This is a genomic window from Mycobacterium sp. IDUB_28 (genome assembly GCF_055419285.1).
On sequence record NZ_JBVAXK010000006.1, the window covers coordinates 1 to 54,832 of the forward strand.

Genomic DNA, 54,832 nt, shown 5'->3' on the forward strand with positions numbered 1-54,832 from the left:
CCCAGCGGCGACACCCACATCACCACCCCCGGCAGCGCCCTGCTATTCCCCACCCTGTGCACCACCGTCGGCGGCATGCCCACCCCCGAAACCGACACCAGCACCGACTACTGCGGCGAACGAACCGCGATGATGCCCACCCGCCGCCGCACCCGCACCCAAAACCGCGCCCACCGCATCGCCACCGAACGACGCGCCAACCACAACGCCCGCACCACCACCCACACCACCAACTGGACCGACTGGACCCACTGGGCCGACAACCACCCACCACCCCACCCCGACGACGACCCACCACCCTTCTGAAGGGTTGTCGGTCTAAGCAGGTGCCTCGCGCCCTTGAATCAGCACCTTCGCTTGGGCCCGTTGCGCAAGTCCCTCGCTGCGCTCGATTACGCAGAGAAATTGGCTTCGTCAACCGCGACCTGTGCGTGAAAGGGTCGAGCGGCCAGCCGGTCAACGGTTGCGCGTACCGCAGCGACCAACGAATAAGGCCAGTCAATCAACCGCACGCACTGGATCGGCGCACCCAGTCCGACGGCGAAAGAGATGTGCCGGGCCGGTTCGGCGATGGGTAACCCCGGGGAGTACCCGGCCGGGGTGTCCCGGTGCGGATTGTGCGCGATCGACCGCCACGGCGTGTCGCCGAAGCGATAACACAGAATTCCGTTGTGTTCCGCGTCGACCCACGCGAGTTCAACATCATCGTCGAACACCTTGATCTGTTCGTTTCGCCGAGGGAATCACGTCGGGTCTCAACGTGAATGTCGCTGCGGATGGGGCGATTTCGTCGAGCGTTGGTTCCGCTGCATATGAGAGATATTCGACGTAGAGCAGGCACCCCTCAGTGGTCAAGATCAACTCAGTGCCCGGCCATCGCTTGTTGCCTGAGTCGTAGTACTCACCGATACGCAATCGCAGCGGATGGGACATCAGCGGATCGAAAGCGGGACAACGGCATCGCGCCGATCCCGCAGGTCGGCGAACTCATTGGCCACCGGCAGCAACTCCCCCAATTGCCGCGGGTACACCACCTCGCCGGCGGCCTCGAACGCCGCGATATCGGCCACCCCACACCAGCGAAACCCGTGGATGTAGCGACGTTCCAGCTCGGTGCGCCCCTCCAGAGTCGGCTCGAACCGCTCGGTGCGGTGCACGAGGTAGAACTCTTCGCTGTCGATCATTGAACCGTTGAACTCGAACACCTCGTCGCGGCGCCAGATAGGCCCGAACAATTCGGCCGGCGAGACCTGCAGACCGGTTTCCTCGGCCAGTTCACGGGCGGCCGTCTCGGCCAACCGCTCCCCCGGCCGCACCTCACCGCCGACGGTGAACCACCACCGGGGCGCGGTGCCGTCGGTGACAGCGGGATCCGAACCGCACAACAGCAGCACCGCACCGGTCTCGTCGAGCAACACCACCCGCGCCGAGGTGCGATGGTTGAGCTCATGATGGGCGTGCGTCTGCGCGTGCGGCCGCTCGGCAATCTCGAAATACGTTGGCAGCGGCGCCCTTCCACCCAATCTGAACAACCGCACCATGCGCCGCTCGGCCAGCACCAGGGTGTCGCGGACCGCGTCGTTGTGGAACCGTCGGGCCAGCAGCACCCGGGCCTCGGCGTCGGCCAACTCGGCCAGCAGACCCGCGGGTACCGACGCCGGGTCGACCATCGCCAAAGCGGCGGACAGCTCGTTCTCCGCGGTCTCGCGCGCGCTGCGCGGGGCCCGCTCCGCGGCATCGGCCAAGGCGGCCAGCCGCTTGCCCTCGGGCGCCCCGCCGTAGGCGTCGATCGCGATCGCCCGCGCCACCACGGCGCGCCGCGCCAACGCGCCATCCAGCGCCTGCCAGGACAGGTCGTACCGCACGTGCAGCCGGTTCAGCCGGTTCGCGCGCTGATACCCCCACGCGCCGAACGCCACCACTACCAGGAACAGCCCGACAAGCGCGGCGATCAGCCACACCATCAGCTGGCCACCTGCACCTTGACCCCCGACCCGGCAACAGTCTCGTACACGCGCATGATCTGGCTGGCGACCACCGACCAGTCGTAGCGGCGGACGGCGTCGGCACCGGCCGTCACATACCGGTTGCGCAGTTCGTCATCGTCCAGCACCGCTATCAGCCCCTCGGCCAGCGCGGCACTGTCGTCCACCGGCACCAACCGCCCCACTGCGCCGTCGCACAGCACCCGCCGGAACGCGTCGAGGTCGCTGGCCACCACCGCGGTGCCGGCGGCCATCGCCTCCACCAGGACGATGCCGAAGCTCTCCCCACCGGTGTTGGGCGCACAGTAGACATCGGCGCTGCGCATCGCCGAGGCCTTCCCCGCATCGTCGACCTGCCCCAGGAAGCGCATATTCGCGGCCAATCCGCTTGCCTCGCTGAGCAATTCGTCCTCATCGCCGCGGCCGACGATCAGCAACTGTACGTCGGGAAAACGCTGCACCACAGCCGGCATGGCGGCCATTAACGTGGCCATACCTTTACGGGGTTCGTCGTAGCGCCCCAGGAACAGCACCGTCTTGCCGGGCCGCGGGTAGCCGTCCAACAGCGGCGCCGAGGCAAAGAAGTCGACGTCGACACCGTTGGGGATCTCCACTGCATCGGAGCCCACCGACTCCATCTGCCAGCGGCGCGCCAGATCGGACACCGCGATCCGGCCGACGATCTTCTCGAACCGCGGCCGCAACATGCCGCCCAGCACCGACATGGCCACCGACTTGGTGGTCGAGGTATGAAACGTCGCGACTATCGGACCCTCAGCGATATTGAGGGCCAGCAGAGACAGGCTCGGGGCGCTCGGCTCATGCAGGTGCAGCACGTCGAATTCCCCGTCGGCGAGCCACTTCTTGACCTTGCGGTGAGTGGCGGGTCCGAACCGCAACCGGGCCACCGACCCGTTGTAGGGAATCGGCACCGCGCGCCCGGCGGAGACGACGTAGTCGGGCAGGGCGGTCTCCGGGGAGACCGGTGCCAGCACGCTGACCTCGTGCCCTCGCGCGCGCATCACATCAGCCAGCTGCAGCACATGCGACTGCACCCCGCCCGGCACATCGAACGAGTAGGGGCAGACCATGCCGATCCGCATCACCGGCCCTTCAGCCAGGCCCGCCGGTCGTCGGACAGATCAGCCAGCCACTGCGGCTGCATCATGTGCCAATCCTCGGGGGTGGCGGCGATGTTCTGCTCGAACTCGTGAGCCAGCGCCTGGGTGATCGCCTGCACGTCGCCGCTGCTGCAGTCCAGCGGCGGATCCATCTTGCAGGCCCAGCCGTCTCCCTCGAACCAACAGTGCGACGGCAGCAGTGCCGCGCCCGTCGCTATGGCGAGTTTGGCCGGACCGGCCGGCATCCGGGTGAGTTCGCCGAAAAACTCGACTTCCACGCCGGTGCGGGTCAGGTCGCGCTCCGCCATCAGGCACACCACCCGGTTGTCCCGCAGGCGGTCGCACAACACCTCGAAGGGCGGTCGTTCGCCGCCGGACAGCGGTATCACCTCGAAGCCCAATCCCTCGCGGTATTCGATGAAGCGCCGGTACAGCGACTCGGGCTTGAGCCGCTCGGCGACGGTGGCGAAGGTGCCATGCGTCTGCGCCAGCCACAGCCCGTTCATGTCCCAGTTGCCGCTGTGCGGCAGCGCACAGATCACGCCCCGCCCCTGCGCCAGCGCCCCGTCCAGGTTGTCCTGTCCGTGGGTTCCGGCGTCGAGCTGACGGGTCAGCTCGACATGGTCCATGGTCGGCAGTCGGAACGCCTCCCGCCAGTAGCGGGCGTAAGAAGCCAGCGAGGCACGCATCAACGAGTCGGGCACATTCTTGGGCGCGACCCCGATAACCCGGGCCAGATTCTTGCGCAGCTGCTCCGGGCCGCCGCGCCGGGCCGCGTACCGGGCCCCGGCGCTGAAGACGTTGCGCGCAGCGAACTCCGGCATGGCCCGCACGGCCATCCAGCCGGCAGCATACGTCCAGTCGGTCGCGGCACCGGTCACGAGTTCGCGGGGACGACGACGGCCGAGCAGACTCAGGCTTCCCGAAGGCGGTATCACTGCTCACTCTTTCCCGATAGTGCAATGCGGTCGATGGCCCCGGGCGAGGTCCGCACCGCGTACAACCGCTGCGCACAGGTGATCACACTTAACACCGCCAGCAGCCACATCGCCACCGGGAGCGCCGGCGGCCAGGCAACGAACGGGAAATCGGCGACCCCGGCGCCCACCAGCACAATGATCAGGCGCTCCGGTCGTTCGATGAAGCCGCCGTCACCGCGCAACCCGCTGGCCTCGGCCCGCGCCTTGATGTAGGAGATCACCTGGGAGGTGACCAAGCAGATGAGCGTCGCCGCGGTCAACGGCTTGTCGTGCAGGTGAAACGCGATCCACCAGAGCAGCCCGCAGAACACTGCGCCGTCGCACAGGCGGTCGCAGGTGGCGTCCAGCACCGCGCCGAAGCTGGTGCCGAAGCCGCGTTCGCGGGCCATCGCCCCGTCGGCCATGTCGAACAGCGTGAAGAACCAGACCACACACCCGCCGGCGAACAGCTTGCCCATCGGGAACAGCACCAGCGCGCCGGCCATCGAGCCGACGGTGCCGATGACGGTGACGATGTCAGGTGTCAGGCCCACCTTCAGTGCGGTCCTGGCCACTGGGTCGGTGGCTTTGGCGAAGAACGCCCGGGTCAGAAACGGCAGCTTGCTCATCGCGGCCTCACGACTGCCGGGCCCACTCGTCGGCCAGCAGTTGCCGGGTTTCGCGCAGCAACTGCGGTATCACCTTGGAGCCGCCGATGATCGTGATGAAGTTCGCATCGCCGCCCCACCGGGGCACCACGTGCACGTGCAGGTGTTCGGCCAGCGAGCCGCCCGCCGAGGTGCCCAGGTTGATGCCGACATTGAAACCGTGCGGGCGCGACACATTCTTGATGACGCGGATCGCCTTCTGGGTGAAGGCCATCACCTCAGCACTCTCCGACTCGGTCAGCTCCTCCAGCTCCGACACCCGCCGGTAGGGCACCACCATCAGGTGCCCGGGGTTGTAGGGATACAGGTTGAGCACGGCGTAGACGAGTTCACCGCGCGCCACCACCAGACCGTCTTCGTCGGCCATGCGCGGGATGTCGGTAAAAGGTTCGGCAGGGCTGGCATCTTCCCGCTTGATCGGAGCCTCGGCCAGGTAGGTCATCCGGTAGGGAGTCCACAACCGTTGCAGGTGGTCGCGGCGCCCGACGCCGCGGTCCAGGATGGTGTCGTCCGGCTCAGTCACCGTCCGCAACTTTCATCAGTTCCGCTGTCGGAGTGGCGTTTTCGCGTTTGGCGATCCAGTCCGCGATGGCCGCCACCGCCGCGTCGCGGGGCACGCCGTTGATCTGGGTGCGGTCCCCGAACCGGAAACTGACCGCCCCGGCCTGCACGTCCCGATCACCGGCCAGCAGCATGAACGGCACCTTCTGGTTGGTGTGGTGCACGATCTTCTTGGCCATCCGGTCGTCGCTGCCGTCCACCTCCACCCGCACACCGTGCGACTTGAGTTGCGCTGCAACGTCTTTCAGATAGTCGACGTGTTCGTCGGCGACCGGGATCCCGACCGCCTGGATGGGCGCCAGCCACGCCGGGAAAGCACCCGCATAGTGCTCGGTGAGGATGCCGAAGAACCGTTCGATGGAACCGAACAGGGCACGGTGGATCAGCACCGGACGCTGCCGGGTGCCATCCGACGCGGTGTATTCCAGCTCGAACCGGTCCGGCATGTTGAAGTCGACCTGCAGCGTCGACATCTGCCAGCTGCGCCCCAGCGCATCCTTGACCTGCACCGAGATCTTCGGCCCGTAGAACGCCGCACCGCCCGGGTCGGGCACCAGCTCCAGCCCGGAGGCCTCCCCGACCTCCCGCAACACCTGGGTCGCTTCCTCCCACACCTCGTCAGAGCCGACGTACTTGTCCGGGTCTTTGGTGGACAGCTCCAGGTAGTAGTCGGTCAGCCCGTAGTCGGCCAGCAGGTCGAGGACGAACCGCAGCACCGAGGTCAGCTCGTCGCGCATCTGCTCACGCGTGCAGTAGATGTGCGCGTCGTCCTGCGTCATCCCGCGCACCCGGGTCAGTCCGTGGATCACCCCCGACTTCTCCAGCCGGTAGACACTGCCGAATTCGAAGAGCCGCAGCGGAAGTTCACGGTAGGACCGCCCGCGGGACCGGTAGATCAGGTGGTGCATCGGGCAGTTCATCGGCTTGAGGTAATAGTTCTGGCCCGGCTTGCGCACCGTGCCGTCCTCGTTGAACTCGGCGTCGATGTGCATCGGCGGGTACATGCCCTCCGCGTACCACTCCAGGTGCCCCGAGGTGATGTAGAGCTGTTCCTTGGTGATGTGCGGGGTGTTGACGAACTCATACCCCGCCTGCTCGTGCTTCTGCCGCGAGTACTCCTCCAGCTCGCGGCGCACGATGCCGCCCTTGGGGTGGAAAACCGCCAGCCCGGAACCGATTTCGTCGGGGAAGCTGAACAGATCCAGCTCCACGCCCAGCTTGCGGTGGTCGCGGCGCTGCGCTTCGGCGATCAACTCGAGGTGACGGTCCAGCGCCGCCTGCGACTCCCACGCGGTGCCGTAGATGCGCTGCAGGCTGGCGTTGCGCTGGTCACCGCGCCAGTAGGCCGCGGAACTGCGGGTGAGCTTGAACGCCGGGATGTGCTTGGTGGTGGGGATGTGCGGTCCGCGGCACAGATCGCCCCAGACGCGTTGCCTGGTCCGGGGATTGAGGTTGTCGTAGGCGGTGAGCTCATCGCCGCCGATCTCCATGATCTCGGGGTCCCCGGATTTGTCGTCGACGAGTTCGAGCTTGAACGGTTCGCCGGCCAGTTCCTCGCGCGCCGCGTCCTTGGATGCATACACCCGGCGGTCGAACAGCTGACCTTCCTTGACGATCTGACGCATCCGCTTTTCCAGCTTTTCCAGATCCTCGGGCGTGAACGGCTCCTCGACGGCGAAGTCGTAGTAGAAGCCGTCGGTGATGGGCGGGCCGATGCCCAGCTTGGCGTGCGGAAAGAGGTCCTGCACAGCCTGGGCCAGCACGTGAGCGGCGGAGTGCCGGATCACGCTGCGGCCGTCCTCGGTGTCGGCGGCCACGGGGGTCACCTCGGCGTCGGAGTCGGGCACCCAGCTCAGGTCGCGCAGCGTGCCCTCGGCGTCGCGCACCACCACCACCGAGTCGGGCGTGCCACGCCGCGGCAGACCGGCCTCACCCACCGCGGCAGCCGCGGTGGTCCCGGCAGGGACCCGGATGGGGGCGCTCATCGGATTCGTCTCCAATGCTTAGTCGTTGGGATCGCCGACCATGCTATCGGGGCGTCACCTCAGGGTTGTCCAGGCTTGAGCCGCACGAACAGCGCATCAGCTTCAGTGAGCAGGGTGTCGCCGTCGCGCAGCCGGCCGGAGACGAAGATCTTGCGCCCGTCCACGCTGTCGATTCCGGAGTCGAACTGCAACTCTTTTTCGATCGGCACAATGTTGCGGTAGTTGATCTTCAAATACGCGGTGCGCTGGCGACGGCTGCCGGTCAGCCACGCGGCCGTCAAGCCGAGCACACTGTCGAACAGCATGCCGAGCGCGCCGCCGTGCACCGCACCGTTGCGTCCGAGGTGAAATCGGGCGAACCGCGCGGTGCCTTCGATGCGACCGTCATCGGTCTTGCGCGGCCGCATCGGGATGGACAGCACGTTCCCGCGTTCCGGCAGATCCATCCGGCGACCCGACGGCGACTGCCATTCGTCGGCGTCATACGGCGCCAACATCGCCGACAGTTCCTCCAGCCGGTCAGCCGCCTGGGTGATGACGTCGTCGGGCGCGTCGACGGCGCGGGCGTGGTCCTGCAGCCTACGGATCGCGGCGACGAACCGGCCGTAGTCCGGCCCACCCTTATCGGTCGGTTCGGGTGGGTTGAATCCCCCGCCGGGGTGGGGCTGATCTGCAGCTGCCATCAGCACACCGTATTCGGTGCGTCCCAGGGCTATCCGGGCTGTCCTGATCCGCCCGTCTGGCCGACGTTTCCATCGGTGCCGGTGCCGCCGTCGCCGGCCGGTCCGGTACCGGCCTTACCGGCCGGCCCGTAGTCGCCTCCGGTGCCTCCGGCACCACCCGCACCGCCGACCCCCGCGGTGGCGTTGGTCCCGGCCTGGCCGAACAGCGCGCCACCGGCACCGCCCACCCCGCCTGTGCCACTGCCCCCGCCATTACCACCGGTACCGCCGTCGCCGCCGTTGCCGCCATCACCTGCGGACCCGCCGTAGGCCCCCGGCGAAATTCCGAGACCACCGTTACCGCCGGCACCGCCACCACCGCCCACGCCGCCGCGACCTCCCTCGCCACCGGTGCCGGCGACGCCGCCGGCACCGCCATCGCCGATCAACCACCCGCCGCGGCCACCGCTTCCGCCGTCTCCGCCGGCGCCCCCATTTCCGCCGGTGCCCCCGACACCGCCGTCACCGCCGGTTCCGCCGGAACCCGCGCTCCCGATGTATCCAGACGCGGTTGACACGTTGCCACCTCGTCCCGCATCGCCGGCGTGGCCACCGGTCGCACCGATTCCGCCAGCGCCGCCGACACCGCCGACGCCACCGGCGCCCCCGTTACCCATCAGCAGGCCGCCGTTGCCGCCGCTGCCGCCTGCGCCGCCGAATCCGCCGGAACCACCCGCGGCACCTTGACCGCCGCCACCACCGTTGCCACCCGTACCGCCGACGGCGTGACCATTGGTGTCACTGGTGCCTGCCCCGCCCGACCCACCCTGGCCGCCGGTTCCGCCTGCGGCGCTGCCGGTATTTCCGTTACCGCCGGCACCTCCGGTAGCTGACCCGTTCCCGGCAAAGGCGCTGCCGCCGAGTCCCCCGTCACCGCCGTTTCCGCCCGCGCCACCGGTACCGGCGTTTCCGCCCTGGGCGTTGCCGGGGGCTCCCAGTTGGACGCTCCCGAAGCCCCCGTACCCCCCCTTGCCGCCGGTGGAGCCCAAGCCCACGTCGCCGCCGGAACCGCCGTTGCCCCCGGTCGCGTTGCCGGGGCCGGATATCTGGTCCGTCATTCCGGGGATTCCTTCAGCCCCGATCCCGGTGATGGTCGGGTTCACCCCGTTGGCTCCGGTCATGCCGGTACCGCCCTGTCCCCCGGCGCCACCGTCGCCGAACAGCAACGCGCTGCCCCCGCTGCCGCCCAGTCCCGCCCGGCCGCCGTTGATGCCGGCGACCGCGGTACCGCCCTGGCCGCCTTGGCCACCGTTGCCGAACAGCCATCCGCCGCTGCCGCCGTTGCCGCCCGCAGCGCCGGAGCCGCCTTTGCCGCCGGCGCCTCCGGCACCGATCAATCCGGCCGCTCCACCGTTGCCGCCGACCTGCCCGGCCAGGCCGTCCCCGCCACGTCCGCCGTTGCCGTAGAGCAGTCCGCCGGCGCCACCGTCCTGCCCGGCCGCGCCAGGTGCACCGTCGCCGATCAGAGGGCGGCCCAGCAACGCCTGCGTGGGGGCGTTGACGACGTCAAGCGCCTGCTGCAGTGGCGACGCGGCGGCCGCCTCGGCGGCGGCATACGAACCGGCGGCGGCATCCAGCGTCTGCGCAAACCGCTGATGGAACAGTTCCGCCTGCACACTGAGCGCCTGGTACGCACGCCCGTACTCGCCGAACAATTCGGCGACGGCCGCCGATACGTCGTCTGCCGCGGCGGCCAAGACCTGCGTCGTAGGCAAGGCAGCGGCCTGGCCGGCCGCCTGAACCACCGAGCGGATACCACCTAAATCGGCGACCGCGCTGGTCAACAGCTGTGGTGTGACAGAGACGTAGGACATGTTTCCCTTTCCGCACGCGCGTGGGTCAAACCTCTGCATTCTGCGGTCTCGCATCGGCGTTGTCGCGCGTTTCGGCGGAATTCATCAAATGAAATGCCCTCTCCCGGAGAGCAATTGAAAGAACAGCGGGAAGTACCGGTTACCGGGTTGCGCCGGCCGCCGACAGCGTCTCGAATTCCTCATCGGTCAGCGCGATGTCAGCGGCGGCGACGTTCTCCTCCACATGCGCCACCTTCGACGTCCCGGGAATCGGCAACACCACCGGCGAACGCTTCAGCAGCCACGCCAGCGCCACCTGCGACGACGAGGCGTCGTGCGCCTTGGCGATCTGTTGCAGCGGGCCGCCGGGCGCTGCCAGCGGTCCGCCGGCCAGCGGAAACCACGGGATGAACCCGATGTTCTGCTCGGTGACGGCGTCCAGCAACGCCTCCGCCTTGCGGTTGGTCACGTTGTACATGTTTTGCACCGACACGATCGGCGCGATCTGGCGGGCGGCGTCGAGTTGCTCGACGTCGATCTCGGACAGCCCGATGTGGCGGATCTTGCCTTCACCCTGCAACGCCACCAGCTCCCCCAGCTGGTCGGCCAACGGGAAGTCCGGGTCGATGCGATGCAGCTGGAACAGGTCGATGGTCTCGACACCGAGCCGCCGCAAACTCATCTCGCATTCCTGGCGCAGGTAGCTGGGATTGCCCAACGGGATCCACACGTCCGGGCCGGTGCGCAGCAGCCCGGCTTTGGTCGCGATCACCAACCCGTCGTACGGATGCAGCGCCTCACGGATGATCTCCTCGGACACATACGGGCCGTAGGAGTCCGCGGTGTCGATGAAGTTCACCCCCAGTTCGGCCGCGCGCCGCAACACCCGCACACATTCGTCGCGATCGGTGGGCGGCCCCCACACGCCCTGGCCGGTCAGGCGCATGGCGCCGAACCCGAGCCGGTTGATGGTCAGGTCGTCACCGAGGGTGAATGATCCGGAAGCCGCTGCGCTCATCTTTCCGACGGTACGCATGGCAAGCTGGCCGGGTGGACTTGGATGCGCTCGCCGACCAGCCGCTCACCTATCCCGACGTGGGCGCCACGGCCACTTCTGCGCTGCCCACCGGATACGGCCATCTCGTGGTGTCCGCGCAGATCGGGACGGGCCGGGATCGTTTCGAGCAGGCCGCCGACGCGGTCATGCACTGGGGAATGCAACGCGGAGCCGGCCTGAAGGTGCAGGCCAGTTCGGACACCGTCGCGGAGTCGTCGGTCGTGGTGGTCACCATGCTGGGTGTGCTGCGCGCCCCGTGCCGGGTGGTCTACGTGGTCGACGAGCCCGACGTGCGCGGTTTCGCCTACGGCACCCTGCCGGGCCACCCGGAGTCCGGCGAGGAACGTTTCGTGGTGCGCTACGACCCGGACAGTTCGGAGGTATTCGCCGAAGTCTCGGCGTTCTCCCGGCCCGGCACCTGGTGGAGCACACTCGGCCGGCCCGTCACCGCGGTGGCGCAGAAGGTGATCGCTAAGCGGTACCTGCGCGCGGTGTGAGCGCAGCGCCGTCCAACAGCCCCGACTGCCGCACCGCGTCCTGGATGAACCGCTGCACCGGACGCGACCGGATGAATCCGGCGTGGCCGCCGCGGTACCACACGATCTCCGGTTTGCCCCAGTGCTCCCACAGCCGGATCACCTGGCCGCGGGGATGCACCACCTGGTCGGCGATGCCGGCGTAGACGAAGCGGCCGCGCATCGGCACCTGCGGTGTGAATGACAGCGGCGACACCATCTCCCCGATGGGCTCGGCCAGTTGCATGGTGTCGCGACGCGGATCGCCCCGGCGCAGACCCGAGTGCCGGCTCAGCAATTCGACCAAGTTGGCCACCGGTACCCCCAGAATGGCGCAGGTCAGATCACTCTCCAGGCTGGCCACCAGGGCTGTGATGTAGCCGCCGAGCGACATGCCGTTGAGCCCGATCAGCGACTCGGGCTCCTGCGCGCGCACCCAGGACAGCAACCGCCGGATGTCCCAGACCGCCTGCGCGGTGGCGTGCACGTCGTCCATGACGTCCTCGCCAGGAAACACCGCACCCTTGGGCAACCCGCGCGCGCGCCGACCGTGCATGGGCAGGACGGGCAGCACCACGTTCAGGCCGAGCTCTTCGTGTAACTTCCAGGCCCGGAATATTCGCAGATCTATTGCCGATCTGCCCATTTCGGTGCCGTGCACGCAGATCAGCCAGGGCCGCGGTTCCGGGTGACGCAGCAGCACCGCGTACTCGCGCCGCAGCGCGGTGTATCCCAGCCATCGTTCGCGGCCGGGCTCGCCGGGGTGCGGGACGTATCCGCTGTCGAAGGACAGCTCCTGGTAGGACCGTTTGCGCCCGCGGACATCCCGGATCTGCACTTCGGAAAGCGGCGGCGGCGGGGCGAAGAAGCCGCTGGGCTCCGCCAGCCAGCCCTGGTCACCGTAGAACTCCAGCGCCTCGACCACTTCGTCGTTGATCCGCTGAAAGGCGGCCGGCCGGCTCACCGGGCGGCGCACCTTCAGGCCCGCCAGCACCACCTCGTCGCGGAACGCCTGCGCGGCCAGGGCGGCCGTGGGCCGGGCGATCGGCAGTCCGGCATCGTGGTCGTCGGCGTTGCGGTAGTCGCGCCAGGACCGGGCGAAATACCGGCCGGTGCGCGCGAACGGCCGGACCGTCTCTCCGACGGCTCGGCGCAACAGGCGGCGCCGCCGCGCGTCGTCCTCTTTGACGGGTACTGCCATGCTCAAAACGCTAACACCGCCAACGGGTTTGACCGGCTCTTCGGCGGTTCGATACTGCTCACTTCACGCCGGGAATGCGGCGCCGGTCACACCGCTAGCTCCAGCCGGCGAGCAAACGCTGCGCCCCAGCGCACAATGCTGCGATGACCGCCCCGACCGGGGCGTCGTCGCGGATCATCCCGACACCCTGCCCGGCATCCGGAGAGGCACTGACCGTCGCGCGACCCGGTTGCTGCCGCGCCAGCTCCTGTTCGCGGCCCGTCCAGCGGGCGACGAAGTCGTTGCGCAATACCCGGGCGGGGAACCGCTCGGGCCACGGCAGTCCCGCGGCGACGTCGAAGACCCGGGTGACCCGGGTGTCGGTTTCGGCCGCCTCGATCAGGGCCTGCCGGCCTGCCGCGCCGGTCAGCGCCTCCGGGCACGCCGCCAGCCGGGTGCCCACCCACGCACCGCCGGCACCGGCCGCCAGCACCGCGGCCAGGCTGCGCGGCGAGGCGACCCCGCCGCCGGCCAGCACCGGCACGGACACCGCGTCCAGGACCGCGTCCAGCAACGGCAGCGTCCCCAGCCGCACCTCGCCGTGCCCGCCACCTTCGGCGCCGCGGGCCACCAGGATGTCAACGCCCGAATCGGCCGCCCGACGGGCCCCGACGGCATCGTAAACCTGCGTGACGGTGGGAATTCCGACCTTGTGGGCTTCGTCGACCCAGGAGAAGTCGGTGCCGAAGCTGACCGACAGCAGTGCCGGGCGGGCGGCCAGCGCGTCCTGCAGCAGGCCGTCCTGGCTACGCATCACCCAATCCACCAGTCCGATGCCGAACCGTCCGCTGACGTGCTCGAGCTCGGCGGCCAGCGTCGCCCTGGTGGCGGTGCTGCCCATGCCCACCATGCCCAGGCCACCGGCCGCGGTGACTGCCGCCGCCAGCCGCCCGCCGGCGACCCCGCCCATCGGCGCGTTGAGTATCGGCACCTGCAGGCCGAAGTCCCGCGACCAGGGCGTGGCGAGCACGGTCAGTGGGCGGCGCCGGGCTGGGACTTCAGCACGGTCAGCATGACCACCGAATCCTCCACCGCGTGCAGGGCGTGCCGTACCGGCGGGATGGCGATGTAGTCGCCGGTCCGGCCGTCCCAGCTGTCCGCCCCGGCGGTGAGTTGCACGTGCCCCTGCAGCACCTGCAGGGTGGCCTCGCCGGGACTGTCGTGTTCGGAAAGGTCGTGGTCGGCGAGCAGTGCCAGCACTGTCTGACGCAACTCGTGGGTGTGCCCGCCGTGGATGGTGTGCGCGGCCCGGCCGCTGTGCGACGTGCGGGCTTCCGCCAGCTTCTCGCACGCCAGGGAGGTAAGCGAGAGGGATTCCATAGTTGAGTCCTTTCAAGCGGCTAACAGGAGTATGCCCGCCACCGACAAGGCGATGACCTTGACCGCCTCCAGACCGACGTAACCGTAGTGGGCGTGGGAGCGTGGGCCGTCCGAGCCGGCGAGCACCTGGTCCGAGCGACTGGTCAATCTCGGTCGCACCACAATGAGCTGTACGGCCAGTGCGACGGCGGCGACGGCATACGTGGCGATGATCCGCAGCGGGGTGGGCCCGGCCACCATCAACGCGAGCAGCACCAGCGCGAAACCCACCTCGATGGTGTTGAGCGCGCGAAATACCAAGCGCCCGATGCCCAATCCGATCTGCAGCGTCACGCCGGGCGCCCGGAATTTCAGCGGAGCTTCCAGAAACGAGATCGCCAGCACCATGCCGAGCCACACGAAGGTCACGGCTACCTCGATCGCGTTGCCGGTGCTCATCGCGCCGTGCCTGCCGTCAGATGAGTCAGGCACAGATCCGGTTCCACGAAGGCCTCGAGCCGGTCGACGGTGATGGGTGCCGACCAGCTTTCCAGTGCGCCCTGCATGAGACCGAGGTGGATGGGACACACGACGCTGGATCGGACTTCGGCGAGTTCCAGGAACGGGCAGTGCCGCAGCCCGACCAGTTGCTCGCCGTCGGATTCGCGGCGGTCGGGGGCGAAGCCCAACTCGTCGAGCAACCCGACCAGATGCTCGATCGACTCCTCCACGCCCATGTCGTCCGGCGCGGGCAGCCGTTCCCCCCAGGAGCGGCCCGCGGCCACCGCCCGGGCACTGGAGTTCTCTTCTGCGGCAAGCCCGTTGATCAGGATCTCGGCGAGTAACTGGTAGTGACGGGTGCCGCCGCGGTCCATCTGCCGCACGGCCTGAAACATCGACGGCGGCCGGCCCGGCCCGCGGCGGGCGGGTTCGACCTGTTCCACCTGGCCGTCACCGAGCAGGCTGTCGAGGTGGAAGCGCACCGTGTTGGGATGCACCCCGATCTTGTCGGCGATGGCCAGGATGCTCAGCGGCTCGGGTGAGCTTCGCAGCACCCGCAACACCGCTCGGCGACGGCCGGCATCTTCGGGTGGCTTCGGGCGGCCACTCACTGGTATATCCGGTATGTCATGAGGTAGAGTTTACACAAGTCAGCTTGTGAAAACTAGGGATGGATGACTGCCATGGCCGGTGAGAAGGATGCGCTGCCGTCGTCGACACGCGACGACGCACACGTACAGGGACACTGGCTGCTGGCCCGGCTGGGCAAGCGGGTGCTGCGCCCCGGCGGCGTCGAACTCACCCGCACATTATTGGCCCGCGCCAAGGTCACCGATGCCGACGTGGTCGAGTTGGCACCCGGTTTGGGCCGCACCGCCGCCGAAATCATCGCCCGCAACCCGCGGTCCTACGTCGGCGCCGAGGGCGACCCCGACGCAGCCGGCCACGTGCGCAGCGTTCTCGGCGGCCGCGGCGAGGTCCGGGTGACCGACGCCGCCGAGACCGGCCTGCCCGACGCCAGCGCCGACGTCGTCATCGGCGAGGCGATGCTGACCATGCAGGGCGATTCGGCCAAGCACGCGATCGTGGCCGAGGCTGCGCGGGTGCTGCGCCCCGGAGGTCGCTACGCGATCCATGAACTCGCCCTGACCCCCGACGACGTCCCCGAGGAGATCAGCACCGAGGTGCGCCAGGCGCTGGCGCGGTCGATCAAGGTCAATGCCCGTCCGCTGACCATTGCCGAATGGTCGGAACTGCTGGCCGGTCACGGCCTGGTTGTGGAGAACGTCGCCACCGCCCCGATGGCGCTGCTGCAGCCGCACCGGATCGTGTCCGACGAAGGCCTGCTGGGCGCGCTGCGGTTCGCCAAGAACGTGCTGACCCAACCCGAGGCACGTAAACGGGTCCTGATGATGCGCAACACTTTTCGCCAGCACCGCGAGCGGCTGGCGGCCGTCGCCATCGTCGCGCACAAGCCCGGCGCCGCCTAATCGGTCAGCGCCTGCCGCGCCCGCTCGATGCTCTGGTCGACCAGCCGGTCGATTGCGCCCCGTCCGCCGGGGACCTCTGCCGCACTCAGGTTTCGGGCCATGGCGGCGGTGTGCACTCGCAGCCCGGTCAGCAGTTCCGCGCACTGCGAGCCGGCGACGACGGTACGCCGCGCCATCGTGCGCAACGTGTCCCACTCGGTGTGCCAGGAACCGTCGGGGCGTTCGTCGTTGGCCAGCGCCGCCGCGGTGTGCAGGGTGGCGGCCAGCGGCGGCGCGGCCAGGGCGGCGCGTCGAATCAGGATGGACAACACCGGATTTCGCTTGTGCGGCATCGCCGAGGAGCCGCCGCGCTGTCCGTCGCCGGGTTCGCTCAGTTCGGCGATCTCGGGCCGGACCAGGGTGACGACGTCAGAGGCGATGCGCCCCCAGCAGTCGGTGCAGCCGACCAGGGCGTCCCCGACTGCGGTGACCGGCGCCCGCGTGGTGTGCCAGGGCGAGCGGTAACTCAGGCCCAAAGTTGTTGCCGCAGTTCGAGTTATGTGTTCAGCCAGCTCAGCGGGATCGGCTGACTCGGACAGCACCAGCTCGACGGTGGCCGCGCGGGTCCCGACGGCGCCGCCAAACTGCGCCGGGGTCGACAGCGCACCGAGCCGGGCATACGCCTCGACCACACCGTCGAGCCAGCCGGCGACCTTGGCGCCGAACGTAGTGGGCGCCGCGCACTGGGTCAGGGTGCGCGCCACCATCGGGGTGGTGCGATGGGTGGCGGCCAGAGTCGACAACGTGGCGATCTGTTCGGCCAGCTGCGCACTCACCTGCCCGACGACCTCACGCACTGCCAGCATCAGTGCCGTGTCCAGGACGTCCTGGCTGGTCAGTCCCCGATGGATCCAGGGACTCAGCGCGGGCACCGCCCGTCGACGCAGCAGGGCCACCAGGCCGAACACCGGGTTGCCGCCGTCCTCGGCGGTCACCGCGAGTTGCTCGCAGTCATGCGCGCCGACCAGGTGCGCCAGATCGGTCCCCGGCACCGGCGCCACCCCGGTGGTGACCAGCGCGTTCAGCCAGGCCGATTCGACGGCGACCATCGACCGGAGCAGCGCCTGGTCGGTCATGCAGTCGCCGGCACGCTCGTCACCGGGCCAGAGCAGATTGGTCATCGCCGATCTTCCCTGAACGCCAGGAACACGGTCTCGCGCGGTCCCTGCAGATGGATGTCGAAGCGCAGTCGCGAGTCGCTCTCGGCGACGCACGCCAGGGTCGCCCGACGCGGTGCGGGCAGCGCAGGATCGATGTCCAGCGCAGCACCCGGCACATAGGCACGGGTGCACAATCGGTGCAGCAGCCCCCGGGCGAACACGGTGACCGCGAAGAAGGCCGGCCGCGCCGGGCTGGTCGGGCCTGGGACCACGGTGCGGAAGGAGTAGTGACCGTCGACGTCGGTGGCGGCTCGGCCCCAACCGGTGAATGTCGCCCCGTCGCGTCGCAGCGAACCGGCGGCCCGCGCAATCTGGCCGGCGCCGTCCGGCTGCCAGATCTCGATCAACGCGTCCGGCACGGCCGCGCCCGCGCCGTCGAAGACATTGCCGTGCAATGTAATTGCGTCCGCACGGTCTCCTGCCAGGTCGTTGTCACCCGGGAACGGCAGCCCGATACCGAAGAACGGTCCTACGGTTTGCCCTGGCGTGCATGGCGATTCATCCATCAGCACATCCCAGCACAATGTCCCAGCGGTAGCCCGTGGCATATTCTGGCTCGGTGAGGTCGTGGTCGTACCGTGCGACCAGACGTTGGCGCGCAACGGGATCCACGACGGACTGGTAGATGGGGTCCAGATCGAACAGCGGGTCCCCGGGAAAGTACATCTGGGTGACCAGACGCTGGGTGAAGGCGGTCCCGAAGACCGAGAAGTGGATGTGCGCGGGGCGCCAGGCGTTGCGGTGATTACGCCACGGGTACGGGCCGGGCTTGATCGTGGTGAAGCGGTAGGAGCCGTCGGAACCGGTGAGACACCGGCCGGCGCCGGTGAAGTTCGGGTCCAGCGGTGCCGGGTGCCGGTCGTGCTGATGGCGGTAGCGGCCGGCGGCGTTGGCCTGCCAGATCTCGACCAGCTGACCCGCCACCGGGCGGCCGGCGAGGTCGAGCACCCGGCCGGTCACGATGATGCGCTCCCCGATCGGTGCACCGACGGTCAGGTCCGCATCAAGCGGGCCGACGTCCTGGTGGCCGAAACACGGCGACCAGCGTTCGATCTCGTCCGGGTCGACGGCCAGCGCCGGGTGCTTCGGATGACGCAGCACGCTGCTGCGGTAGGGCGGGTAGTCCAGCCGCGGCTGGGGTTCCGGGCCGGTGCGGTCCGCGGCGAGCACAGCGATCTCCGCCGTGATGTCGCGTTGTGATGCGACGCGCTGCGATGCGGCCTCCACGACGCCTGAGGCTACCGCCACCCGGCCCGGCCGGCTGGTAATTGACGCGGCCCGGCCGATATCGCATTCTGGTGAACAGAAAATTCCTCTGCTGACCAGACATCGATGATCGTGGTGTGCCGTGACCGTTGATAGTGACCTGTTCGAGAATGTGCGCCGCGGCATGATTCCGGCGCATATCTACAACGACAAGGACCTGTTCACCCGGGAAAAAGAGCGGCTGTTCAGCCGGACCTGGATGTTTGTGGCGCACGAGTCGGAGATTCCGCAGGACGGCGACTACGTGGTGCGCCGGGTGCTCGACGACTCCTTCATCATCAGCCGCGATTCACACGGGCAGGTGCGGGCGTTGTTCAATATGTGCCTGCACCGCGGCATGCAGGTGTGCCGCGCGGAGGTGGGCAACGCGTCCAATTTTCGCTGCCCCTACCACGGTTGGACCTACCGCAACGACGGCCGGCTCACCGGCCTGCCGTTTCACCGCGAGGCCTACGGCGGCGACCGGGGCTTCGCCAAAGACCAAACTCTGCTGCCCGCACCGAATCTGGCGAGCTACAACGGCCTGATCTTCCTCAGCCTGGACCCGCACGCGCCGCCGCTGCGGGAGTACCTCGGCGACTTCGCTTTCTATCTGGACTTCTACACCAGGCAGAGCGAGCTGGGCGTGGAACTCCGCGGTCCGCAACGCTGGCGGATCAAGGCGAACTGGAAGATCGGCGCCGAGAACTTCTCCGGCGACATGTACCACACCCCGCACACGCACGCCTCGATCGTCGAGATCGGCCTGTTCCGCGAACCGAAGGCGCAGAAACGCAAGGACGGTGCCACCTACTGGGCGCAGCGCGGCGGCGGCACCACCTACAAACTGCCGCCGGGCGACTTCGACGCCCGGATGCGCTACGTGGGCTACCCCGACGACATGATCGGCCGCATCAAGGAGGTCTGGTCGCCGCGACAGCAGCAGGTCGTCGCCGAAGACGGCTTCATGTTCTCGGCCGCCACCTGTTTCCCCAATCTCAGCTTCGTGCACAACTGGCCCAAATTGCCCGGCAGCGAACAAGTGCTGCCGTTCATCTCGATCCGGCAGTGGCAACCGATCAGCGAGAACGAAACCGAGGTGTGCTCGTGGTTCGCGGTGGACGCGGCGGCACCCGAGCAGTTCAAAATGGATTCGTACAAAGCGTATCTGATGTGCTTCGGATCGACCGGCATGTTCGAGCAGGACGATGTGGAGAACTGGGTCTCGCTGACCACCACCGCCGGTGGCGCGATGGCCCGGCGCCTGTTGCTGAACAGCCGGATGGGACTGCTTGAAGACGACACCCCGGTGATCGACACCCTGGCGCCGGAGGCCTTCCACGGTCCGGGGCGCGCCCAGGTCGGTTACAACGAATACAACCAGCGCGAGTTACTCAAATTATGGGCGGATCATCTCTCATGAAACCGTTGCCGTTCAACGATATCCGCCATCTGCAGGCACACCAGTTCCTGGTCGACGAAGCGTATCTGCTCGATCGCCAGCAGTATGAGGCGTGGCTGGACACGATGACCGACGACATCCGTTACGTGATGCCGGTGCGCGTCACCACCGCCCGCGGCGCCGGGTTCGACACTCCCGCCTTCCCGAAGCCGGGGATGGACCACTTCGACGAGGACCGGTACTCACTGAGCCAGCGGGTGGCCCGGATGGGTACCGAGCATGTGTGGGCTGAGGATCCGCCGTCGCGGTTGCGGCACTTCATCACCAACGTGCGCACGTTCGCCTCCGACGACCCGACCGAACTGCTCGTCGAATCGGCCGAACTGCTGTTCCGCAGCCGCGGCGACGTCAACGAGAGCGCGTTGTTGTCCTGCGCACGTCAGGATGTGCTGCGCGGGTGCGACGGCGACTGGAAACTGGCCCGTCGCACGATCGTTGCCGACGAGTCGGTGCTGCGGATGCAGAACCTGGCGGTGTTCCTGTGAACCCGAAGATCCAACCGGTCGGTGAACCGCTCACTGTCGCAAATGAATTCACCGAAGTCGTGGTGCAGCGCGTGGAGACCCGCAACGGATCCCGGCTGCTCATCACCGCCCCCCGCAGCGGCCGGTGGATCAGCCTGGACGCCCTCGAGGTGGAGGCACTGACCTGGCAGAACCCCCGTACGCTGGCGGCCATGGTCGGCAACTCCAACGCGCCGCTGCTGCCCGACGAGCCGGAAGCCGACGATGACCGGCTGGCTTGACGGCAAGCGGGCGCTGGTGGTGGGCGCCGGCTCCGGGATCGGCCGGGCGGTGGTCGATGCCTTCCGCGCCGACGGTGCGAAAGTTGCTGTGCTGGAACGTGATCCGGACAAGTGCAACCGGTTGCGCGACGAGCTCCCCGAGGTCCCTGTGATCGAGGGTGACGCCACCGGACGGGACGCGAACGACAGCGCGGTGCGCGCCGCCGTGCACAGCTTCGGCGGACTGGACACCCTGATCAACTGCGTCGGGGTGTTCGACTTCTACCGGGGAATCGACGACATCGACGCCGACGACCTGCCGGCCGCCTTCGACGAGATGTTCCGCACCAATGTGCTCAGTCAGCTGCAGTCGGTCAAAGCCGCACTCCCGGCGCTGCGCGGGCACCCGGGTGCCTCGATCGTGCTGACCGAGTCGACGTCGGCCTACTATCCCGGTCGTGGCGGCGTGCTGTACGTGCCGTCGAAGTTCGCCGTGCGGGGTTTGGTGACGGCGTTGGCGCACGAGTTGGCGCCGCACATCCGGGTCAACGGGGTGGCGCCGGGCGGAACGCTGGACACCGACCTGCGCGGACTGGCCAGCCTCGGCCTGGCCGAGGTCCGCCTGGACGACTCCCCCGACCGGGCAACGGATTTGGCGGCACGCAGTCCGCTCAATGTCGCGCTGTCCGGTGCCGACCACGCGTGGAGCTATGTGTTTTTGGCAGCGCAGCGCTCCCGCGGCATCACCGGTGAGACCGTCCACCCCGACGGGGGGTTCCGGCTTGCTTGAGCAGCAACGCATTCTCCTCGCCCAGGCCTGCCGGGTCGCCGCTGCCCGCGGCCTGGTGGACGGCATCCTCGGCCATCTGAGTCTGCGCGTCGACGAGGACCGCCTGCTCATCCGCTGCCGCAGCGACTCCGATACCGGCGTGGCGTTCACCCGTCCCAGCGACATCCGGTTGATCGATTTCGACGGAAAGGCCGGAGCCACCGGCGAACTCGACGGTTACCGGGTACCCAACGAGTTGCCGATCCACCTGGAGACCATGCTGGCCGACGCCCGACACCAGGCCGTCGCGCACCTTCATCCGCCGGAGGCCGTCGCCGCCGATCTGGCCGGCATCACCATCCGGCCCATCTACGGCGCCTATGACATTCCGGGCGCTTGGCTGGCCCGCGCCGGCGTGCCGGTCTACGAACGCGCGGTGCTGATTCGAAGCTCGGAACTGGGCAAGCAGATGGTGGCGGCGATGGGCACCGCGTCGGTGGTGATCTGTCGCGGGCACGGCATCACCAGCGCCGCCGGTACCGTACCGCAGGCGGTGTTGCAGGCGATCAGCCTGAATGAGTTGGCGCGCATGGCATTACGCGTACGGTCCGCCGGTGGCACGCTGACCGAGATCGACGACGCCGACTGGGACGACCTGCCGGACCTGGGGGCGGGGTTCAACGTCGACGCGGCGTGGCGGCACGAGGTGGCCCGGTTGGCGGCTCAGCCCAGCTGACCGCCGATCTCATCGGCCGCCCGGACAAGCGCGGCCGCGATTGCCCGATATTTCGAGGTGGGCAGCCGGTGCTGCGGGGCGGCGGCATTCAGCGCGAGGCGCAACCCGGGAGCGCCGGTGGGAATCGGTACTGCCACCGAGGCCACGCCCTCCTCGCTCTCCTCCCGGTTGCCGGCGTAACCCCGCTCGCGGATGCGGGACAGTTCGGATTCCAGCTTCGCCCGGCTGACGATCGAGCGCGCCGTGATTCCGGGCAGCGCCTCCTGCGGAAGCAGTTGCCGCAGTTCGGCTTCGGACAACCCGGCCAGCAAGGCCTTGCCCGTCGAGGTGCAATGCGCCGGCATGGTGCGGCCCAGTCGGGAAGCCACCCGAACCGCCTTCGGACCTTCCACCGCGGCGACGAAGCGGATGTTCGCGCCGTCGAGCATCCCGACGTGGATCGTCTCGCCGAGCTGCTCGCTGAGGGTGCGCATGACCGGCAGCGCGGTGCGCGCAATGTCGATGCGCCCGAAGATCGCGAACGCCACGCTGGTCAGGGCCGGTCCCGGCAGGTACGCCTTGGAGTCGGGGTCCTGGCGGACGAAGCCGCGGTAGGTCAGCATCGCCAGCAGTCGGTGCGCGGTCGACGACGCCACACCCAAATACCGTGTCGCCTCGCTCAGCCGGATCTGCGGTTGCTCCCCCAGCAGCAACAGCAGCTTGAGTGCATTGTCGACCGACTCGATCGGGTACTGCGGCGCCTCTTTCCGCACCCGCAGAGCGTATCGCCGCGACCCCCTGAACCGGCCGCGTGGAAAAGGAGTCGCCGAAAACCGCATGCGCCGCCGAAAACTTGGCTACCGTTCCTCGCAGCGTCGCGTTGCCCGGTGGTCGGGGAAATCATGACTGGTAGGCAGCGCGGCGCGCTATTGCGCCGGCGCCCGGGGGGCCGCGTCGGCGACGCCGGAGAGGACACCCTGTTGAGCTATTACACAATGCCACCAGAAATCAACTCGGTACGGATGTTCGTCGGCGCGGGGGCAGCGCCGATGCTGCACGCCGCCAGGGCCTGGAGTGGATTGGCCCAGGAGTTGGGGACCGCCGCGGAATCCTTCACGTCGGTGACGTCGTGCCTGACGGAGTCCGCGTGGCAGGGTGCGGCCGCCGCCGCGATGACAGCCGCCGCCGCGCCCTACGCGAGTTTCCTCACTGCGGCATCAACGCAGGCCGCCGGGGCGGCCACCCAAGCCGGCGCGGTGGCGGCCGCGTTCGAGGCGGCCCGGGCGGCCACCATCCACCCGCTGGTGGTGGCAGCCAACCGCAACGCGTTCGTGCAGCTGGTGGTGTCGAACCTGTTCGGGCAGAACGCGCCCGCGATCGCCGCCGCGGAAAGCATCTACGAGGAGTTCTGGGCCGCCGACGTCGCCGCGCTGGTGGACTATCACGGCTGGGCGTCGGCGGCCGCGGCGCAGCTGACCTCCTGGCCGGACGCGCTAGCCGGTTTGAGCACCTTGAACACCAGCATCGGCAACACCGGCGCGCTGAACCTGGGCATCGGCAATCTCGGCAACAACAACCTGGGCAGCGGAAATACCGGCAACGGCAACTACGGCAGTGGCAACTACGGCAATCAAAACCTGGGCAGCGGAAACGGTGGCGACGGCAACCTGGGCGGCGGCAATACAGGTAACTCCAACGTTGGCAGTGGCAACTGGGGTAGTACCAATTTCGGCAACGGCAACGTCGGCGACTTCAATCTGGGCAGCGGAAATCAGGGCAACCAGAACGTCGGCCCCGGCAACGTCGGCAACGGAAACGTGGGCGGCGGAAACCAGGGGTCGACCAATTTCGGTAGCGGCAATATCGGCAGCTCCAACGTGGGCAGCGGCAACATCGGGACCTCGAACACCGGGGTGGGGAATACCGGCAATTTCAACGTCGGGTTCGGTAACAACGGCAACAACAACATCGGTTTCGGACTCACGGGCGATAACCAGGTCGGCATCGGCGCCTTGAACGCCGGTATCGGCAACCTCGGCTTCGGTAATTCCGGCAACAACAACATCGGATTCTTCAACTCCGGCGACAACAACATCGGCTTCTTCAATTCCGGGAACGGCAGCTTCGGTTTCGGTAACTCCGGCGACACGAACACCGGCTTCTGGAATGCCGGCATCGGAAACACCGGCTTCGGTAACTCCGGCTACACCAACCTGGGCTTCGACAACGCCGGCAACGGTAATTTCGGTGCTGGGAACGCGTACTTCGACAACGTGGGCTTCGGCAATGCGGGATCCGGGAACACCGGGTTATTCAACTCCGCGGGGTACGGAACCAACACCGGCATCGGCAACTCGGGCTATTTCAACACCGGCCTGTTCAACTCGGGCAGCGTCAATACCGGCGGGTTCAATTCAGGCACCTATAACACCGGGTTCGGCAGCTCGCAGACACCGGAGGGAGTGTTCCATTCGGGCTTCGGCAACGTCGGTAGCAACCTGTCCGGCTTCTACAACACCGGCAGCGACTCCTCGGGCTTCCAGAACACCACTGATGACGCGTATGGCTATACCTCCGGAGTCGGCAACTCCAACGGTCGCGGCAACGTGGGCTTCTACAACTCAGGGTTTGCGCTCTCGGGCATCGGCAATACCGGCGCATACAACACCGGCTTGTACAACACCGGGAACTACAGCTCGGGCGTGCACAACGCGGGCAACTCCAGCTCCGGCGGCTGGAACGAGGGCAACAACCAGTCCGGGTTCTTCCACTAGTCACCCGCAATTGGCAGCGGTCAGGCATCCTTTAACCCATGAACGTGGAGGCCCTGCTTCAGACCATCCCGCCGCTCGCGGTGTACCTGGTGGTCGGTGGAGTCGTCGGACTCGAGAGTCTGGGCATACCGCTGCCCGGGGAAATCGTGTTGGTCAGCGCCGCCCTGATGTCGTCGCATCACGAGCTGGCGGTGAACCCGGTCGGCGTCGGCGCCGCGGCGGTGATCGGCGCGGTGATCGGCGACTCCATCGGGTACTCGATCGGACGCCGGTTCGGGATGCCGCTGTTCGACCGGCTTGGCCGGCGCTTCCCGAAGCACTTCGGCCCCGGCCACGTCATGCTGGCCGAAAGGACGTTCAACCGCTGGGGTGTGCGCGCGGTGTTCTTCGGCCGGTTCATCGCGCTGCTGCGCATCTTCGCCGGACCCCTGGCCGGGGCGTTGAAGATGTCCTACCCACGGTTTCTGGTCGCCAACGTCAGCGGCGGCATCTGCTGGGCCGGGGGCACCACCGCGCTCGTCTATTTCGCCGGCGTGGCTGCGGAGAAATGGATGTCGCGGTTCTCCTGGGTAGCGCTGGTCATCGCCCTCATCTGCGGCGTCACCGCGGCTATCCTGCTGCGCGAGCGCACGTCTCGGGCCATCGCCGAGCTCGAAGAAGAACACCACCGCAAGGCCGGCACCACCGCCTGAGTCAGCCGGCCGCCTCACCGAGCTGCGGGCGATGCTGCTCGATCAGCGTCCGCGCCAGCGACTGGGCGCGGTGCGCGGAGTCGCGGTCGCCCACCGCGGCCAGGATGATCGCGCCTTTCATCAGGAGATGCCAGGACCAGGCGAAGTCCTCGACGTCAAGCAGCCCGGCGGCCACCGCGCGCTCGCGCACTATCTGCCGGACGTTGTCGAGGTGGACGATGCAGGCCTGCCCGGCGGGGTGATCGGGACCCAACTCCAGCAGCACGTTGATGAACGAGCAGCCCTCGTAACCGTCCCGGTGCTGGAACCACTCGTGTAGCACGTCGAAGATCGCCAGCAACTGCTCCTCGGCCGTGGCGCCCCGCTGGGCGGACTGCTGTTCGATCAATCCATGGGTCCAGAGCTCTTCGCGCCGCTGCAGCACCGCCAGCACCAGATCGTTTTTGGTGGCGAAGTGGCGGTACAGGGTCGCCCTGGCCACCCCGGCGCGTTCGATGACTTCGTCGGTGCCGACGGCGCGGATGCCGCGACGACTGAACAGCTCGTAGCCAGCGCCCAGAATCCGTTCGCGGGCCGGCACAGCTGACGCCGCGGACCCGGTGACCTCGGTCGTTGCCATATCAGGCCTTACCGTACTCTTAGCCCGACCGTGTAGACAGACCGCCCTGTCTTGTTATAGAAATGGTATCCACAGGACAAGAATTTGTCTGTCTTCAGATTGCAGGACGGGCATCCATCGCGGCGTAGTTCACGCCAGCCGATTAGGAGTGCACCATGAGCCTGGCCATTTCCGAATCATTCTCCACCCACCTGACGCTCAGCACTCGGTTGGTCTACGCGTTGGGCGATCCGCGCAGCACGCTGCGCGCCATCACCGACCGCAGCGGCGACGCGGTGGTCATCCATGCCGGCGGGGAGGTCGACGCCTGTAATGAGCAGACCTGGCGCCAGCTGGTGACCGAGGCGGCCGCGACCACCACCCCGCCCGGGCCGTTGGTCGTCGATGTCACCGAAGTCGAGTTCCTGGGCTGCTGCGCCTACAGCGTGCTTGCCGAGACGGCCGAGCAGTGCCGGCTGCGCGGCGGCGAACTACGTCTGGTGAGCCCTGCGCGGGCCGTCGAGCGCGTGGTGCGGGCGGGCGGCTGGGCTGCCACGCTGCCGATCTACCCGACTGTCGACGACGCCCTGAGCGCGCGGCGGTAATCTGGCCTGCGGCGTTATGCCGCGCCGTTGGCGACCAGTTCTCGGTCCGCCGCGGCCGGTGGCGGCCCCACCTCCAGCACCGCCCGGACCGAGGCGCGCAGGTAGTCGCCCAGCATGGGCATCCCGAATTGCTGCCCGCGCGGACCGATCCATTTGGGCAGGTCGATGATGCAGGCGGCGATCAAGTCGACTGCGACGGCGTCGCTGCGCCGCCACATTCTGTCGGCCAGCTGCGACATCGCCGCGTGCAGTTCCGCCGCCAGGGTGTGCAACTGCGCGGCGATCTCGTCCGGCATCGGTTGGCCGGCCACGTCCTCGCGGCGCACCGTCATCAGGCAGGCCGACGATCCCGGATACATCTCGGGATACAGCAGCGACGTTTCGGCCGCGGCGTACACCGCGTCCAGCGGCTCACTGTCCGCTTCGGACCGGGCATCGTCGACCAGGCTGCTCAACAGGTCCAGAAAGCGGCGTTCCGCACGTATCCACACCCGCCCGAGCAGGCCGCCGCGCGACTCGAACGCCCGGTAGATGGCGCCGTTGGAGACGCCGGTGGCCTTGGTGAGTGCGCGGATCGTGACGGCTTCGATCCCGTGCTCGGCGACCAGTTCTTCCGCGGCGTCCAGGACGTCGTCGTGTCCGCGCGACCGGGGACTCAACACTGCTGACCACTCCTTCTTCGGATGTGTGTTGCGGTCATTGTCCCCAACCGGCCTGGATCGCACAGCGAAATGGCCGATACGGCCGAACTCGCACCGGGTTTGGCGCCGGCCGCGCGGGTAGCTTGGCGGACATGGGCACATCGTGCTCGGCGAGCGGCCTTCCCACGGTGGGGGTCGAAGAGGAATTTCTGCTCGTCGAACCGCAGACCGGCGAACCGGCACCCCGCAACAACGCGGTAGCCATCGAGGCGGCCCGCCGCGGCGTCGACATGCAGCTGGAGCTGAGCAGTTGTCAGGTAGAGATCGCTTCCGGGGTGGTGCGGACCAGTCGGGAACTGCGCGATGAACTCGCGGCGCTGCGCCGTACTGCGTCGGCGGCCGCCGACGCGGCCGGGGTCCGGCTGCTGGCGCTGGGTCTCCCGCCGGTGACGCCGCACGAGTTCCCGGTCACCGACACCCCGCGGTACAAGCAGATCGGCGAGCGGTTCGGGATGGTCGCACACGAGCAGGGCATCTGCGGCGCTCATGTGCATGTCGAGGTTCCCGATCGGGCGGCCGCCGTCCACGCGAGCAATTGGCTGCGGCCGTGGTTGCCGACACTGCTTGCGCTGTCAGCGAATTCGGCGGTGTACCGCAGTTGTGACACCGGCTATGCGAGCTGGCGCAGCGTGCTGTGGCGGCGTTGGCCGGTGGCGGGCGCTCCGCCGTATTTCGCCTCGCCCGACGAGTACGACCGCACCGTGCAGATGCTGGTCGACACCGGGGTGTTGCTGGATCAGGGCATGGTCTATTGGGACGTGCGCCCGTCCGCGGTGTTCCCGACGGTCGAGGTGCGGGTCGCCGACGTGCCGGCGACGGTTGACGAGACGGTGTTGCTGGCCACCCTGATCAGGGCCGCGGTGATCACTGCCGTCGACGAAGCGCCGGCAGGTGCCGACCGGCTGCCCCCGGCGGTCTTGCGCGCCGCGTACTGGCAGGCCGCGCACGATGGACTGGCCGGCAACACGCTGGATCTGATCAGCGGCCGCGGCTCGGTACCGGCCCGCGAGCAGCTTTCTGCGCTGGTGCAGCGGGTACGCCCGGCGCTGGACGCACTCGGCGAGTACGCCCGGGTGGTCGAGGAAGTCGACCGAGTTGCCACGCAGGGCAACGGGGCGATGCGTCAGTTGCGGGCGTGGCGCGAGCGCGGCGAGGTGATGGACGTCATCGAAGCGGCTGCCGCGGCCACACTGTCGGCTCACTGACTGGGCTCACTGACTCGGCTCACAGGGAAAGCAGTCGGTACAACCCGATCAATCCCACCACAACGATGGTGGCGCGCAATGCATTCGGCGACAACCGTCGGCCGTACCGGGCACCGACCAGCCCGCCGATCGACGAGCCCACTGCGATCACACCTGCCGCCGGCCAGCTGATGCGATCCCACGCCACCAACGTATAGCCAACGGCGGCAACAACATTCACCACCAGCGTGAGCAGGTTCTTGGCGGCGTTCATGCGCTGGACGGACTCCGGCAGCAATGCACCCATCATCCCGACCAACAGAATGCCCTGCGCGGCAGTGAAATAACCGCCGTAGACGCCGACCGCGAAGGTCCCCACCACAAGTGCGACCATCCGGGCGGAGGTGATCCGCTCGACCGAGCGGCCCTCCTGTTCGGCCCGCCGCCGCGCCCAGGATTGCAACCACGGCCCGAGCACCACCAGCACCAGAGCCAGCACCAGCAGCGCCGGCACGATCCGGGTGAACACCTGCTCGGGCAGATGCAGCAGCAGGTAGGCGCCCAGCACCCCGCCGGCCAGCGAAGCCGGAATCTGCCAGCGCAACCGATCCCACTGACCGCGCAACTCGGCGCGGTAACCCCAGGTGCTGGACACTCCCCCGGCCACCAGACCGACCGCGTTGGACATGGTGGCCGTGACCGGCGGATAGCCGAGGGCAACCAACGTCGGAAACGTGATCAGGGTGCCCGAGCCGACGAGCGCGTTGATCGCACCGGCCCCGAGTCCAGCCAGCCCGATCAGGAGCAGGTGGTGAACCGACACCCCGAGAACCCCGAAAGTCTAGTGACGACACCGAAATTCAGCGGGCGCCCGGGGGTTACCCGAGCACCCGCTGATCCGGTCTGACGGCGTAGCCCTGTGCTAGGAACCTAGGTAGGGAACGCCGGGCAGGTTGGGGATGTTGTGCCAGTTGGGCAGCGGGCCGCCCTGCTGGAACAGCTGCACCGCAGCGTCCTGCCCGTTTGCGTTGGCAACCCAGTCGCGGATGGTGAAGAACAGATCGGTGCTGGCCCGGGTGGCCAGTTGCGCGGCGACGTCGTACTCATTGAGGTTGGTGCCCGGGACGGGCGTACCACCGCGCGGGGTGTGCGGGCCGTCCTTGTTCAGCAGCGTGTGGCACTCCTGGAATCCCGGCGGCGGTCCGCCCGCAGGGCAACCCTCGAGGGGGAACTGCTGCGCGAAGTCGATGCTGTAGTAACCGGTGTGCAGGTCGGCCGGGAAGTCGGCCGGGTTGCAGACGGGGAAGATCGGCGGGGCGAGCCGGTCCAGCTGGCCGATGGCGATGTTGTCGTCGACCCAGTTGGAGTGGGAGTAGAAGTCCTGCAGGGTGTGCAGCAGGGCCCCGAACGCGGCGCGGGCACCGGGCCCGTCAGCCTCGACGTTGCCGTTGAGCACCGATCCGCTCAGGATGATCGGCGAGAAGGTGTCCCAGGCGACTCGCGCTCGATTGCAGATGTCGGTGGGGTTGATCGAGTTGTCCAGGTGCCGGAACTCGTCGGTGGCGAAGGCATCGCTGCCCAGCGCGCCGCCGCCCGGCGGCGGCCCCACCAGGATCTGGTTGACCGCCAGCTGGCTGACCTGGTCAGCGGGAAGCGCGTTGCGCGTGATCGTCTCGTGGTACTTGACGTAGAACGCCTGAGCCGTCGGCGCGCCGAAGGATACGACGGCTGCGACGGCCGCCAGTATCGCGACGAGGACGCCCAACGGGTGCCTGCGGGTTAGCGTCATGAGAACTCCGTACTGGTAGGGACAGCTAATTGGGACCTAGAAGAACTCGGTGTCGTGCGCTTTCGTAGACGTTTCCTCATGAACCTTACGAAATCAATAAAGACCCGTCGATATCAGCATCAACGCATGCTTTCCGCGAGGTAGGGAAGCGTCGTAGTCCGGTAGGTCTCCACGGTGTCCGCGAGCAGTTCGGCGAACTTGGCCTGCAGGGTTGCCGTCGCGTCTCCAACCGGCTTGTCGCAGAAGCGGCACCGGGCCGCGAACCGGGCGTGCTCGTCCTCACCGGGCCAGAATCGGCGTGGCCCCACCGTGGCTCCCGGGTCGTACTGAACGGCTTGATGCGCGCTCTCGCGCAGGATCCTTCCGACCGGATGTTGCTGTGGGCATTCGAGTTTCAGCGTGCCGATGCCTTCGGAGAAGCTCATTGCTAGATGTCGCTGGTGAGATACCGGGTCTTGACCGGGGGCGCGGCCAGCAACGGCGGAAGCTGCGTCAGCTTGCCTTCCCCGGCCCTGAACCGGCGGTAGGCCTCGTCGTGGTCCACCGATTCCCACACCTCGTAGATCAGCCAGTGCGCCTCGTCCTGCTCGTCGACCCACACGTCGGTCTGCAGGTTGCCGTCGAACGCGCGGGTGTCCTGCAGGGCCCGGCCCATCAGTTCTCGCCCGGCCGATACCTGATCGGGCTTGAATCGCAGCTCGAGAATCACCGTGACCGGCATCGTCGTCTCCTGTTCTGCCGCGGCGCGTGCGGTCAGGGGAATGGTACTTCGTGGGCACTGGCCAGCGGTCGCACCGAATGCCTTACCCGGACTCCGGGCGGCGGGGCGGTAGCTATGCCGGCGCGCCGTACTGCTCGTTGGGCAGGCCAGGCGTCGCGGCCAGCGGATCCGGACCGAAGCGATTCGGCCCCTCGGTGCCCCTCGCGACAACCCAGACCAGCAGCGCGATGGCCCCGATGACCGGGATGAGGCTGAGCAGCACCCACCAGCCCGAGGCGTCCACGTCGTGCAGGCGTCGGACACTGACGGCCAGGCTCGGGATCGCGGTGAGGAGGTTGAATATGACCGAGACGATCTGCGTGTCCATGCTGGCGTCGACCAGGGTGGACGCGATGCCGCCCAGGACGGTGAAGAGGACCCAGTACCAGAACTCGGAGCGGCAGGCGCGACCGCTGAAGGTGACGTACTTGGTGAACCCGGTCGCGACGGCCTGCCCGAAGCCCATCTCATCTCCCCCGGATCGGGATGCGTACTTGTGGTCCCGGCTGGGATCGAACCAGCGACCTTCCGCGTGTGAAGCGGACGCTCTTCCACTGAGCCACGGGACCGGCGCCGAGAGGCGAACGACGTCGAAGATTATCACGATCCGCTGAGGGGACGTGCGACGCGAACCGTCCACCCCCGCATTGGACACGCTCGGTACCAAGGAATTTGTGTGCGCTCGCGCACTGGACTATCGTCGTGCTTCGCACCGAGCGACGATCTCGCTCGTTGCGCGCGGATGTAGCGCAGTTGGTAGCGCATCACCTTGCCAAGGTGAGGGTCGCGGGTTCGAATCCCGTCATCCGCTCGAAGGTGCAAATGGCATCAATCCAGCGGTGGAGTGGCCGAGTGGTGAGGCAACGGCCTGCAAAGCCGTGCACACGGGTTCGATTCCCGTCTCCACCTCCGACTTTTGACCCCAGCGCGATTAGCTCAGCGGGAGAGCGCTTCCCTGACACGGAAGAGGTCACTGGTTCAATCCCAGTATCGCGCACCAGCATTATCGCAGATCAGGACGTTTAGTTAGAAGGACTGATCAATCAGCATGCAATAGTCATGCAATAGCGGTCAGCTCACAGCGGTGTAGAAGACCGTCTGCCCATCCAGAAAGTCCTCGGTGTTACTCATGAGGCCTATGTGGCGAGCGTCGCTTATACCGGAGACGTGTAGCGAAATGCCGCAAGCCTCTCGGCGTGTCGCTACCTCTCTATCCCCTTTTGACGTGTCAACCTCAACCTGAGGAAACAGCGATGGGATGATTGATGCCGGAAGGACCAGGCGCGGAGGAACCGCCCGTGCCGGAGACCGTTGAGGAGACGCCGAACCCCGAGCCACAGCCCGAACAGGCTTGGAAGGCGCTGTCACTCGTCAATGAGTGGATACGCCACGCCGAGACCAAGGCTGGCGCAATTCTTGCGGCGGCGGGCGTCACCGGTGGGGTCCTCTACAACCTGGTGAAAAGCCAGCAGCACGCCCCATGCTTGATGAACGCACTTCCCGCCCTTTGCGGCGCGCTTGTCTTCGCAGCCGGGTTCTGCGCGACTGCCACATTGATCCCACGGCGAAATGTGTCTGGCGGTCCGGAGAACTTCAGCAACCTGCTTTTCTATTCGCATGTGGCACTCGCGTACCGAAACGATGAACCAACCTATGCCCAGGTACTTGCCGCGTTGACGTCCGACCCTCACGACTTAACTCGTCATCTCGCAAATCAGGTCCACGCGAATTCGGTGGTAGCGGATCGCAAGTTCGTCTGGGCGACGCGCGGCATCAAATTCCTCGTCGGCGCTCTGGCTGCGCTGGGCATAATCGCGGTGGTAATAGGAGCTCGGAGTCTGACAGCATCGTTCCAGTGACACAGATGGCTGCAGCGGAGAACGCTACGAGCCATAGACCCCAGCCCGCTGATGCGCCGACAGGCACGCCAAAAAAAATCTCCTTCGGGACGGTTATCAACCTGGTGATGTTGATGACAGCAATCGTCAGACATGCCACGCCGATGGCGACGATCCCCCACGCAACGGCGACGGCCCATCGCGGGTCGAACGAAGACCGGGACCAGTACTTGACGACGATTAGTGCGCTAGCGCAAATAACTCCCAAGATCAGTATTGCGACGCCCCAGTTGCCGAAATCAAGCCCGCCGACGGTTAACCACAGCACCTTCGCCCAGGTTCCGACGCTACCGATCACCACGCCCGCACTGCCTGCCATCGCTCCCAGCAACGTAGGGCGGTAAAGCGAATCAACGCCAGATGACCAATCGGGCGACAAATTCTTCTCGGCCATGCTGCTCTCCCGATCCGGGCCGTCCTCTTCGCGCGGAGTCTTGTTCGTGGTCTCCCAGGGGGACATGTGCTCAAACTCTACGGCTTCGCCTTCAGAGTTAACTTCGAACATGAGTCGCCCGCCGTTGCGATGGAACCAATGTGTCTCTGATGGTGGTCGACCAGATCGATGTGGTCAATACAGCCACCTGTTCCTGCCCGATGCCCGTACTGGTGACCGTGGCTCACTCAGCGACATGTCACAAAATTGCCATGTGCGTGCGACAGCCAAAAGGCTGTTGTTTCCGCGATGTCGACGGGGGCGAACTTGTCGAAAGGGATACGCAGGCACTTTCTCTACCTACCCGAATTCTTTCGTCGGCTCAGGATGCCTGAGTACAGCAACCGCAGCGCGTTTATCGTGGCCAATCGGAAACTGTCGCCGCGCCAGGTTCGCTCCTCGTCGGCCGAACTCACCACGCGGCATTCTGAGTTCAACCCGAACGGTCATTGCGACGAAGCCATCCGTTGACTCGCCCATACTCTCGCGGTGACGTCCAGTAAGCGATGCAAACTGAGGGCATCAAGCAAGGCCGGCTCGTTCAATCTGCTTGCGGGCAAAGCGATTTAACCAAGCATACCTAGCCCGGCAGTCCCGCCTTCATCTTGGCGTCCTGCTTGCGCGCGACATCGAGCAGGAAGCCCTGGTCCACCGGGTCGTCCGGTGCCCCTTCGGCTTCGATGAGCCCCAGCGCCTTGCCCTCGGTGAAGATCACCACACCTTTGGCTTTGGTGCCGTCAGGTGATGGACCGATTGCCATGACGCCCCGTATGCCCACCTCGGCCGGCGTCGTCGGCGCCTTGACGCTCAGCTCCTGAATGGATTTCGAGGTGGTGTCCAGCGCCTGGTTCGCCTCGTCCGGGTTGTTGTAGACGTAGATCGAAATTTCGACTTTGCGAGTGTTGGCCTGGTTGTTGAACACCCCTTCGACTCCGGCCGGAGTGGCGATGGGCAGGGACTGGGTCTGCACAAAGGTGTCCCCCGGTACGACGATGTCGGTGGCCGGGATCAATAGACCGGTGTAGTCGCCGGGCTGCCCGGTGGCGGTGCCCGACGGCGCCGTCGACGAGGACGCCGCGGACGAAGAAGCCGAAGACGACGACGAAGACGACGGGCTTGGCGAGTTGTCGCTCCCGCACCCCGTGACCGCTGCACCCACTACCAGGGCGGCCACCGCGAACGCGGCTCCCGCCGTCGATACGTTTGTCACCATTGACTCCCTTTTTCGGAAATTGGACAGCGGCCGTATCGCGCAACATAGCCCATCGTCGACCCGCTGGGAATACATCGGGCAAAGGAAACCGAAAGCCGCTATCTCCCAAAGGATTCGATGACTTTCACCAATTCGCCGGGCGCCTCCCAGTTCAGCGCATGCCCCGCAGCCGGCACGGTCACCAGCCGCGCCCCGGGAATACCGTCGGCGAGCCGGCGTGAGTGATTGGGCGGCGTGGTTCGGTCGGCCGAACCGACCATCACCACCGTCGGCACCGTGATCTCCCCCAGCCGCGGGTAACGATCCTCCCGCGAGAACGCCCGCACGATCGCCACGTGCGGCCCGTGCTGGTCCACATGCTCCTGGAACCCCTCCACGAACACCTTCACCATCGCCGGCGACGGCCGCGTGCCGCACTGCGCGGCCCCGAACAGCGTCGCAACGGTCTCGTTCTTGATCAGCCGCTGCAATACGCCCCACTCCAGTAGCGGGATCTGCAACCTGTTCTGCGGAGCCCCGTCCAGCACCCGGCCCGCCCAGGTGGCGAACAGCACCACGCCGCGCAGTCGCGACACCAGGTCAGGCCGCTCCAGCAAGGCGCGGATAGTGACGAATCCACCCATCGAATGCCCGACGAGCACCGCATCGCTGACATCGAAGTGCTTCAACACCGCGGCGAGATCGGCCGCCATCACTTCCGATCCGATGCCGTCCGCGCCCAGCGTCGAGCGACCGTGACCGCGTTGATCGAACGCGATAACCCGAAATCCTTTGCCCAGCAACTCATCCCAAACGATGTTCCACTCCGCAAGGGTCACCGAATAACCGTGCACCAGGACCACCGTCGGCCCCTCCCCCGCAGACACAGCACGCAACACTGTGCCGTCCGGCCGGGTGATCGATACCTCCGCGCCGTGCGGTTCGGCCAGAAGTTGTTCGCGCGTAAGCGGATCCGGGTTGCGTTCGATCCACGCGACCAATCCGCGCAACCCGGCCCAGCCCGCCACCAGTGCCGTACCCGCCAGCAACCCTGTTCTCAACCCGACCTCCGAAGATTCGATAGCTCACAGGCTATCGAGTGCCGTCCGGAGTCGACCGCACACGGTCTCCGACGTACCTAAAAACCAACCCGCACTACAGATTCTGGCTCTCGAGCGCGGCTCACTGGTCCGTGGCGTCGTCGCCTTCGACTTCTGCGTCCCCGGCACCGTCCTTGGTGTTGTTGACCGAAGTGGCCTGCGGGGGTTGCTTGTCACCTTCTGGCGGCGGCTGTTCAGCGGTGGTCACGGCTCCTCCGTCTACGCGTTGGATGTTTGCGTGTGAGCTACCCGGGCTCGCACTACACGAAACAGTTCCCGCCGCATTGGCGTGCCGGCCGCTGGTTCAATGTCGGTCATGGCGAGTTGCTGATCCTGATCGTGCTGGCACTCGGCGGACTCGGCGTCACCGCCGCCGTGATCGTGCTGCTGGTCCCACTGATCGACTCGCCCAAGAGGCAGGCGTACGTCCAGCATGCCTGGCCGGGCACGGCAGCACCCGGCTGGTATCGGGACACGTCGCTCAAGAGCCCGTCTGTGCAGGCAGCCGCGCCGGACAGTAGACCCCCGCCGCGATCGCGGTGAACCTGGCGGCATTCTCCTGCGTCAGCCCGGGATTCGCGCTCTGCAGCACCTGAACCACTTCGACGCCGGACTTACCGGCGGCCGCCATCTCGCACACCGCCTTGCCCGTCGTGATGACGCTCGCGGTGTCCTTGTATTTGATGCCCGCCGCATTAAGCGAGACCAGCAGCGCCTGGTCTTCGTCAGGACTGGCGTGTGCCGGGGCGGCGAGGCCGGCGAAGGCGGCCAAACCAATCAGCGCCAGCAGAAGTCTCATAGCTCTGTGATGGTTCCAGAGGCTCGGCAACCCTGCATCTCGAACGCAAATCGTCAACATGAGGTTGACGCATCCAGACCGTCAACCTAAAGTTGACGACATGGTCGAATCCACCAAAATCGCCTATCCGGTCCGCCTTGACGACCTGATCGCGGTGATCAAAACGGTGCACACCGGCGCCCTGGACCAGTTGACCGATGCGGTACTGGCGGCGGAGAGCCTCGGCGAGATCGCCGACCATCTGATTGGACACTTCGTCGACCAGGCCCGCCGCTCCGGGGCCTCCTGGACTGAGATCGGCAAAGCCATGGGCGTCACCAAACAAGCCGCGCAGAAGCGATTCGTGCCCAAAGCCGAAGCCACCCCGTTGGACCCCGAGCAGGGTTTCAGCCGGTTCACGCCGCGGGCGCGCAATGCGGTGGTCGCCGCCCAGAACGTCGCGCACCAGGCCGGCAACAGCCACATCACCCCCGACCACCTCTTGCTCGGCGTGCTCAACGATCCGGCCGCACTGGCCACCACTCTGCTGCGGCTGCAACAGATCGACACCGTCACACTGGGCCAGTCCGTTGAACTCCCGCCGCGCACCGGCGAACCGCCCGCGCTGATCCCGTTCAGCGGCCCGGCCCGCAAGGTGCTCGAACTCACCTTCCGTGAAGCACTTCGCCTGGGCCACAACTACATCGGCACCGAACACCTGCTCCTTGCGCTGCTGGAGCTCGAGGACGGCGCCGGGCCACTGCACCGGGCCGGCGTCGAGAAAGATCGGGTGGAGGCTGATCTGCGCGCCGCACTGGAATCGCTCACCACCGCGGAGCCGACCGATACCTGAGCCGATCAACCCCTCCCGCGACGTTTGCGCATATGTCATCATGCGAGGATGCGCCGCTGGCTGATCGCCCTTTCCGCGTTCCTCGTCGTCACGGCCGGGACGCTGCCGGTTGACGCCGCGCTGCCGGCCGCGCGGGCGGGTGACGCACCCATCGGTCATCTCGGTGACACGTTGCGGGTGGACACCGGCACCTACGTCGCCGACGTCACCGTCACCAGTGTGGTGCCGGTCGAACCGCCACCGGGCTTCGGCTACACGCGAAGTGGCGTGCCGGTCAAGAGTTTCCCCGACAGCACGGTGGCCCGGGCCGACGTGGTGGTCCGTGCCGTCCGAGTACCGAACTCCTACATCATGGCGTCGAACTTCAGTTTCGACGGGGTCACGCCGTTCGCCGACGCCTACAAGCCGCGGCCGTGCGACGCACCCGACTGGCTGGACGCCCAGTTGGGCAACGCCCCGACAGGTGCGGTGGTGCGCGGCGGAGTGTATTGGGACGCCTACCGCGATCCGGTGTCGGTGGTCGTCCTGCTGGACCGCAAGACCGGAGTTCACCTCGCGCAGTGGAATCTTTGAACTGAATATCGAACTCGCCACCCCCGGCGACGCCGAAGACCTGGCCGACGTCGCGGCGCGCACCTTTCCGCTGGCGTGCCCGCCGTGGTCGCGCGCCGAGGACATCGCCGCTTTCATCGACACGAACCTGTCGGCGCCACGTTTCGCGCAGTACCTCACCGACCAGCGACGTGCGGTCTTCGTAGCCCGGCACGACGGCCGAATTGTAGGTTACGCCATGCTGATTCGCGGTGTGCCGGACGACGCGGACATCCAGCGCGCCGTCCCGCTGCGCCCGGCGGTGGAACTGTCGAAGCTGTATGTGCTGCCCGACTTCCACGGGCACGGCGTCTCGGCGGCGCTGATGAGTGCCGCGCTGGATACCGCGACGCGGTGGGGTGCACGCTGCATGTGGCTGGGCACCAACGAGAAAAACGTTCGCGCACTGCGCTTTTACGCCAAGTTCGACTTCACGATCAACGGCAGCAGGACATTTCAGATGGGCGACTTCGTCGAGGACGACCACGTCATGGTCCGGGCGCTCGCCTCCCCGACATCAGCGTGAGCGCCAGCAGCCGCGACGTGGCCCGCAGATACTTCTTGCGGTAACCTCCGGCCAGCATCTCCTCGCTGAAGACGGTGTCCAGTTTCGCGCCCGAGGCCACCACCGGCACACCGGCGTCGTAGAGCCGGTCGGTCAGCGCCACCAACCGCAATGCCACGTTCTGGTCGTCCACCCCGTGCACGCCGGTCAGGAACACCGCGGTCACGCCTTCGATCAACGTCAGATACCGCGACGGGTGCATGGTGGCCAGATGGGCGCACAGCGCGTCGAAGTCGTCCAGCGTCGCCCCGGCGACCTCGGCGGCGCGCGCGGCGACCTCCTCGTCGGACAGCGGTGGCGGCGCCGGCGGCAGGTCGCGGTGCCGGTAGTCGGGTCCCTCGATGCGAACCGTGGTGAAAATGCTTGCCAGCGTGTTGATTTCGCGGAGGAAGTCCTGCGCCGCGAACCGTCCCTCGCCCAGTTGCTCGGGCAGCGTGTTGGAGGTGGCGGCCACCGAGACCCCCCGCTGGACCAGCGACGACAGCAACCGGGAGACCAGCGTGGTGTTGCCCGGGTCGTCCAACTCGAACTCATCGATGCACACCGCGGTGTAGTCGGCCAGCAGCTCGATGCATTCGGCGAAGCCGAACACCCCGGCCAGCTGGGTCAGCTCGCCGAACGTCGCGAACGCCTTCGGCGCGGCGTCGGGCAACTGGTAATAGGCCGAGGCCAGCAGGTGGGTCTTGCCGACGCCGAACCCACCGTCCAGATACAACCCGACGCCCGGCAGGACCTCGCGGCGGCCGAACAACTTCTTGCGGCCCGCCCGGCGCTGCTCGGCCTGCCGGCAGAACTCCCGGCAGGATTCGACGGCGGCGGCCTGGGTGGGTTCGGCAGGGTCCGGCCGATACGTCGCGAAGCTGACGTCGGCGAACGTCGGCGGCGGCCGCAACTGGCCGATCAGCCGCTCCGGCGACACCGACGGATGCCGATCCACCAGGTGACCGACCTGCGCCGAACTGGCCCCGTGCATGCACGAACTGTAGCGACGTGCTGCAATCGACCTCATGCCTGGCGAGACGTCTCTGACGCTGCTCGGCGCCACGCGCGACCTGGATCCCGCCGAACTCCCCCGGCTCTACGGTTATCCGCCCGACCTCGGGTGGGTGCGCGCGAACTTCATCACCAGCCTGGACGGCGGCGCCACCGTCCAGGGTCTCAGCGGCGCCCTGGGCAGCCCCGGTGACCGGGCGGTCTTCGTCGTGCTGCGGGAACTGGCCGACGTGATCGTGGTCGGGGCGGGAACGGTGCGCTCGGAGGGTTACGCGGGTGCCCAACTCAGCGTCGCGCAGCGCCAACAGCGGCAGGCCCGCGGTCAAGGCGAGGTGCCGCCGATAGCGATCGTCACCCGAACCGGTCACCTCGACCACGACCTGGCGGTCTTCACCCGCACCGAGGTGGCTCCACTGGTACTCACCTGCGCCGCCGCCGCCGACGATGCCCGCCGCCTGCTGTCGGGTGTGGTCGACGACGTCATCGCCTGTTCGGCCGACGATCCCGGCGAGGTCGACGTAGGCACCGTGCTGAGCACCCTGCGGGGGCGTGGACTGTCGCGCGTCCTGACCGAGGGCGGACCGACGCTGCTCGGCGCCTTCCTCGACCGCGAATTACTCGACGAGCTGTGCCTGACCATCGCGCCCGTCGTCGTCGGCGGCGCCGCGCACCGCATCGTCTCGGGTCTGGGCCAGCTGCAGACCCGGATGCGCTGCGCGCATGTGCTCACCGACGACGCCGGCTATCTGTACACGCGCTACGTCAGGGTGTAGCCCGGCTACTGTGGTCGGCATGAATCGGCGCATCCTGCCCGCCACGATCTTGTTGGTGGTCACCACCGTGCTGGCCGGCTGCGTCCCGGTCTTCGGCGCCGACCCCCGCTACGCCACCGACTCCGGCGCCCGCCCGCAGGGAGTGTCGACCACCAAACCACCGCCCAGCGGTCCACCGCCGATCGCGGCACCCAAGAACGATCTGTCATGGCGCGACTGCACCTCCAAGCTCAACGCCGACGCCGGCGTCCCCGGCGCACCCGGCGTCAAGCTGGAATGCGCCACCTACGACGCGGACCTGGACTCGCTCAACGGCGGATCGGGCTCGGTGAGCATCGGCGTGGTGCGTGCCCGCTCCGGTCAGACCCCGAAAGATGCCGGGCCGTTGGTGTTCACCACCGGCTCGGATATCGCGTCGTCCACGCAGCTGCCGGTCTGGCTGTCCCACGCCGGGGCCGACGTGCTGCGTACCCACCCCATCGTCGCCGTCGACCGCCGCGGCATCGGCATGTCCAGCCCCATCGACTGCCGCGACCGCCTCGACCGCGAAGAGATGCGCGACCAGACCCAGTTCGAGACCGGTGACGACCCGGTAGCCAACCTCTCCGAAATCTCCAACACCGCCACCACCAACTGCACCGATGCCATCGCGCCCGGCGACTCCGCCTACGACAACGCCCACGCCGCATCCGACATCGAGCGGCTGCGCAACCTCTGGGACGTCCCCGCGGTCGCGCTGGTCGGGGTCGGCAACGGAGCGCAGGTCGCGCTGACGTACGCCGGATCACGCCCGGACAAGGTGGCCCGCCTGATCCTGGACTCCCCGGTGGCGCTGGGGGCCAGCGCCGAAGCGGCCGCCGAGCAGCAGGTCAAAGGCCAGCAGGCCGCGCTGGACGCGTTCGCGGCGCAGTGCGTGGCGATCAACTGTGCGCTGGGTCCGGACCCGAAGGGCGCGATCAGCGCGTTGTTGACGTCGGCGCGCAGCTACGGCTTGGGCCGCACTTCGGTGGCGTCGATCACGATGGCCATCACTACCGCGTTGGGCTTTCCGACCGGCGACCGGGTGGGCAACACGACGAACCTGGCCAACGCCTTGGCCGCGGCGCGTTCCGGGGACTTCAATGCGCTGAACAACCTGATCAACCGCGCCGAAACCATTCAGCACAGCGACGGGCAATTCGTCAACAACTGCAGCGACTCGGTGAACCGCCCCACCCCGGACCGGGTGCGCGAGCTGGTGGTGGCCTGGGGCAAGCTGTACCCCCAGTTCGGCGCCGTCGCGGCGCTCAACCTGATCAAGTGCGTGCACTGGCCGACCGGTGCCACCCCGCAGCCACCGAAACAACTCAAGCTCGACGTGCTGCTCCTGGGTGTGCAGAACGACCCGATCGCCGGCAACGAAGGAGTTGCGGCCACCTCAGCCGCGGTCATCAACGCCAACGCCGCCAGCAAGCGGGTGATGTGGCAGGGCATCGGGCACGGCGCCAGCATCTACTCGTCCTGCGCGGTCACGCCGCTGGCGGCCTACCTCGACACCGGCAAACTGCCCGGCACCGACACGTACTGTCCCGCCTGATAATCGGCCCGGACCGCCCGACGCCGCGCCCCCAACGCCGGTGTACGGTGCGCTGGTGACGGCAGCTGACTCGACCAGAACCGGCCTCCGCGAATACGTGCAGGGCGCATTCCGTCCCGGCCCCCGCAGCACCGCAGCCATCGTTCGGACGGTGTTGTGGCCGATCGCCATCCTGTCGGTGCTGCATCGCAGCATCGTGCTGACCACCAACGGCAACATCACCGACGACTTCAAACCGGTGTATCGGGCGGCGCTGAACTTCCGGCACGGCCTGGAGCTCTACAACGAGCATTTCGACTACGTCGACCCGCACTACCTGTACCCGCCGGGTGGCACGTTGCTGATGGCGCCGTTCGGGTACCTGCCCTTCGCGCCGTCGCGCTACCTGTTCATCTCGATCAACACCGTGGCCATCCTCGTCGCCGCCTATCTGTTGCTGCGGATGTTCCACTTCACGTTGTCCTCGGTGGCCGCGCCGGCGCTGATCCTGGCCATGTTCTGCACCGAGACGGTGACCAACACCCTGGTCTTCACCAACATCAACGGCTGCATCCTGCTGCTGGAGGTGCTGTTCCTGAAGTGGCTGCTGGACGGCCGCGCGAGTCGGCAGTGGTGGGCCGGGCTGGCGATCGGGCTGACGCTGGTCCTCAAACCGCTGCTCGGCCCGCTGCTACTGCTGCCGCTGCTCAACCGGCAGTGGCGGGCCCTGGCGACCGCATTGCTGGTGCCGCTGGTGGTCAACCTGGCCGCGCTGCCGGTGGTGCCCCGCGCGATGGACTTCTTCACCCGCACCCTGCCCTACATCCTGGGCACCCGCGACTACTTCAACAGTTCCATCGAGGGCAACGGCGTGTACTTCGGGCTGCCCACCTGGTTGATCATCGGGCTGCGGCTGCTGTTCACCGCCATCGCCATTGGCGCGATATGGCTGCTCTACCGCTACTACCGCACCCGGGATCCACTGTTCTGGTTCACCACCTCATCGGGCGTGCTGCTGCTGTGGTCGTGGCTGGCGTTGTCGCTGGCCCAGGGCTACTACTCGATGATGCTGTTCCCGTTCCTGATGACGGTGGTGCTGCCCAACTCGGTGATCCGCAACTGGCCGGCGTGGCTGGGGATCTACGGTTTCATGACCCTGGACCGCTGGCTGTTGTTCAACTGGATGCGGTGGGGGCGGGCGATGGAATACCTGAAGATCACCTACGGTTGGTCCCTGCTGCTGATCGTGACGTTCACGGTGCTGTACTTCCGCTATCTGGATGCCAAGGCGGAGAACCGCCTGGACGACGGCATCGACCCGGCGTGGCTGACGCCCGAACCGGACCGCGCTAGCGTGGGAAGTTCACCCACACCAGACTTGGGAAGGAGTGGGGCAACGTGACTGACATCGCCCGTCCGAAACTGCAACTCACCGACGACGAGTGGCGCAAGAAGCTCAACCCGCAGGAGTTCGCTGTGCTGCGCCAGGCCGGCACCGAACGACCGTTCACCGGCGAGTACACCGACACCAAGACCCAGGGCAGCTACCAGTGCCGGGCCTGCGGTGCCGAATTGTTCCGCAGCACAGAGAAATTCGAGTCGCACTGCGGCTGGCCGTCCTTCTTCGACCCGTCGAGTTCGGATGCGGTCATCCTGCGGCCCGACCACTCGATGGGTGCGATTCGCACCGAGGTGTTATGCGCGAACTGCCACAGCCACCTGGGGCATGTGTTCTCCGGTGAGGGATATCCCACGCCCACCGACCAGCGCTACTGCATCAACTCGATCTCGCTGCGCCTGGTCCCCGACGAGGGCTGACCCGCTGGGCGTTGACCCTGCGTCCACGGCGGCAAAGTGCGACTAACCCCGCCCTCAGCGCAGAGCCAACCCGCGCTCAGGGCAGCGCGCTCACCAGCTGCTCGACCCCCACCCGCGGGCCGGTGAAGAACGGCGTCTCCTCCCGGGTGTGCCGGCGGGCGTCGGTGGCGCGCAGTTCGCGCATCAGGTCCACGATGCGGTCCAGTTCGGGCGCCTCGAAGGCCAGGATCCACTCGTAGTCGCCCAGCGCGAAGGCCGGCACCGTGTTGGCGCGCACGTCTTTGTACTCCCGCGCCGCCATGCCGTGCTCGGCGAGCATGCGGCGACGCTCCTCGTCGGGCAGCAGGTACCACTCGTAGGACCGCACGAAGGGATACACGCAGACGTAGTTGCCGGGGTCTTCCCCGGCGATGAAAGCCGGGACATGGCTCTTGTTGAACTCGGCCGGCCGGTGCAACGCCACGCTGCTCCACACCGGCGTGCACGCGCGGCCCAGCGCGGTGGCGCGCCGGAAGTCGGCGTAGGTCGCCTGCAGGGCCTCGACCCGCTCGGCGTGCGTCCAGATCATGAAGTCGGCATCCGCGCGCAGGCCGGCGACGTCGTAGAGGCCGCGCACCACCACCCCGCGTTCCTCCTGCTGCTTGAGGAAGGTCGCGGTCTCGTCGACGACGGCACCGCGTTCCTCCCCGAGCTCACCGGCCCGCACGGAGAACACCGAAAACATCAGGTAGCGGATGGTGGAGTTGAGGGCGTCGAAGTCCAGGCGTGCCATGGCACCTATCGTGCCACTCGCCCCGACACGGCCGAGACCACACTGGCCGCGGCCTTTCCGGCCGCGCCGATACAGGCCGGTACCCCGATGCCGTCGAGGTAGCTGCCCGCGACGGCCAGCGTGGGCGGCAGGCCGGCCCGCAAGGTGGCCACCAGGTTCGCGTGCTGCGGACCGTACTGCGGCATGGCGTCGATCCAGCGCTGCACCCGCACATCCACCGGCTCGAGGTCTACCCCGAACACGTCGGCCAGGTCCTCCAGCGCCCAGCCAAGCAGGTCGCCCTCCGACGTCCCCTTCGCGACGTCGTCACCGAACCGCCCGATGGACAGCCGCACCTGCTGAACCTCGCCATCGAGCCCCCATTTGCGCGACGACAACGTAATCGCTTTGGCGTGCAACGGTTCCCCGCTGGCCACCAGTACGCCCGACGACTGCGGAAACGGCGTGTCGGCCGGCACCGCAAGCGCCACCACCACCGAAGAGGCCGTCACGATCCGACCGGCGGCCGCCGCCGTCGCCGGCGCCAGTGTCTGCACCAGCTGGGCGACCTGCACCGCCGGGACCGCCAGCACCACGCCGTCGGCCTGCCACTGCACGCCGGTCTCGTCACGCAGTGTCCAACCAGGTTCGAGCGCGTCGATCCTGGCCCGGACCCACCGGATCCGGCTGCGCGCGACGAGTTCGTCGAGCAGCACCTGGTAGCCGCCCTGCAGCGAGCCGAACACCGGCCCGCCCCCGGTCGGCGGCAACACGCTCAGGATCGCCTCGGTCAGGCTGGCCGCGCCGCGGTCCAGGGCCGCCGCCACCGTGGGCACGGCCGCACGCAATCCGATGGTGGCCGCCGATCCCGCGTACACCCCACCCAGCAGCGGATCCACCGACCGGGCCACCACTTGTGCGCCGAACCGCTCGGCCACCAAATCGGCCACCGTGGGGTCGCTGCCGGGGGTCCAGTCCAGTGCCCGCCCCGGCTCGGATTCGATCCGCACGATCGTGGCCTCGTCGACCAGACCGGCCATCGATGCCGCCGACGACGGAATGCCCGCCACGGTGTCCGACGGCATCGCGTGCAGCCGTTGGCCGCTGTAGATCAGCGGACGCACGCCGGTGGTGGCCCGTTGGTGGTGAGCCAGGCCCAATTCGGCCAGCAGCGCCGGCATCTCAGGACGGCGCAGCACGAACGCCTCAGCGCCGAGGTCCATCGGCTGCCCGCCCAGCGACTCGGTGCGCAGCACGCCGCCGAGCCGATCGGCCGGGTCGAACAGCGTGATGGCCGCTTCCGGCGCGGCCTGCCGCAACCGGTACGCCGCGGTCAGGCCCGAAATACCGCCGCCCACAACGCAATACGAGCGGGCATTCATAGCGAGTGGACCAGCGACACCAGCTCGGTCAGCACACCGGGATCGGTCTCCGGCAGCACACCGTGACCCAGGTTGAAGACGTGTCCGGCGGCTCCGGCGTCGACGGCACGGCGCCCGTCGTCGACGACGGCGCGAGCTACTTTCTCCGTCACCGGCCAGCCCGCGAGCACCACCACCGGGTCCAGATTCCCTTGCAGTGCCGTACCCGGCGCCACCCGGGTGGCGGCATCGGTCAGCGAGGTCCGCCAGTCCACCCCGACCATGCGGGCGCGCGCCGGCTGCAGGGCCTCCGACATGGCGCCGAGCAATTCGGCGGTGCCGACACCGAAATGCGTCATCGGCACGTCGTGCTCGGCGAGCGTGGCGAACACCCGCGCGCTGTGCGGCAGCACGTACTGGCGGTAGTCGGCCAATGACAGCGTCCCGGCCCAGGAGTCGAACAACTGGATCGCATCCGCCCCGGCGCCGATCTGACCGCGCAGGAACTCGATGGTGAGGTCGGTCAGCTTGGTCATCAGCGCATGCCAGCTCGCCGGTTCGGCGAGCATCATCGCCTTGGTGCGCGCGTGGTTGCGACTCGGGCCGCCCTCCACCAGGTAGGAGGCCAGCGTGAACGGCGCCCCGGCGAATCCGATCAGCGGCACCTCACCCAACGCGGCCACCAGCAGGCCGATAGCACCCAGGATGGGCTGAATAGATTGCGGGTCAAGCGGTTTCATGGCTGCGACGTCTGCAGCGGTGCGGATCGGCTGGGCGATAACCGGTCCGACGTCGGGGACGATGTCCAGATCGATGCCCGCCGCTCGCAGCGGCACCACGATGTCGGAGAACAGGATCGCCGCGTCGGTGTTGTAGCGACGAATCGGCTGCAGGGTGATCTCGCAGGCCACTTCCGGCTCGAAGCAGGCCGCCAGCATGCTGTGCCGTTCGCGCAGCGCGCGGTATTCGGGCAGGGATCGGCCGGCCTGGCGCATGAACCAGACCGGGATGCGGCTGGGTTTGCGCCCGGCGACCGTGGCCAGATAGGGCGACTGCGGGAGGTCACGACGGGTACTCATCGGCTCCCATGCTGCCACGGGGTTGCGACGGACCACCCGCGTACCATCACGCCAATGCCCCTCACCTACGACGACTTCCCCAGCCTTCGCTGCGAATCCGAGCGTGACGGCGTGCTGAATCTGGTCCTCGACGCACCGGGCCTGAATTCGGTCGGCCCGCAGATGCACCGCGACCTCGCCGACATCTGGCCGGTGATCGACCGCGACCCCGCGGTGCGGGCGGTCCTGGTCCGCGGCGAAGGCAAGGCGTTCTCCTCCGGCGGCAGCTTCGACCTGATCGACGAGACCATCAACGACTACGAAGGCCGGTTGCGCATCATGCGTGAGGCCCGCGACCTGGTGCTGCACCTGGTCAACTTCAGCAAGCCGGTGGTCTCGGCGATCACCGGCCCCGCCGTCGGTGCCGGCCTGGTGGTGGCCCTGCTCGCCGACATCTCGGTGGCGGGCCGCTCGGCGAAGATCATCGACGGGCACACCAAACTGGGCGTGGCCGCCGGTGACCACGCGGCGATCTGCTGGCCGTTGCTGGCCGGCATGGCCAAGGCCAAGTACTACCTGCTCACCTGCGAGACGCTGTCCGGCGAAGAGGCCGAGCGCATCGGCCTGGTCTCCACCTGCGTCGACGACGATGATGTGCTGTCCACCGCGACGCGTCTGGCGGAGAATCTGGCCGCCGGCGCCCAGAATGCGATCCGCTGGACGAAGCACAGCCTGAATCACTGGTACCGGATGTTCGCCCCCGCCTTCGAAACGTCGCTCGGCCTGGAATTCATCGGCTTCGCCGGCCCCGACGTGCGCGAAGGCCTGGCGGCACACCGCGAAAAGCGACCCGCCCGTTTCATCGACTGACCGCGCGTCGGCGCGCCTGATTTCGCCGGTTGGACGATAGGTCTACCGTCGGAAGCTGTGACGCGCGACGACGACGATGCAGAGCGCAGCGATGCGGAGGAGCGGCGCTCATGACGTCAGCCGCCGAACCCGAACCGTTCCGCGAGGCGGTCGCGGCGATGAACACCGTCACCGTGCGCTCGGAGATCGAGCTCGGTCCCATTCGTCCGCCGCAGCGCCTGGCGCCCTACAGCTATGCGCTGGGCGCCGAGGTCAAACACCCCGACCTCGACATCGTGCCCGAACGTTCCGAAGGTGACGCTTTCGGCCGGCTGATACTGCTGTACGACCCGGAAGGGTCCGACGCCTGGGACGGTACCCTGCGCCTGGTCGCCTACATTCAGGCGGATCTGGACTCGCACGAGGCGATCGACCCGTTGCTGCCGGAAGTGGCGTGGAGCTGGCTCTCCGAGGCGCTGGATTCGCACACCCAGCACATGACGGCGCTCGGCGGGACGGTCACCGCCACCACGTCGGTTCGCTACGGCGACATCTCCGGTCCGCCGCGCGCGCACCAGCTGGAACTGCGGGCGTCGTGGACGGCCACCACACCCGAAGTGGGCAGCCACGTCAAAGCGTTCTGCGATGTGCTCGAGCACGCGGCCGGCCTGCCGCCGGCGGGAGTCACCGACCTGAGCTCACGGTCCCGCGCCTGACATGTGCCCCGACCCGTCTCCTGCGGAGGCAGCTGCGCCGGGCAGCGCGGAACCCGAAGTCCCCATGCTGCTGCACCCAGCCGACGGCATGCCGAACCTTTCCGTCTATGCAGACGAAATCGCCTCAGCCGCAGCGCAACTCGACCGCGGGCACGGACCGTTCGCAGTGGACGCCGAGCGGGCCTCGGGTTTCCGGTACTCCAACCGGGCCTACCTGATCCAGATCCGGCGGTCCGGCGCCGGCACCGTGCTGATCGATCCGGTCAGCCACGGCGGTGACCCGCTGACCGTGCTGCAACCCGTTGCCGAGGTGCTCGGCCAGGACGAATGGATACTGCACTCCGCCGACCAGGACCTGCCGTGCCTGGCCGAGGTCGGCATGCGGCCGCCCGCGTTGTACGACACCGAACTGGCCGGACGGCTGGCCGGCTTGGAACGGGTGAACCTGGCGACCATGGTCGAACGGCTGCTGCACCAGGGGCTGGCCAAGGGCCACGGCGCGGCGGACTGGTCGAAGCGGCCGTTGCCGTCGGCGTGGCTCAACTACGCCGCCCTGGACGTCGAACTGCTGATCGAGCTGCGTGCCGCGATCTCCGAGATTCTGGCTCAGCAGGGCAAAACCGATTGGGCCGCACAGGAATTCGAGTACCTGCGCACCTTCGAGACGCGCGCCGCTCCGGCCGCGCGCACCGACCGCTGGCGGCGCACCTCGGGCATCCACAAGGTGCACGACCGTCGCGCGCTGGCGGCGGTACGCGAACTGTGGACGACACGCGACCGGATCGCCCAGCGCCGCGACATCGCGCCACGGCGAATCCTGCCGGATTCGGCGATCATCGAGGCCGCGATCGCCGATCCGACGACGGTCGACGAACTCGTCGCGCTACCCGTGTTCGGCGGACGCAACCAGCGTCGCAGCGCCCCGATGTGGTTGTCGGCGCTGCAGAATGCACGGCGCAACCAGGATCTGCCGGAGCAGGGCGAACCGCCGTACGGGCCGCCGCCGCCGGCGCGGTGGAGCAGGCGCAAACCGGAAGCCGCCGCCCGACTGGAGGCAGCCCGCGCCGCGTTGGCGGAGTTGTCGCAGCGGGTGGCGATACCGGCGGAGAATCTCGTCGCGCCCGATCTGGTGCGGCGCCTGTGCTGGGAGTGGGACACCCTGGGACCGACCAGCGCTGACGCGGTGGCGATCACCGAAGAATTTCTACGGACCGGGCAGGCGCGCCCGTGGCAACGCGAACTGGTGGTCCCGGTGCTCGCCGCAGCCGTACTGCGAGCCGCGCAAACCCCGGCTAGTCCAGACGCTCGCTGATCTCGCTCTGCTCCACCGGCGAAACCGCAAGCGCGGCAACCCAACCCGTGATGCGCCGGGCCACATCCTGGTCGGTGAGCCCCAGCTCGGCCAGTACCTCGCCGCGGGAGGCGTGGTCGTAAAAGTTCTGCGGCAGCCCGACGTCGCGGCACGGCACGTCGACATCGGCACGGCGCAACGCCGCCGACACCGCCGAACCGACTCCGCCGGCCACTCCGTTGTCCTCCAACGTCACCAGCAGCTTGTGCTGGGTCGCCAGTTCTTGCACCACCTCGGGCACCGGCAACACCCAGCGGGGATCGATCACCGTCACGCCGATGCCCTGCTTGTGCAGACGCTTGGCCACTGACAGTGCCATCGACGCGAACGCGCCCACCGCAACCAGCAGCACATCGGTGTGCAAGCCTGCCGACGGCACGGCCAGCACATCCACCCCGCCCCGTCGCTCGAGGGCCGGAATGTCTTCGCCCACATCACCTTTGGGGAACCTCAGGGCCGTCGGACCGTCGTCGATGTCGAGTGCCTCGGCGAGTTCTTCGCGCAGCCGGGTGGCATCGCGCGGGGCAGCCACCCGCATGCCGGGCACGATGCCCAGGATCGACAGATCCCACATGCCGTTGTGGCTCGCACCATCGTTGCCGGTGACACCGGCGCGGTCGAGCACCATGGTGACGGGCAGCTTGTGCAACGCCACGTCCATCATGATCTGGTCGAACGCGCGGTTGAGGAACGTCGAATAGATCGCCACCACGGGGTGGATACCGCCCATCGCCAACCCGGCCGCCGACGTCATGGCGTGCTGCTCGGCGATCCCGACGTCGAACAACCGGTCCGGGAAAGCCTCCCCGAAAGCTCTCAGCCCGGTGGGACCGGGCATCGCCGCGGTGATGGCGACGACGTCGCGGCGCCGGTGGCCGATCGCGATCAGTGCCTCGGCGAACGTCGCGGTCCAGCCGGGGCCGGCGATCTTGGTGGCCACCCCGGTAATGGGGTCGATCGGGACCGTGGAATGCATCTGCTCGGCTTCGTCGGCCTCCGCCGGACCGTAGCCCATGCCTTTGCGGGTGACGACGTGCACGATCACCGGGCCGCCGAAACCGCGGGCACTGCGCAGCGCGACCTCCACCGCCCGCTCGTCGTGACCGTCGACCGGTCCGACGTACTTCAACCCGAGGTCGGTGAACAACAGTTGCGGGGCCAGCGAGTCCTTGATGCCGGCTTTGACGCTGTGCATGAAGTGATAGGCGACCTCGCCGACCAGCGGCACCGACCGCATGGCGTTGCGACCGCGCTCGAGCAGCTGTTCGTAAGCCGGTTGCAGCCGCAGGGTGGCCAGATGATCGGCCACGCCACCGATGGTCGGTGCGTAGCTGCGCCCATTGTCGTTGACGACGATGATCACCGGCCGGTTCGAGGCGGCGATGTTGTTCAGCGCCTCCCAGCACATGCCGCCGGTCAGCGCGCCGTCGCCGACGATCGCGACCACGTGCCGGTTACGGTGTCCGGTCAGCTCGAAAGCCTTGGCCAGGCCGTCGGCATAGGACAACGCGGCGCTGGCGTGGCTGGACTCCACCCAGTCGTGTTCACTCTCGGCACGGCAGGGATAACCCGACAGCCCGTCCTTTTTGCGCAGGCTCTCGAAATCCTGGGCCCGCCCGGTCAGCATCTTGTGCACGTAGGCCTGGTGGCCGGTGTCGAAGATGATCGGATCGTGCGGGGAGTCGAAAACCCGGTGCAACGCCAGGGTCAACTCGACGACGCCGAGGTTCGGGCCAAGGTGTCCCCCGGTGGCAGCGACCTTGTGGATCAGGAACTCGCGGATTTCCTGCGCCAGCTCACTCAGCTGCTGTTGGGAGAGGTGCTGCAGATCAGCGGGCCCGCGGATCTTTTCCAGCATCCGGCCAGTCTACGCAGAACTGGCGCTGACCCGCTGCGCCCGAGCGCCGGTACCGCTCCCAAAGCGAGGTCACGATGCTCGCCGGGTCACCAGGGCGATGCACTCCACATGATGGGTCAGCGGAAACGCGTCGAACACCTTGAGCTTCTCGACGGCATATCCGTGCCCCCGGTACAGACCGATGTCACGCGCGAAAGACGCAGCCTCGCAACCGATGTGCACGATGCGCGGCACGGCGGCCGCGGCCAGCAGGTCGATCACCTCGCGCCCGGCACCCGCGCGCGGCGGATCCAGCACAGCAACGTCGGCGCGCAACTGCTGCGCGGCAAGAGCCCGTCGCACCGAATCGGTGACGACCTCGACCTGCGGCAGGTCGGCCAGCGCGGCCCGCGCCGCGCCCGTGGCTCCCCGCGACGTGTCGACGCTCAGCACCCGGCCCGACTCCCCCACTCCCTCGGCTAGCACCGCCGCGAAGATCCCGGCGCCACCGTACAGATCCCAGGCGGTCATCCCTGCAGCGGCCACCGCCCACTCAGCGACCAGGTCGCTGTACACCTGCGCGGCGTCGCGGTGGGACTGCCAGAACGCCGTCACCGGCACCCGCCAGTGCCGGCCGCCCACGCGCTGCACCGCGTGATAGTCGCCTTCGATCACCTTCGAAACGGTGTGTTTGCCCTTCCGCGCGGTGCGCACCAGGTGACGCTGTCCGTCGTCGTCGACGGCCACGTGCAGGTGAGCGGCCGGCGGCCAGTGCGACTCGGCCAGTCCGGCCAGCATCCCCTCGCTCAGTTGCCCGCATCGCAGATCGGTGATGAGTTCGTCGCTGTGATAGCGGTGGAAGCCGGGTCGACCGTCCGCGCCGACGTCGAGCCGGACCCTGGTGCGCCAGCCGGTGACATCGGCATCGGAGACCGGTTCGGCCGCACCCGACCAGTGCTGCCCGCCGAGGCGTTCGAGCTGATTGGCCACCACGGCCGCCTTCAGCGATCGGGCCGCCGCCGGCTGCACGAATGCCAGGTCGCAACAACCCGCCCCGTCGGCGCCGGCGATCGGGCACAGCGACCCGATGCGGTCCGCCGACGGCTCGAGCACCTCGACAACCGCTGCGTGACAATAACTTCCGCGATCCGCAGTGACCCGCACCCGAACCCGCTCCCCCGGCAACGCGTAGCGGACGAACACCACCCGGCCCTCATGATGCGCGATGCAGCTGCCGCCGTTCGCGGGTGCCCCGGTGACCAGAACCAGCTCCCCGCAGGCCGATTCGGTGCTCAATCGAAAATGCCCCGGCGCGCATCCCCGGGTGCCGACTGCGGTTGCAACGCTTTGATCCGCTCCGACGACGTCAATTGCCAGGGCACCGACGTCACCATGACACCGGGCATGAACAGCAACCGGCCCTTGAGTCGTAGCGCACTCTGGTTGTGCAGCAACTGTTCCCACCAGCGCCCCACCACGTACTCCGGGATGAACACCGTCACCACCGTGCGCGGCGACTCCTTGCTGACCCGTTTGACGTATTCCAACACCGGGCCGGTGATTTCACGATAAGGAGAGGCGATCACCTTCAGCGGAACGCTGATGTCGCTCTCCTCCCACTCGCGCTTGAGCTCGCGGGTCTCGTTGTCGTCGACGCTGACCGTGACGGCTTCAAGCACGTCGGGCCGGGTCGCCCGCGCGTAGGCCACCGCGCGCAATGTGGGCAGGTGCAACTTCGACACCAGCACCAGGGCGTGGTTGCGGCTGGGCAACACGATCTCGTCGCCGTGCTCGGCGGCTTCTTCGGCGAGTTCGCGGGTGACCCCGTCGTAGTGGCGGCGGATCAGCTTCATCAGCATGAACAGCAACGCCATGGTGACCAGCGCGATCCAGGCCCCGGCCAGGAATTTGGTGACCATCACCACCAGCAGCACCGTGCCGGTGGCGATGAACCCGATGGTGTTGACCACCCGCGAGCGCATCATCCGTCGGCGCGCCGCCGCGTCGGTCTCGGTGCGCAGCAACCTTGTCCAGTGCCGCACCATGCCGATCTGACTCAACGTGAAGGAAATGAACACCCCGACGATGTAGAGCTGGATCAGCGCACTCAGCTCGGCACGAAACGCGACGATCGCCAGCAGCGCTGAAATGGTGAGAAACCCGATCCCGTTGGAGAACGCGAGCCGGTCCCCGCGGGTGTGGAACTGGCGCGGCAGGTAGCTGTGCTGGGCCAGCACCGAACCGAGCACCGGGAACCCGTTGAACGCGGTGTTGGCCGCCAGCACCAGGATGAGCGCGGTGACAGCGGTGATCACCACGAAGCCGATGTGGAAGTTACCGAAGACCGTTTCCGCGAGTTGGGTGACCAGCGTCTTCTGGTAGTAGCCGGCCGGCGCGCCGGACAGCTGTTCTGCGGGGTCGCTGACCAGCTGGACGCCGATCTTCTTGGCCAGCACGATGATGCCCATCAGCAGCGCGACGGCGATGGCGCCCAGCATCAGCAGCGTGGTCGCCGCGTTCTTCGACTTCGGTTTCTCGAATGCGGGCACCCCGTTGCTGATGGCCTCCACCCCGGTCAGCGCCGCACAACCGGAGGAGAATGCCCGCGCCATCAGGAATACCAGCGCGAATCCGGCGACTTTGCCGTGCTCGGAATGCATCTGGAACCCGGCGGACTCGGCGCGCAACGGGTTACCCAGCACGAAGATCCGGAACAGCCCGTACCCGAGCATGCCGGTCATACCGATGATGAACGCGTAGGTCGGAATGGCGAAGGCGAGTCCGGATTCCCGCACCCCGCGCAGGTTCAGCGCCGTCACGAACAAGATCGCGGCGACGCAGAACCACACCTTGTTCTGCGCCACCATCGGCACCGCCGAGCCGATGTTCGAGATCGCCGATGCCGTCGAAACCGCAACGGTCAGAACATAATCCACCATCAGAGCACTCGCCACGGTCAAGCCGGCGTTGCGGCCCAGATTGGTGGTGACCACCTCGTAGTCGCCGCCGCCGGAGGGGTAGGCGTGCACGTTCTGCCGGTAGCTGGCCACCACGACCAGCATGACCGCGGCCACCGCGAGCCCGATCCACGGCGACAGCGAGTACGCCGCCAGGCCGCCCACCGAAAGCATCAGAAAGACCTCTTCGGGGGCGTATGCCACCGACGACAGCGCGTCCGAGGCGAACACCGGCAGCGCGATCCGCTTCGGCAGCAGCGTGTGGCTCAGCCGGTCGCTGCGAAACGGCC

59 protein-coding genes, 4 tRNA genes and 2 pseudogenes (1 of these 65 cut by a window edge) are annotated in these 54,832 nt (G+C 67.6%); 27 read left to right on the plus strand and 38 right to left on the minus strand.

Going from position 1 to position 54,832, the window contains the following annotated elements:
* A pseudogene (locus tag ACZYZ9_RS13785) lies at positions 1–306 on the plus strand (hypothetical protein); the annotation flags it as partial.
* Positions 307–392: 86 nt separating this feature from the next.
* On the opposite strand, the gene ACZYZ9_RS13790 reads toward ACZYZ9_RS13785, so the two are convergent.
* The 10 genes from ACZYZ9_RS13790 to ACZYZ9_RS13835 all read right to left on the minus strand — a co-directional run bounded on the left by ACZYZ9_RS13790 (position 393) and on the right by ACZYZ9_RS13835 (position 10,812).
* Complete coding sequence (locus ACZYZ9_RS13790; protein WP_463826832.1) at positions 393–716, minus strand: hypothetical protein; 324 nt, start codon at positions 714–716, stop codon at positions 393–395.
* Between the two features lie 216 nt (positions 717–932).
* Positions 933–1,964 (minus strand): NUDIX hydrolase, encoded by a 1,032-nt coding sequence (locus tag ACZYZ9_RS13795; RefSeq protein ID WP_463826833.1) that lies wholly within the window; start codon positions 1,962–1,964, stop codon positions 933–935.
* Positions 1,964–3,088 (minus strand): glycosyltransferase family 4 protein, encoded by a 1,125-nt coding sequence (locus ACZYZ9_RS13800; RefSeq protein ID WP_463826834.1) that lies wholly within the window; start codon positions 3,086–3,088, stop codon positions 1,964–1,966. The genes ACZYZ9_RS13795 and ACZYZ9_RS13800 overlap by 1 nt, the downstream gene beginning before the upstream one ends.
* Positions 3,088–4,023: a phosphatidylinositol mannoside acyltransferase gene (locus tag ACZYZ9_RS13805; RefSeq protein ID WP_463827158.1), complete on the minus strand. Its 936-nt coding sequence runs from the start codon at positions 4,021–4,023 to the stop codon at positions 3,088–3,090. The genes ACZYZ9_RS13800 and ACZYZ9_RS13805 overlap by 1 nt, the downstream gene beginning before the upstream one ends.
* A 17-nt stretch (positions 4,024–4,040) precedes the next feature.
* Positions 4,041–4,694 (minus strand): phosphatidylinositol phosphate synthase, encoded by a 654-nt coding sequence (gene pgsA, locus ACZYZ9_RS13810; protein WP_463826835.1) that lies wholly within the window; start codon positions 4,692–4,694, stop codon positions 4,041–4,043.
* A gap of 7 nt (positions 4,695–4,701) precedes the next feature.
* The gene (locus tag ACZYZ9_RS13815) at positions 4,702–5,256 is read right to left on the minus strand and encodes an ATP adenylyltransferase (protein WP_463826836.1); all 555 of its coding nucleotides are present in this window, start codon (positions 5,254–5,256) and stop codon (positions 4,702–4,704) included.
* The gene (thrS, locus tag ACZYZ9_RS13820; protein WP_463826837.1) at positions 5,249–7,279 is read right to left on the minus strand and encodes a threonine--tRNA ligase; all 2,031 of its coding nucleotides are present in this window, start codon (positions 7,277–7,279) and stop codon (positions 5,249–5,251) included. Before thrS ends, ACZYZ9_RS13815 begins: the two co-directional genes overlap by 8 nt.
* Positions 7,280–7,338: 59 nt before the next feature.
* Positions 7,339–7,962, minus strand: coding sequence for a PaaI family thioesterase (locus ACZYZ9_RS13825; RefSeq protein WP_463826838.1), 624 nt, complete (start codon positions 7,960–7,962; stop codon positions 7,339–7,341).
* A 29-nt stretch (positions 7,963–7,991) separates the two neighbouring features.
* Positions 7,992–9,815, minus strand: coding sequence for a PE family protein (locus tag ACZYZ9_RS13830; RefSeq protein ID WP_463826839.1), 1,824 nt, complete (start codon positions 9,813–9,815; stop codon positions 7,992–7,994).
* A 139-nt stretch (positions 9,816–9,954) separates the two neighbouring features.
* Complete coding sequence (locus tag ACZYZ9_RS13835) at positions 9,955–10,812, minus strand: aldo/keto reductase (protein WP_463826840.1); 858 nt, start codon at positions 10,810–10,812, stop codon at positions 9,955–9,957.
* Between the two features lie 32 nt (positions 10,813–10,844).
* On the opposite strand from ACZYZ9_RS13835, the gene ACZYZ9_RS13840 reads away from it, so the two are divergent.
* Positions 10,845–11,348, plus strand: coding sequence for a DUF1990 family protein (locus ACZYZ9_RS13840; RefSeq protein ID WP_463826841.1), 504 nt, complete (start codon positions 10,845–10,847; stop codon positions 11,346–11,348).
* Here the strand turns inward: ACZYZ9_RS13840 and ACZYZ9_RS13845 are convergent.
* The 5 genes from ACZYZ9_RS13845 to ACZYZ9_RS13865 form a co-directional block, all read right to left on the minus strand.
* A complete protein-coding gene (locus ACZYZ9_RS13845; RefSeq protein WP_463826842.1) occupies positions 11,323–12,567 on the minus strand; it encodes an alpha/beta hydrolase family protein in 1,245 nt (414 codons plus the stop codon). The two genes, ACZYZ9_RS13840 and ACZYZ9_RS13845, sit on opposite strands and share 26 nt — an antisense overlap.
* 94 nt (positions 12,568–12,661) lie before the next feature.
* Positions 12,662–13,576: an NAD(P)H-dependent flavin oxidoreductase gene (locus ACZYZ9_RS13850; protein WP_463826843.1), complete on the minus strand. Its 915-nt coding sequence runs from the start codon at positions 13,574–13,576 to the stop codon at positions 12,662–12,664.
* A gap of 2 nt (positions 13,577–13,578) precedes the next feature.
* Positions 13,579–13,926: a cupin domain-containing protein gene (locus ACZYZ9_RS13855; RefSeq protein WP_463826844.1), complete on the minus strand. Its 348-nt coding sequence runs from the start codon at positions 13,924–13,926 to the stop codon at positions 13,579–13,581.
* 12 nt (positions 13,927–13,938) lie between these two features.
* On the minus strand, positions 13,939–14,364 hold the full coding sequence (locus ACZYZ9_RS13860; protein WP_463826845.1) for a hypothetical protein: 426 nt from the start codon (positions 14,362–14,364) through the stop codon (positions 13,939–13,941).
* Complete coding sequence (locus ACZYZ9_RS13865; protein WP_463826846.1) at positions 14,361–15,017, minus strand: helix-turn-helix transcriptional regulator; 657 nt, start codon at positions 15,015–15,017, stop codon at positions 14,361–14,363. The genes ACZYZ9_RS13860 and ACZYZ9_RS13865 overlap by 4 nt, the downstream gene beginning before the upstream one ends.
* 63 nt (positions 15,018–15,080) lie before the next feature.
* On the opposite strand from ACZYZ9_RS13865, the gene ACZYZ9_RS13870 reads away from it, so the two are divergent.
* A complete protein-coding gene (locus ACZYZ9_RS13870; RefSeq protein ID WP_463826847.1) occupies positions 15,081–15,896 on the plus strand; it encodes a class I SAM-dependent methyltransferase in 816 nt (271 codons plus the stop codon).
* On the opposite strand, the gene ACZYZ9_RS13875 is transcribed toward ACZYZ9_RS13870, so the two are convergent.
* Genes ACZYZ9_RS13875 through pcaH form a run of 3 tightly spaced genes read right to left on the minus strand, consistent with a single transcriptional unit; the run spans position 15,893 to position 18,322 of the window.
* Entirely contained in the window at positions 15,893–17,056 is a 1,164-nt protein-coding gene (locus tag ACZYZ9_RS13875; protein ID WP_463826848.1) for a lyase family protein, read from the minus strand. The two genes, ACZYZ9_RS13870 and ACZYZ9_RS13875, sit on opposite strands and share 4 nt — an antisense overlap.
* Complete coding sequence (gene pcaG, locus ACZYZ9_RS13880; protein WP_463826849.1) at positions 17,053–17,601, minus strand: protocatechuate 3,4-dioxygenase subunit alpha; 549 nt, start codon at positions 17,599–17,601, stop codon at positions 17,053–17,055. Before pcaG ends, ACZYZ9_RS13875 begins: the two co-directional genes overlap by 4 nt.
* Entirely contained in the window at positions 17,594–18,322 is a 729-nt protein-coding gene (pcaH, locus tag ACZYZ9_RS13885; protein WP_463826850.1) for a protocatechuate 3,4-dioxygenase subunit beta, read from the minus strand. Before pcaH ends, pcaG begins: the two co-directional genes overlap by 8 nt.
* A 163-nt stretch (positions 18,323–18,485) precedes the next feature.
* Between pcaH and ACZYZ9_RS13890 the strand changes: the two genes are divergently transcribed.
* The 5 genes from ACZYZ9_RS13890 to phtC are packed head-to-tail and all read left to right on the plus strand — an operon-like array spanning position 18,486 to position 22,031.
* Positions 18,486–19,763, plus strand: coding sequence for an aromatic ring-hydroxylating dioxygenase subunit alpha (locus ACZYZ9_RS13890; protein WP_463827159.1), 1,278 nt, complete (start codon positions 18,486–18,488; stop codon positions 19,761–19,763).
* Positions 19,760–20,287: a 3-phenylpropionate/cinnamic acid dioxygenase subunit beta gene (locus ACZYZ9_RS13895; RefSeq protein ID WP_463826851.1), complete on the plus strand. Its 528-nt coding sequence runs from the start codon at positions 19,760–19,762 to the stop codon at positions 20,285–20,287. The genes ACZYZ9_RS13890 and ACZYZ9_RS13895 overlap by 4 nt, the downstream gene beginning before the upstream one ends.
* An 8-nt stretch (positions 20,288–20,295) precedes the next feature.
* Positions 20,296–20,547, plus strand: a complete 252-nt coding sequence (locus ACZYZ9_RS13900) for a dihydrodiol dehydrogenase (protein ID WP_463827160.1) — start codon at positions 20,296–20,298, stop codon at positions 20,545–20,547.
* The gene (hcaB, locus tag ACZYZ9_RS13905; protein WP_463826852.1) at positions 20,531–21,316 is read left to right on the plus strand and encodes a 3-(cis-5,6-dihydroxycyclohexa-1,3-dien-1-yl)propanoate dehydrogenase; all 786 of its coding nucleotides are present in this window, start codon (positions 20,531–20,533) and stop codon (positions 21,314–21,316) included. Before ACZYZ9_RS13900 ends, hcaB begins: the two co-directional genes overlap by 17 nt.
* Entirely contained in the window at positions 21,309–22,031 is a 723-nt protein-coding gene (gene phtC, locus ACZYZ9_RS13910; protein WP_463826853.1) for a 3,4-dihydroxyphthalate decarboxylase, read from the plus strand. Before hcaB ends, phtC begins: the two co-directional genes overlap by 8 nt.
* Here phtC and ACZYZ9_RS13915 read toward each other — a convergent pair.
* Positions 22,019–22,783, minus strand: coding sequence for an IclR family transcriptional regulator (locus ACZYZ9_RS13915; RefSeq protein WP_463826854.1), 765 nt, complete (start codon positions 22,781–22,783; stop codon positions 22,019–22,021). The two genes, phtC and ACZYZ9_RS13915, sit on opposite strands and share 13 nt — an antisense overlap.
* 207 nt (positions 22,784–22,990) lie before the next feature.
* Here ACZYZ9_RS13915 and ACZYZ9_RS13920 point away from each other — a divergent pair, with 207 nt between their 5' ends.
* Together ACZYZ9_RS13920 and ACZYZ9_RS13925 are read left to right on the plus strand one after the other, a co-directional pair.
* On the plus strand, positions 22,991–24,784 hold the full coding sequence (locus ACZYZ9_RS13920) for a PPE domain-containing protein (protein ID WP_463827161.1): 1,794 nt from the start codon (positions 22,991–22,993) through the stop codon (positions 24,782–24,784).
* Positions 24,785–24,822: 38 nt separating this feature from the next.
* Entirely contained in the window at positions 24,823–25,476 is a 654-nt protein-coding gene (locus tag ACZYZ9_RS13925; RefSeq protein WP_463826855.1) for a DedA family protein, read from the plus strand.
* A gap of 1 nt (position 25,477) precedes the next feature.
* Here ACZYZ9_RS13925 and ACZYZ9_RS13930 read toward each other — a convergent pair whose 3' ends face one another.
* Entirely contained in the window at positions 25,478–26,095 is a 618-nt protein-coding gene (locus tag ACZYZ9_RS13930; protein WP_463826856.1) for a TetR/AcrR family transcriptional regulator, read from the minus strand.
* Positions 26,096–26,250: 155 nt separating this feature from the next.
* Between ACZYZ9_RS13930 and ACZYZ9_RS13935 the strand changes: the two genes are divergently transcribed.
* The gene (locus tag ACZYZ9_RS13935) at positions 26,251–26,679 is read left to right on the plus strand and encodes an anti-sigma factor antagonist (RefSeq protein WP_463826857.1); all 429 of its coding nucleotides are present in this window, start codon (positions 26,251–26,253) and stop codon (positions 26,677–26,679) included.
* Between the two features lie 14 nt (positions 26,680–26,693).
* On the opposite strand, the gene ACZYZ9_RS13940 is transcribed toward ACZYZ9_RS13935, so the two are convergent.
* On the minus strand, positions 26,694–27,338 hold the full coding sequence (locus ACZYZ9_RS13940; protein ID WP_463826858.1) for a TetR/AcrR family transcriptional regulator: 645 nt from the start codon (positions 27,336–27,338) through the stop codon (positions 26,694–26,696).
* Positions 27,339–27,472: 134 nt separating this feature from the next.
* On the opposite strand from ACZYZ9_RS13940, the gene ACZYZ9_RS13945 reads away from it, so the two are divergent.
* Positions 27,473–28,585: a carboxylate-amine ligase gene (locus ACZYZ9_RS13945; RefSeq protein WP_463826859.1), complete on the plus strand. Its 1,113-nt coding sequence runs from the start codon at positions 27,473–27,475 to the stop codon at positions 28,583–28,585.
* A gap of 19 nt (positions 28,586–28,604) precedes the next feature.
* On the opposite strand, the gene ACZYZ9_RS13950 is transcribed toward ACZYZ9_RS13945, so the two are convergent.
* The 6 genes from ACZYZ9_RS13950 to ACZYZ9_RS13975 all read right to left on the minus strand — a co-directional run bounded on the left by ACZYZ9_RS13950 (position 28,605) and on the right by ACZYZ9_RS13975 (position 31,682).
* Entirely contained in the window at positions 28,605–29,372 is a 768-nt protein-coding gene (locus ACZYZ9_RS13950) for a sulfite exporter TauE/SafE family protein (protein ID WP_463827162.1), read from the minus strand.
* A 114-nt stretch (positions 29,373–29,486) separates the two neighbouring features.
* On the minus strand, positions 29,487–30,353 hold the full coding sequence (locus ACZYZ9_RS13955) for a hypothetical protein (RefSeq protein ID WP_463826860.1): 867 nt from the start codon (positions 30,351–30,353) through the stop codon (positions 29,487–29,489).
* 119 nt (positions 30,354–30,472) lie between these two features.
* A complete protein-coding gene (locus tag ACZYZ9_RS13960) occupies positions 30,473–30,778 on the minus strand; it encodes a hypothetical protein (protein WP_463826861.1) in 306 nt (101 codons plus the stop codon).
* Between the two features lie 2 nt (positions 30,779–30,780).
* Positions 30,781–31,074: a putative quinol monooxygenase gene (locus tag ACZYZ9_RS13965; RefSeq protein ID WP_463826862.1), complete on the minus strand. Its 294-nt coding sequence runs from the start codon at positions 31,072–31,074 to the stop codon at positions 30,781–30,783.
* Between the two features lie 112 nt (positions 31,075–31,186).
* Complete coding sequence (locus tag ACZYZ9_RS13970; protein WP_463826863.1) at positions 31,187–31,579, minus strand: DUF805 domain-containing protein; 393 nt, start codon at positions 31,577–31,579, stop codon at positions 31,187–31,189.
* A gap of 31 nt (positions 31,580–31,610) precedes the next feature.
* Positions 31,611–31,682, minus strand: a tRNA-Val gene (locus tag ACZYZ9_RS13975).
* Positions 31,683–31,851: 169 nt separating this feature from the next.
* Between ACZYZ9_RS13975 and ACZYZ9_RS13980 the strand changes: the two genes are divergently transcribed.
* The 4 genes from ACZYZ9_RS13980 (at position 31,852) to ACZYZ9_RS13995 (ending at position 32,972) form a co-directional block, all read left to right on the plus strand.
* Positions 31,852–31,924 (plus strand) — tRNA-Gly (locus tag ACZYZ9_RS13980).
* Between the two features lie 27 nt (positions 31,925–31,951).
* Positions 31,952–32,022, plus strand: a tRNA-Cys gene (locus ACZYZ9_RS13985).
* Positions 32,023–32,038: 16 nt separating this feature from the next.
* Positions 32,039–32,113: transfer RNA gene (locus ACZYZ9_RS13990), tRNA-Val, on the plus strand.
* A 298-nt stretch (positions 32,114–32,411) separates the two neighbouring features.
* Complete coding sequence (locus tag ACZYZ9_RS13995; protein WP_463826864.1) at positions 32,412–32,972, plus strand: Pycsar system effector family protein; 561 nt, start codon at positions 32,412–32,414, stop codon at positions 32,970–32,972.
* 1,052 nt (positions 32,973–34,024) lie between these two features.
* Here the strand turns inward: ACZYZ9_RS13995 and ACZYZ9_RS14000 are convergent.
* From ACZYZ9_RS14000 to ACZYZ9_RS14010, 3 genes are all read right to left on the minus strand, one after another.
* A complete protein-coding gene (locus tag ACZYZ9_RS14000; protein ID WP_463826865.1) occupies positions 34,025–34,654 on the minus strand; it encodes a hypothetical protein in 630 nt (209 codons plus the stop codon).
* Between the two features lie 101 nt (positions 34,655–34,755).
* Entirely contained in the window at positions 34,756–35,697 is a 942-nt protein-coding gene (locus tag ACZYZ9_RS14005) for an alpha/beta fold hydrolase (protein ID WP_463826866.1), read from the minus strand.
* Between the two features lie 121 nt (positions 35,698–35,818).
* A complete protein-coding gene (locus ACZYZ9_RS14010) occupies positions 35,819–35,944 on the minus strand; it encodes a hypothetical protein (protein WP_463826867.1) in 126 nt (41 codons plus the stop codon).
* A gap of 32 nt (positions 35,945–35,976) precedes the next feature.
* Here ACZYZ9_RS14010 and ACZYZ9_RS14015 point away from each other — a divergent pair, with 32 nt between their 5' ends.
* Positions 35,977–36,279, plus strand: a complete 303-nt coding sequence (locus tag ACZYZ9_RS14015) for a hypothetical protein (protein ID WP_463826868.1) — start codon at positions 35,977–35,979, stop codon at positions 36,277–36,279.
* Here ACZYZ9_RS14015 and ACZYZ9_RS14020 read toward each other — a convergent pair.
* Complete coding sequence (locus ACZYZ9_RS14020) at positions 36,218–36,535, minus strand: DUF732 domain-containing protein (RefSeq protein ID WP_463826869.1); 318 nt, start codon at positions 36,533–36,535, stop codon at positions 36,218–36,220. The two genes, ACZYZ9_RS14015 and ACZYZ9_RS14020, sit on opposite strands and share 62 nt — an antisense overlap.
* A 100-nt stretch (positions 36,536–36,635) precedes the next feature.
* On the opposite strand from ACZYZ9_RS14020, the gene ACZYZ9_RS14025 reads away from it, so the two are divergent.
* The 3 genes from ACZYZ9_RS14025 to ACZYZ9_RS14035 are packed head-to-tail and all read left to right on the plus strand — an operon-like array spanning position 36,636 to position 38,484.
* On the plus strand, positions 36,636–37,367 hold the full coding sequence (locus tag ACZYZ9_RS14025) for a Clp protease N-terminal domain-containing protein (protein ID WP_463826870.1): 732 nt from the start codon (positions 36,636–36,638) through the stop codon (positions 37,365–37,367).
* Positions 37,368–37,415: 48 nt separating this feature from the next.
* Positions 37,416–37,940, plus strand: a complete 525-nt coding sequence (locus tag ACZYZ9_RS14030) for a hypothetical protein (RefSeq protein ID WP_463826871.1) — start codon at positions 37,416–37,418, stop codon at positions 37,938–37,940.
* 1 nt (position 37,941) lies between these two features.
* A complete protein-coding gene (locus ACZYZ9_RS14035) occupies positions 37,942–38,484 on the plus strand; it encodes an N-acetyltransferase family protein (RefSeq protein WP_463827163.1) in 543 nt (180 codons plus the stop codon).
* Here ACZYZ9_RS14035 and zapE read toward each other — a convergent pair.
* A complete protein-coding gene (gene zapE / locus ACZYZ9_RS14040; protein WP_463826872.1) occupies positions 38,447–39,532 on the minus strand; it encodes a cell division protein ZapE in 1,086 nt (361 codons plus the stop codon). The two genes, ACZYZ9_RS14035 and zapE, sit on opposite strands and share 38 nt — an antisense overlap.
* On the opposite strand from zapE, the gene ACZYZ9_RS14045 reads away from it, so the two are divergent.
* Genes ACZYZ9_RS14045 through msrB form a run of 4 tightly spaced genes read left to right on the plus strand, consistent with a single transcriptional unit; the run spans position 39,531 to position 43,662 of the window.
* Complete coding sequence (locus ACZYZ9_RS14045) at positions 39,531–40,289, plus strand: pyrimidine reductase family protein (protein ID WP_463826873.1); 759 nt, start codon at positions 39,531–39,533, stop codon at positions 40,287–40,289. The two genes, zapE and ACZYZ9_RS14045, sit on opposite strands and share 2 nt — an antisense overlap.
* A 19-nt stretch (positions 40,290–40,308) precedes the next feature.
* On the plus strand, positions 40,309–41,865 hold the full coding sequence (locus tag ACZYZ9_RS14050; protein WP_463826874.1) for an alpha/beta hydrolase: 1,557 nt from the start codon (positions 40,309–40,311) through the stop codon (positions 41,863–41,865).
* A 40-nt stretch (positions 41,866–41,905) separates the two neighbouring features.
* Positions 41,906–43,246 carry an arabinofuranan 3-O-arabinosyltransferase gene (aftC, locus tag ACZYZ9_RS14055; protein WP_463826875.1) on the plus strand — a complete coding sequence of 447 codons (1,341 nt, stop codon included), beginning with the start codon at positions 41,906–41,908 and terminating at the stop codon, positions 43,244–43,246.
* Between the two features lie 5 nt (positions 43,247–43,251).
* Positions 43,252–43,662 (plus strand): peptide-methionine (R)-S-oxide reductase MsrB, encoded by a 411-nt coding sequence (msrB, locus tag ACZYZ9_RS14060; protein WP_463827164.1) that lies wholly within the window; start codon positions 43,252–43,254, stop codon positions 43,660–43,662.
* A gap of 76 nt (positions 43,663–43,738) precedes the next feature.
* Here the strand turns inward: msrB and hemQ are convergent, their stop codons facing one another.
* Genes hemQ through hemE form a run of 3 tightly spaced genes read right to left on the minus strand, consistent with a single transcriptional unit; the run spans position 43,739 to position 46,853 of the window.
* Positions 43,739–44,434, minus strand: coding sequence for a hydrogen peroxide-dependent heme synthase (gene hemQ / locus ACZYZ9_RS14065; protein WP_463826876.1), 696 nt, complete (start codon positions 44,432–44,434; stop codon positions 43,739–43,741).
* Between the two features lie 5 nt (positions 44,435–44,439).
* Complete coding sequence (locus tag ACZYZ9_RS14070; RefSeq protein WP_463826877.1) at positions 44,440–45,795, minus strand: protoporphyrinogen oxidase; 1,356 nt, start codon at positions 45,793–45,795, stop codon at positions 44,440–44,442.
* Positions 45,792–46,853: a uroporphyrinogen decarboxylase gene (gene hemE / locus ACZYZ9_RS14075; protein ID WP_463826878.1), complete on the minus strand. Its 1,062-nt coding sequence runs from the start codon at positions 46,851–46,853 to the stop codon at positions 45,792–45,794. Before hemE ends, ACZYZ9_RS14070 begins: the two co-directional genes overlap by 4 nt.
* Before the next feature lie 54 nt (positions 46,854–46,907).
* Between hemE and ACZYZ9_RS14080 the strand changes: the two genes are divergently transcribed.
* The 3 genes and pseudogenes from ACZYZ9_RS14080 to ACZYZ9_RS14090 all read left to right on the plus strand — a co-directional run bounded on the left by ACZYZ9_RS14080 (position 46,908) and on the right by ACZYZ9_RS14090 (position 49,709).
* Entirely contained in the window at positions 46,908–47,702 is a 795-nt protein-coding gene (locus tag ACZYZ9_RS14080; RefSeq protein WP_463826879.1) for an enoyl-CoA hydratase/isomerase family protein, read from the plus strand.
* 57 nt (positions 47,703–47,759) lie between these two features.
* A pseudogene (locus ACZYZ9_RS14085) lies at positions 47,760–48,397 on the plus strand (DUF3000 domain-containing protein).
* A gap of 1 nt (position 48,398) precedes the next feature.
* Entirely contained in the window at positions 48,399–49,709 is a 1,311-nt protein-coding gene (locus ACZYZ9_RS14090; RefSeq protein ID WP_463826880.1) for an HRDC domain-containing protein, read from the plus strand.
* On the opposite strand, the gene dxs is transcribed toward ACZYZ9_RS14090, so the two are convergent.
* From dxs to ACZYZ9_RS14105, 3 genes are all read right to left on the minus strand, one after another.
* A complete protein-coding gene (gene dxs / locus ACZYZ9_RS14095) occupies positions 49,690–51,606 on the minus strand; it encodes a 1-deoxy-D-xylulose-5-phosphate synthase (protein ID WP_463826881.1) in 1,917 nt (638 codons plus the stop codon). The two genes, ACZYZ9_RS14090 and dxs, sit on opposite strands and share 20 nt — an antisense overlap.
* 69 nt (positions 51,607–51,675) lie before the next feature.
* Positions 51,676–52,881 carry a class I SAM-dependent RNA methyltransferase gene (locus ACZYZ9_RS14100; RefSeq protein ID WP_463826882.1) on the minus strand — a complete coding sequence of 402 codons (1,206 nt, stop codon included), beginning with the start codon at positions 52,879–52,881 and terminating at the stop codon, positions 51,676–51,678.
* A protein-coding gene (locus ACZYZ9_RS14105; protein ID WP_463826883.1) for an APC family permease crosses the window boundary here: on the minus strand, positions 52,878–54,832 show its 3' portion. The gene runs 43 nt beyond the window's last position; 1,955 of the gene's 1,998 nt are visible here — the last part of the coding sequence; its start codon lies off the right edge, out of view; its stop codon occupies positions 52,878–52,880. The genes ACZYZ9_RS14100 and ACZYZ9_RS14105 overlap by 4 nt, the downstream gene beginning before the upstream one ends.

Bases quoted from the DNA above. Each gene is read 5' to 3' on its own strand.
- ACZYZ9_RS13795 (WP_463826833.1), bottom strand. From the start codon at position 1,964: ATGGTGTGGCTGATCGCCGCGCTTGTCGGGCTGTTCCTGGTAGTGGTG.
- ACZYZ9_RS13800 (WP_463826834.1), bottom strand. From the start codon at position 3,088: ATGCGGATCGGCATGGTCTGCCCCTACTCGTTCGATGTGCCGGGCGGG.
- pgsA (WP_463826835.1), bottom strand. From the start codon at position 4,694: ATGAGCAAGCTGCCGTTTCTGACCCGGGCGTTCTTCGCCAAAGCCACC.
- thrS (WP_463826837.1), bottom strand. From the start codon at position 7,279: ATGAGCGCCCCCATCCGGGTCCCTGCCGGGACCACCGCGGCTGCCGCG.
- ACZYZ9_RS13825 (WP_463826838.1), bottom strand. From the start codon at position 7,962: ATGGCAGCTGCAGATCAGCCCCACCCCGGCGGGGGATTCAACCCACCC.
- ACZYZ9_RS13830 (WP_463826839.1), bottom strand. From the start codon at position 9,815: ATGTCCTACGTCTCTGTCACACCACAGCTGTTGACCAGCGCGGTCGCC.
- ACZYZ9_RS13835 (WP_463826840.1), bottom strand. From the start codon at position 10,812: ATGAGCGCAGCGGCTTCCGGATCATTCACCCTCGGTGACGACCTGACC.
- ACZYZ9_RS13845 (WP_463826842.1), bottom strand. From the start codon at position 12,567: ATGGCAGTACCCGTCAAAGAGGACGACGCGCGGCGGCGCCGCCTGTTG.
- ACZYZ9_RS13855 (WP_463826844.1), bottom strand. From the start codon at position 13,926: ATGGAATCCCTCTCGCTTACCTCCCTGGCGTGCGAGAAGCTGGCGGAA.
- ACZYZ9_RS13860 (WP_463826845.1), bottom strand. From the start codon at position 14,364: ATGAGCACCGGCAACGCGATCGAGGTAGCCGTGACCTTCGTGTGGCTC.
- ACZYZ9_RS13870 (WP_463826847.1), top strand. From the start codon at position 15,081: ATGACTGCCATGGCCGGTGAGAAGGATGCGCTGCCGTCGTCGACACGC.
- ACZYZ9_RS13875 (WP_463826848.1), bottom strand. From the start codon at position 17,056: ATGACCAATCTGCTCTGGCCCGGTGACGAGCGTGCCGGCGACTGCATG.
- pcaG (WP_463826849.1), bottom strand. From the start codon at position 17,601: ATGGATGAATCGCCATGCACGCCAGGGCAAACCGTAGGACCGTTCTTC.
- ACZYZ9_RS13890 (WP_463827159.1), top strand. From the start codon at position 18,486: ATGATTCCGGCGCATATCTACAACGACAAGGACCTGTTCACCCGGGAA.
- ACZYZ9_RS13895 (WP_463826851.1), top strand. From the start codon at position 19,760: ATGAAACCGTTGCCGTTCAACGATATCCGCCATCTGCAGGCACACCAG.
- hcaB (WP_463826852.1), top strand. From the start codon at position 20,531: ATGACCGGCTGGCTTGACGGCAAGCGGGCGCTGGTGGTGGGCGCCGGC.
- ACZYZ9_RS13925 (WP_463826855.1), top strand. From the start codon at position 24,823: ATGAACGTGGAGGCCCTGCTTCAGACCATCCCGCCGCTCGCGGTGTAC.
- ACZYZ9_RS13930 (WP_463826856.1), bottom strand. From the start codon at position 26,095: ATGGCAACGACCGAGGTCACCGGGTCCGCGGCGTCAGCTGTGCCGGCC.
- ACZYZ9_RS13935 (WP_463826857.1), top strand. From the start codon at position 26,251: ATGAGCCTGGCCATTTCCGAATCATTCTCCACCCACCTGACGCTCAGC.
- ACZYZ9_RS13945 (WP_463826859.1), top strand. From the start codon at position 27,473: ATGGGCACATCGTGCTCGGCGAGCGGCCTTCCCACGGTGGGGGTCGAA.
- ACZYZ9_RS13955 (WP_463826860.1), bottom strand. From the start codon at position 30,353: ATGACGCTAACCCGCAGGCACCCGTTGGGCGTCCTCGTCGCGATACTG.
- ACZYZ9_RS13960 (WP_463826861.1), bottom strand. From the start codon at position 30,778: ATGAGCTTCTCCGAAGGCATCGGCACGCTGAAACTCGAATGCCCACAG.
- ACZYZ9_RS13965 (WP_463826862.1), bottom strand. From the start codon at position 31,074: ATGCCGGTCACGGTGATTCTCGAGCTGCGATTCAAGCCCGATCAGGTA.
- ACZYZ9_RS13970 (WP_463826863.1), bottom strand. From the start codon at position 31,579: ATGGGCTTCGGGCAGGCCGTCGCGACCGGGTTCACCAAGTACGTCACC.
- ACZYZ9_RS14020 (WP_463826869.1), bottom strand. From the start codon at position 36,535: ATGAGACTTCTGCTGGCGCTGATTGGTTTGGCCGCCTTCGCCGGCCTC.
- ACZYZ9_RS14025 (WP_463826870.1), top strand. From the start codon at position 36,636: ATGGTCGAATCCACCAAAATCGCCTATCCGGTCCGCCTTGACGACCTG.
- ACZYZ9_RS14030 (WP_463826871.1), top strand. From the start codon at position 37,416: ATGCGCCGCTGGCTGATCGCCCTTTCCGCGTTCCTCGTCGTCACGGCC.
- ACZYZ9_RS14045 (WP_463826873.1), top strand. From the start codon at position 39,531: ATGCCTGGCGAGACGTCTCTGACGCTGCTCGGCGCCACGCGCGACCTG.
- zapE (WP_463826872.1), bottom strand. From the start codon at position 39,532: ATGAGGTCGATTGCAGCACGTCGCTACAGTTCGTGCATGCACGGGGCC.
- ACZYZ9_RS14050 (WP_463826874.1), top strand. From the start codon at position 40,309: ATGAATCGGCGCATCCTGCCCGCCACGATCTTGTTGGTGGTCACCACC.
- hemQ (WP_463826876.1), bottom strand. From the start codon at position 44,434: ATGGCACGCCTGGACTTCGACGCCCTCAACTCCACCATCCGCTACCTG.
- ACZYZ9_RS14070 (WP_463826877.1), bottom strand. From the start codon at position 45,795: ATGAATGCCCGCTCGTATTGCGTTGTGGGCGGCGGTATTTCGGGCCTG.
- hemE (WP_463826878.1), bottom strand. From the start codon at position 46,853: ATGAGTACCCGTCGTGACCTCCCGCAGTCGCCCTATCTGGCCACGGTC.
- ACZYZ9_RS14080 (WP_463826879.1), top strand. From the start codon at position 46,908: ATGCCCCTCACCTACGACGACTTCCCCAGCCTTCGCTGCGAATCCGAG.
- ACZYZ9_RS14090 (WP_463826880.1), top strand. From the start codon at position 48,399: ATGTGCCCCGACCCGTCTCCTGCGGAGGCAGCTGCGCCGGGCAGCGCG.
- dxs (WP_463826881.1), bottom strand. From the start codon at position 51,606: ATGCTGGAAAAGATCCGCGGGCCCGCTGATCTGCAGCACCTCTCCCAA.